The 57,671-nt window shown below is 59.7% G+C and carries 41 protein-coding genes (1 of these 41 running past the window's edge); 20 read left to right on the top strand and 21 right to left on the bottom strand.

What is annotated here, in order from left to right:
- The 3 genes from ACIOWE_RS12555 to ACIOWE_RS12545 all read right to left on the bottom strand — a co-directional run.
- Positions 1-950, bottom strand: partial view of a hydroxymethylglutaryl-CoA reductase gene (locus tag ACIOWE_RS12555; protein WP_401391551.1) — the 5' portion only. 280 nt of this gene lie to the left of the window's left edge; the window shows 950 of its 1,230 coding nt (coding positions 1-950); the start codon lies at positions 948-950; its stop codon lies off the left edge, out of view.
- 204 nt (positions 951-1,154) lie between these two features.
- On the bottom strand, positions 1,155-3,566 hold the full coding sequence (locus ACIOWE_RS12550) for a glucose/quinate/shikimate family membrane-bound PQQ-dependent dehydrogenase (RefSeq protein ID WP_401391548.1): 2,412 nt from the start codon (positions 3,564-3,566) through the stop codon (positions 1,155-1,157).
- 215 nt (positions 3,567-3,781) lie between these two features.
- Complete coding sequence (locus tag ACIOWE_RS12545; RefSeq protein ID WP_401391545.1) at positions 3,782-5,143, bottom strand: carbohydrate porin; 1,362 nt, start codon at positions 5,141-5,143, stop codon at positions 3,782-3,784.
- 300 nt (positions 5,144-5,443) lie between these two features.
- Between ACIOWE_RS12545 and ACIOWE_RS12540 the strand changes: the two genes are divergently transcribed.
- On the top strand, positions 5,444-5,674 hold the full coding sequence (locus ACIOWE_RS12540; RefSeq protein ID WP_187680225.1) for a VF530 family DNA-binding protein: 231 nt from the start codon (positions 5,444-5,446) through the stop codon (positions 5,672-5,674).
- Between the two features lies 1 nt (position 5,675).
- A complete protein-coding gene (locus tag ACIOWE_RS12535) occupies positions 5,676-6,314 on the top strand; it encodes a Pr6Pr family membrane protein (RefSeq protein ID WP_401391542.1) in 639 nt (212 codons plus the stop codon).
- 186 nt (positions 6,315-6,500) lie between these two features.
- Here the strand turns inward: ACIOWE_RS12535 and ACIOWE_RS12530 are convergent, their stop codons facing one another.
- Together ACIOWE_RS12530 and ACIOWE_RS12525 are read right to left on the bottom strand one after the other, a co-directional pair.
- A complete protein-coding gene (locus tag ACIOWE_RS12530) occupies positions 6,501-7,289 on the bottom strand; it encodes a siderophore-interacting protein (protein ID WP_401391539.1) in 789 nt (262 codons plus the stop codon).
- Positions 7,286-7,861 (bottom strand): PadR family transcriptional regulator, encoded by a 576-nt coding sequence (locus tag ACIOWE_RS12525; RefSeq protein WP_401391536.1) that lies wholly within the window; start codon positions 7,859-7,861, stop codon positions 7,286-7,288. The genes ACIOWE_RS12530 and ACIOWE_RS12525 overlap by 4 nt, the downstream gene beginning before the upstream one ends.
- Before the next feature lie 496 nt (positions 7,862-8,357).
- Between ACIOWE_RS12525 and ACIOWE_RS12520 the strand changes: the two genes are divergently transcribed.
- The 5 genes from ACIOWE_RS12520 (at position 8,358) to ACIOWE_RS12500 (ending at position 14,019) form a co-directional block, all read left to right on the top strand.
- Positions 8,358-8,849: a CS1 type fimbrial major subunit gene (locus ACIOWE_RS12520; RefSeq protein WP_401391533.1), complete on the top strand. Its 492-nt coding sequence runs from the start codon at positions 8,358-8,360 to the stop codon at positions 8,847-8,849.
- Positions 8,850-8,957: 108 nt separating this feature from the next.
- Positions 8,958-11,480, top strand: a complete 2,523-nt coding sequence (locus ACIOWE_RS12515) for a TcfC E-set like domain-containing protein (protein ID WP_401391531.1) — start codon at positions 8,958-8,960, stop codon at positions 11,478-11,480.
- Positions 11,481-11,484: 4 nt separating this feature from the next.
- The gene (locus ACIOWE_RS12510) at positions 11,485-12,699 is read left to right on the top strand and encodes a hypothetical protein (RefSeq protein ID WP_401391528.1); all 1,215 of its coding nucleotides are present in this window, start codon (positions 11,485-11,487) and stop codon (positions 12,697-12,699) included.
- A 42-nt stretch (positions 12,700-12,741) separates the two neighbouring features.
- Positions 12,742-13,485, top strand: a complete 744-nt coding sequence (locus ACIOWE_RS12505; RefSeq protein ID WP_401391526.1) for a molecular chaperone — start codon at positions 12,742-12,744, stop codon at positions 13,483-13,485.
- 33 nt (positions 13,486-13,518) lie between these two features.
- Positions 13,519-14,019 (top strand): CS1 type fimbrial major subunit, encoded by a 501-nt coding sequence (locus ACIOWE_RS12500; protein WP_401391523.1) that lies wholly within the window; start codon positions 13,519-13,521, stop codon positions 14,017-14,019.
- A gap of 45 nt (positions 14,020-14,064) precedes the next feature.
- Here the strand turns inward: ACIOWE_RS12500 and ACIOWE_RS12495 are convergent, their stop codons facing one another.
- The 3 genes from ACIOWE_RS12495 to ACIOWE_RS12485 form a co-directional block, all read right to left on the bottom strand.
- Entirely contained in the window at positions 14,065-19,188 is a 5,124-nt protein-coding gene (locus ACIOWE_RS12495; protein ID WP_401391520.1) for an NEL-type E3 ubiquitin ligase domain-containing protein, read from the bottom strand.
- A gap of 189 nt (positions 19,189-19,377) precedes the next feature.
- Positions 19,378-22,524 carry a transglycosylase domain-containing protein gene (locus ACIOWE_RS12490; RefSeq protein ID WP_401391517.1) on the bottom strand — a complete coding sequence of 1,049 codons (3,147 nt, stop codon included), beginning with the start codon at positions 22,522-22,524 and terminating at the stop codon, positions 19,378-19,380.
- A 280-nt stretch (positions 22,525-22,804) separates the two neighbouring features.
- Positions 22,805-23,263, bottom strand: a complete 459-nt coding sequence (locus ACIOWE_RS12485; RefSeq protein WP_401391514.1) for an REP-associated tyrosine transposase — start codon at positions 23,261-23,263, stop codon at positions 22,805-22,807.
- Positions 23,264-23,862: 599 nt separating this feature from the next.
- On the opposite strand from ACIOWE_RS12485, the gene ACIOWE_RS12480 reads away from it, so the two are divergent.
- The 4 genes from ACIOWE_RS12480 to ACIOWE_RS12465 all read left to right on the top strand — a co-directional run bounded on the left by ACIOWE_RS12480 (position 23,863) and on the right by ACIOWE_RS12465 (position 29,146).
- The gene (locus ACIOWE_RS12480; RefSeq protein WP_201236953.1) at positions 23,863-25,284 is read left to right on the top strand and encodes an amino acid permease; all 1,422 of its coding nucleotides are present in this window, start codon (positions 23,863-23,865) and stop codon (positions 25,282-25,284) included.
- A gap of 384 nt (positions 25,285-25,668) precedes the next feature.
- The gene (locus ACIOWE_RS12475; protein WP_401391510.1) at positions 25,669-27,162 is read left to right on the top strand and encodes a glucosyltransferase domain-containing protein; all 1,494 of its coding nucleotides are present in this window, start codon (positions 25,669-25,671) and stop codon (positions 27,160-27,162) included.
- Positions 27,163-27,278: 116 nt separating this feature from the next.
- Positions 27,279-27,641, top strand: coding sequence for a GtrA family protein (locus ACIOWE_RS12470; RefSeq protein ID WP_401391507.1), 363 nt, complete (start codon positions 27,279-27,281; stop codon positions 27,639-27,641).
- Positions 27,638-29,146: a glycosyltransferase family 39 protein gene (locus ACIOWE_RS12465; RefSeq protein ID WP_401391504.1), complete on the top strand. Its 1,509-nt coding sequence runs from the start codon at positions 27,638-27,640 to the stop codon at positions 29,144-29,146. The genes ACIOWE_RS12470 and ACIOWE_RS12465 overlap by 4 nt, the downstream gene beginning before the upstream one ends.
- Positions 29,147-29,178: 32 nt before the next feature.
- Here the strand turns inward: ACIOWE_RS12465 and ACIOWE_RS12460 are convergent, their stop codons facing one another.
- A complete protein-coding gene (locus ACIOWE_RS12460) occupies positions 29,179-30,798 on the bottom strand; it encodes an FMN-binding glutamate synthase family protein (protein WP_401391501.1) in 1,620 nt (539 codons plus the stop codon).
- Between the two features lie 249 nt (positions 30,799-31,047).
- Entirely contained in the window at positions 31,048-31,848 is an 801-nt protein-coding gene (locus ACIOWE_RS12455; RefSeq protein ID WP_401391499.1) for a response regulator transcription factor, read from the bottom strand.
- A gap of 125 nt (positions 31,849-31,973) precedes the next feature.
- Here ACIOWE_RS12455 and ACIOWE_RS12450 point away from each other — a divergent pair, with 125 nt between their 5' ends.
- From ACIOWE_RS12450 to ACIOWE_RS12430, 5 genes are all read left to right on the top strand, one after another.
- Positions 31,974-32,795: a carbon-nitrogen hydrolase family protein gene (locus ACIOWE_RS12450; protein ID WP_401391496.1), complete on the top strand. Its 822-nt coding sequence runs from the start codon at positions 31,974-31,976 to the stop codon at positions 32,793-32,795.
- A 316-nt stretch (positions 32,796-33,111) separates the two neighbouring features.
- A complete protein-coding gene (locus ACIOWE_RS12445) occupies positions 33,112-34,437 on the top strand; it encodes an APC family permease (RefSeq protein ID WP_401391493.1) in 1,326 nt (441 codons plus the stop codon).
- Positions 34,438-34,516: 79 nt separating this feature from the next.
- The gene (locus ACIOWE_RS12440; RefSeq protein ID WP_401391490.1) at positions 34,517-34,939 is read left to right on the top strand and encodes an NUDIX domain-containing protein; all 423 of its coding nucleotides are present in this window, start codon (positions 34,517-34,519) and stop codon (positions 34,937-34,939) included.
- A gap of 24 nt (positions 34,940-34,963) precedes the next feature.
- On the top strand, positions 34,964-35,602 hold the full coding sequence (locus ACIOWE_RS12435) for a LysE family translocator (RefSeq protein ID WP_401391487.1): 639 nt from the start codon (positions 34,964-34,966) through the stop codon (positions 35,600-35,602).
- Between the two features lie 2 nt (positions 35,603-35,604).
- On the top strand, positions 35,605-36,102 hold the full coding sequence (locus ACIOWE_RS12430) for a GNAT family N-acetyltransferase (protein ID WP_401391484.1): 498 nt from the start codon (positions 35,605-35,607) through the stop codon (positions 36,100-36,102).
- Positions 36,103-36,229: 127 nt separating this feature from the next.
- Here the strand turns inward: ACIOWE_RS12430 and metR are convergent, their stop codons facing one another.
- Complete coding sequence (gene metR, locus ACIOWE_RS12425) at positions 36,230-37,147, bottom strand: transcriptional regulator MetR (RefSeq protein WP_401391481.1); 918 nt, start codon at positions 37,145-37,147, stop codon at positions 36,230-36,232.
- Positions 37,148-37,259: 112 nt separating this feature from the next.
- Between metR and metE the strand changes: the two genes are divergently transcribed.
- Positions 37,260-39,572, top strand: coding sequence for a 5-methyltetrahydropteroyltriglutamate--homocysteine S-methyltransferase (metE, locus tag ACIOWE_RS12420; protein ID WP_401391478.1), 2,313 nt, complete (start codon positions 37,260-37,262; stop codon positions 39,570-39,572).
- Positions 39,573-39,647: 75 nt separating this feature from the next.
- Here the strand turns inward: metE and ACIOWE_RS12415 are convergent, their stop codons facing one another.
- Positions 39,648-45,185, bottom strand: a complete 5,538-nt coding sequence (locus ACIOWE_RS12415) for a dermonecrotic toxin domain-containing protein (protein WP_401391475.1) — start codon at positions 45,183-45,185, stop codon at positions 39,648-39,650.
- 206 nt (positions 45,186-45,391) lie between these two features.
- Between ACIOWE_RS12415 and ACIOWE_RS12410 the strand changes: the two genes are divergently transcribed.
- Both ACIOWE_RS12410 and ACIOWE_RS12405 read left to right on the top strand, forming a co-directional pair.
- On the top strand, positions 45,392-46,426 hold the full coding sequence (locus tag ACIOWE_RS12410; RefSeq protein WP_401391472.1) for an alpha/beta fold hydrolase: 1,035 nt from the start codon (positions 45,392-45,394) through the stop codon (positions 46,424-46,426).
- A 161-nt stretch (positions 46,427-46,587) separates the two neighbouring features.
- Entirely contained in the window at positions 46,588-47,256 is a 669-nt protein-coding gene (locus ACIOWE_RS12405; RefSeq protein ID WP_401391469.1) for a DsbA family oxidoreductase, read from the top strand.
- 38 nt (positions 47,257-47,294) lie between these two features.
- On the opposite strand, the gene ACIOWE_RS12400 is transcribed toward ACIOWE_RS12405, so the two are convergent.
- From ACIOWE_RS12400 to ACIOWE_RS12360, 9 genes are all read right to left on the bottom strand, one after another.
- Positions 47,295-47,624, bottom strand: coding sequence for a GlpM family protein (locus tag ACIOWE_RS12400; protein WP_401391649.1), 330 nt, complete (start codon positions 47,622-47,624; stop codon positions 47,295-47,297).
- Positions 47,625-47,632: 8 nt separating this feature from the next.
- Entirely contained in the window at positions 47,633-48,961 is a 1,329-nt protein-coding gene (locus ACIOWE_RS12395; RefSeq protein ID WP_401391466.1) for a sigma-54-dependent transcriptional regulator, read from the bottom strand.
- Positions 48,958-50,859: a sensor histidine kinase gene (locus ACIOWE_RS12390; protein WP_201236964.1), complete on the bottom strand. Its 1,902-nt coding sequence runs from the start codon at positions 50,857-50,859 to the stop codon at positions 48,958-48,960. The genes ACIOWE_RS12395 and ACIOWE_RS12390 overlap by 4 nt, the downstream gene beginning before the upstream one ends.
- Positions 50,860-51,097: 238 nt before the next feature.
- On the bottom strand, positions 51,098-51,832 hold the full coding sequence (locus tag ACIOWE_RS12385) for an amino acid ABC transporter ATP-binding protein (RefSeq protein ID WP_007963947.1): 735 nt from the start codon (positions 51,830-51,832) through the stop codon (positions 51,098-51,100).
- Positions 51,829-52,500, bottom strand: a complete 672-nt coding sequence (locus tag ACIOWE_RS12380) for an amino acid ABC transporter permease (RefSeq protein ID WP_003227756.1) — start codon at positions 52,498-52,500, stop codon at positions 51,829-51,831. The genes ACIOWE_RS12385 and ACIOWE_RS12380 overlap by 4 nt, the downstream gene beginning before the upstream one ends.
- A complete protein-coding gene (locus ACIOWE_RS12375) occupies positions 52,500-53,246 on the bottom strand; it encodes an amino acid ABC transporter permease (protein WP_401391463.1) in 747 nt (248 codons plus the stop codon). Before ACIOWE_RS12375 ends, ACIOWE_RS12380 begins: the two co-directional genes overlap by 1 nt.
- A 193-nt stretch (positions 53,247-53,439) precedes the next feature.
- Positions 53,440-54,366: a glutamate/aspartate ABC transporter substrate-binding protein gene (locus ACIOWE_RS12370; protein ID WP_401391460.1), complete on the bottom strand. Its 927-nt coding sequence runs from the start codon at positions 54,364-54,366 to the stop codon at positions 53,440-53,442.
- 261 nt (positions 54,367-54,627) lie between these two features.
- Positions 54,628-55,041, bottom strand: coding sequence for a DUF4440 domain-containing protein (locus ACIOWE_RS12365; RefSeq protein ID WP_401391457.1), 414 nt, complete (start codon positions 55,039-55,041; stop codon positions 54,628-54,630).
- Complete coding sequence (locus ACIOWE_RS12360) at positions 55,022-56,389, bottom strand: DHA2 family efflux MFS transporter permease subunit (RefSeq protein WP_401391454.1); 1,368 nt, start codon at positions 56,387-56,389, stop codon at positions 55,022-55,024. Before ACIOWE_RS12360 ends, ACIOWE_RS12365 begins: the two co-directional genes overlap by 20 nt.
- A gap of 105 nt (positions 56,390-56,494) precedes the next feature.
- On the opposite strand from ACIOWE_RS12360, the gene ACIOWE_RS12355 reads away from it, so the two are divergent.
- A complete protein-coding gene (locus ACIOWE_RS12355; protein ID WP_401391646.1) occupies positions 56,495-57,382 on the top strand; it encodes a LysR family transcriptional regulator in 888 nt (295 codons plus the stop codon).
- Positions 57,383-57,671 lie beyond the last annotated feature (289 nt).

The raw sequence follows: 57,671 nt of genomic DNA, 5'->3' as shown, positions 1-57,671 counted from the left end.
ATTGCACTCTCAGCCACTTGCGCGACGTCCTGACCCGTAGCGATGAAAAATGCGGCGAGGATGTTGGCGTGGTGGGCGTTGCAGCCGATGGTTCCGGCCATGGCCGAGCCCAGCAGATTTTTCCGGTATTGCACCTCGCATAACGAGGTGGCGTCGGTCTTGAGAATGTCGCGCAGGATGTCGGCGCTCAGATGGACTTCGGCATGGATGCGCTTGCCGCGTCCGTTGAGGAAGTTCACTCGCGAAGGTTTTTTGTCGGTGCAGTAATTGCCTGAGATGCTGATGCACGGCACACCGGTTTCTGGACTGATCAGTTGAGTGATCGCCCGGTCGCAGGCGATGCTCGCCATGTTCATGCCCATGGCATCGCCGCTGTGGAAGCGAAAGCGCAGGTAGATCGAGGTGCCGACCACCGCCGGCACAATGTCTTGCAGTTGCAGATGGCTGCTGTCCTGTTCGCAGAGCAATTTGATCTGCTGAAAGTGGCTGCTGATCCAGGCCAGGAAAGTTTCAGTCTGCAAGATACCGGTGGAGCGAAACACCGGTGCCCGGGTGATGCCGATGTCTTCGACCCGAACCAGCGCGCCGCCGGCCGCCCGAATTGCACTGCAACCACGGGATACGCTGGCAATCAGCGCGCCTTCGCTGGTGGCCATGGGGGCATAGAGAGGTTCCTGCGCCGTGATGGCCTGTCCCTTGATCAATAACGGCCCGGCAACGCCCAGTGGTATCTGGATGGCACCAATGAAGTTTTCGCACTTTGCCGGTTGCGGATCGAAGGTGTAACGGCCGATGGTGTCCAGGGACATACCGCTGATGTGTTGCAGCGCTTCGCGGCGGATCAGCGCGGCTTCTTTTTGCGTGAGGTTATCCGGCAACTGATGCAGGTGCAGGTCACCGTTGATCAGCGCTTCGATCCAGTGAGTGCCAAAATGCGGGGTGATGGACATCGGGGGGCTCCGCTCATCAATAGGTGCGTCATTGCGTGCACCTGTCATTGATGATCGGCAAGAAACGTCCACGTGGCGACTGTCAGAGTTGACAGTTGTCTATACCGATTGGCGATTGAGACGCTGCCATATGCTCATCTCGCCAGGCACAAAAAAGGCGATGCCCCGTTTGGGGCATCGCTTTCTTGTAACCGCCGCTAAAACTTATTCCGGCAGTTTGTACGCAATCACGTAGTCACCCATTTTGGTGCCCAGCGAACCGTGACCGCCGACAACGAGCAGCACGTATTGCTTGCCGTCCTTGCCGGTGTAGGTCATCGGTGTCGCTTGGCCACCTGCTGGCAGACGCGATTTCCACAGCTCTTTACCGCTGTTCACGTCGTACGCGCGCAGGTACTGGTCGAGGGTGCCGCTGAGGAAGCCGACGCCGCCGGCCGTGACCATCGAACCGCCCATGCTCGGCACGCCGAGGGTGAAGCCGATCGGGATTGGCGAGCTGTCGCGGCTGGTGCCGTTTTTGCGTTTCCACACGACTTTGCTGGTGGTCAGGTCGATGCCGGCGACGTAGCCCCAGGCCGGGGCCTGGCACGGTACGCCGAATGGCGACATGAACGGGTGCATGATCACCGCGTATGGCGCGCCGGTGTTTGGTTGCACGCCAGCGGTTTCGCTTTCGCGTTTGCTGCCGGCCGCGACTTTTTCGCGAGGCACCATTTTCGAGACGAAGGCCATGTAGTTCGGGCTGGTGAAGAGGATCTGGCGAACCGGATCGACCGACACGCCGCCCCAGTTGAACACGCCGACGTTACCCGGGTAGATCAGGCTGCCCTGTTCCGAAGGAGGGGTGTACTGGCCTTCGTAACGCAGTTCCTTGAACTGAATGCGGCACAGCATCTGGTCGAACGGGCTCGCGCCCCACATGGCTTTTTCGGTCAGTTCCGGGGCCAGCAGGTTGAGGTCCGAACGGGCCTGAGTCGGTGCGGTGTGGTCGCCTTTCACGGCGCCTTGCGGGACCGGGATTTCCTTGATCGGAATGATCGGCGTGCCGTCACGACGGTCGAGGACGTACAGGCTGCCCTGCTTGGTCGGGGCGATGAGCGCAGGTTTCACGCCGTCGGCGGTTTTCATGTCGAGCAGGGTTGGCTGGCTGCCAACGTCCATGTCCCACAGGTCGTGGTGGGTGAACTGGTAGTTCCAGCGCACTTTACCGGTGGCCAGGTCCAGGGCTACGACGCCGGCGCTGAATTTCTCGGCGCCCGGGGTGCGGTCAGCGCCCCACTGGTCTGGAGTCTGGTTGCCCAGTGGCAGGTAAACCATGCCGAGTTTTTCGTCGACGCTGGCCAGCGACCACATGTTGGCCGAGTTGCGGCTATAGGTTTCGCCCGGTGCCAAAGGCTCGGTGGCGTCTGGCTTGTCGCTGTCCCAGTTCCATACGAGGTGGCCGTCGCGCACGTCGAAGGCGCGGATCACGCCCGATGGCTCGTTGGTCGATTCGTTGTCGGTGACGTGACCGCCCATGATCACCAGATCACGGGTAATCGCCGCTGGCGAGGTGGAGTAGTAACCACCGGCGGTGAACGGGCCGATGCCTTGGGTCAGGTCAACCACACCGTTTTTGCCGAAGCCTTCGCAGATCTTGCCGGTGTCGGCGTTCAGGGCGATCAGGCGCGCATCAGCGGTTGGCAGGTACAGACGACGCGGGCAAGCCTGAGCAACGGCTTTGCCGGCTTCCGAAATCACCGCGGAGGCTGCGTTTTCAGTCTTGGCGTACGCGGCTTCGTCGTAATACGACACGCCACGGCAGGTCATGTGCGCGAAGCCTTTGAAGCCGACCGGGCTCTTGATCTGCGGGTCGAAGCGCCACAGTTCTTTACCGGTGTCCGGGTCCAGGGCCAACACTTTGCTGTGCGCGGTGCAGGCATAGATCATGCCGTTGGCTTTCAGCGGGGTGTTTTCGTTGGTCAGCTCTACCGGGTCATCAGCGGTCGGCAGGTCGCCGGTCTGGATGCGCCAGGCTTCTTGCAGCTTGCCGACGTTGGCCGGGGTGATCTGCTTCAGCGGCGAGTAGCGGTCGCCGAACTCGCTGCGACCATAGGCCTGCCAGTCGCCATCGGGCATGGCTGGCGCGGTGCTGGTCATGTCCGCAGTGTCGCGGCCCAGTTCACCAAAAGTTTCGCCCGGGTGGGTGAACAGGCTGGCCAGGGCAGTGACGCCGGCCAGAACCACAGCCACGGTCAAGCCGCCAGTGCCAATCGGCGCAGGGCCATTGAGCAGCAGTGGACGACGGAACCACGGCAGCAACATCACGAAGCCGAGGACAAACCACAGGGCCAGACGCGGCACCAGTTGCCACCAGTCCAGACCGACTTCCCACAGCGCCCAAACGGTGCTGGCAAACAGGACGATGGCGTACAGGCCCAGCGCCGCGCGACGGCGCATCAGCAACAGAATGCCGCTCAGCGCAATGCCGATACCGGCCAGCAGGTAGTACAGCGAGCCGCCGAGCATGCTCAGCTTGACCCCTCCGGCCAGCATGGCCAGGCCCATCAGTAGAAGCAGAATGCCGAGCAGGCTCGGTAGCAGACGGCCCCGACTCGAAGCACTTTCGGTGCTCATAGTGTGATTCTCCGTGACGTTTATGTAGTCCCGCGCTGTAGTCACTGTAGATGACGATTTGGCACGGGCATGGTTCAGATAAAACTTGTGTAGCTAGCTAAATTTCCTGTGGGAGCGAGCCTGCTCGCGAAAGCGGTGTGTTAGTCGACTTCTTTGGTGAAGTTGAAATTGCTTTCGCGAGCAGGCTCGCTCCTACATTTGATCCGTGTAGTTCTTTAGAACGAGGACTGGATCTTCAGTCCTGCAATCAGCGCGTCATCGACCTTGTCGACGCCGCCCGGGTGGCGGATGTATTGCAGGTTCGGGCGTACGGTCAGCCAGTTCGTCACGTGCACGCCGTAATACAGTTCGGCGCTGTATTCGGTGTCTTGTGGCGGCAGGAACGATGGATCGTCGTAGTCGTAAACAGCGTGGGCCTGATTGGTCGCTTCGGCGTTTTTGCGGTAGGCCGGGTTGACGTGCACGCGGGCCAGGGCGAAACCGATATCGTCTTTGGCGCGGGCGTCGAACGGGCCTTTATAGGTCACGCCGGCCTGTACGTAGTTGTCGATGGCGTTGGTTTTCTTGTCGTGCATCGTGCCGTTGGCGAACACGCTCAGGCCGCGCGAGTTGTCGCTGGCAACGCTGGTGATTTGTTGCTGAATGCCTAGCCACACGCCGTGTTTGCTCGACGCGCTGCGATAGGCTTCACCGCTCAACGCTGCCGGTTGGCCGTTCTGATCTTTGTAAGCATCGGTAGCCTTGGCGTTGCTGTAGTAGTAACCGGCGCGGTATTCGCCCGGCAGGCCGTTGAGCTTCGGCGTCCACACCAGTTCGATCGGCAGGATCGCGCCCTGGGTGCCGCTGCCGCTGAGTTTGAAACCGTTGCCGCGATCGAGGTTCGACGGGTTCTGCTCATAGGCGCCGACCTGTGCGTACAGCTCTGGCGTCAGGTGATATTTGACGCGCAGCGCCCATTGGCTGACTGGCCAGTTGTACCAGATGCCGCCGACCCAGTTGCCGACCTGCGAGCCGCAGAATGCGAGGTTCTGGAAGTCACACGGGAAGCTGTTGAAGTCTTCACCTTCGCCGAAGCGGCCGACCTTGATATCGAGTTTCTGATCGAAGAATTTCTGCTGATACCACATCTGCGTCAGGCGCGTGGTCTGGCCACGGCCCCAGACTTCCTGAGCGGAAGTGAAACCGCCGACGCGCGGATCGTTGATGCGGTCGTTGCTGATGTTGTTGCCGCTGCGCTTGGTGATGGTCAGTTGAAACTCGGCGTCGTCCCAGCCGATGATCTTTTGCAGGTCCAGGTGCGTGCCGAGACCGAACTGATCGCTGTAGCGTGCGGTACGGTCGTGGTCATAACCGCCGTGCAGGTTGCTGCCCATTTCGCCGGTGTAATCGAGCTTGAAGTCGTAGCCTTTTTCCGAGAGTTCGGTGCGCGTGCCGTTCCAGTCACCGAGCATGTACGGTGATTCGCTGTCGAACGCGGGGGCCGCTTGAACGCAGGTGGCGAGGCCCAGAGCGGTGCAGCCGCCAAGGATGCGCAGGGTAGAGACAGCGCTGTCTCGGGAGAAGGAAAAATCGGGCATGGATAAGTCTTTTTTGGTGTTTTCGAGAGTGCGGGCCGAGTGCTTCAAATTGTCGCGGGCAGTGAAGCGTTTCAGCCGAAGGGCGGCAGGATAATGATCTGTAACAAAAAGACAAAGGGGTTTTACTGACATGCAGCCTTTCGGATTCGGTAACAGTGCGGCAAACGGGCGCATTGTCGGGCTGCTCGCAGGCTGCGATCTTCTCGGGTTGGCCTACATTTGAAGGAAGGCCTTCCACCCGATCACCCCCTCGGCTAAGGTGCGCGGCTTCTGCATTTTCACTTCGCCCAAAGGCCAGGCATGAACGAACAATCCCCCGATCCGCTGCACGGCGTGACCCTCGAACAGATCCTCACCGCGCTGGTGGCCCACTATGAATGGTCGGGGCTGGCCGAACGCATCGACATCCGTTGCTTCAAAAGCGATCCGAGCATCAAGTCGAGCCTGACGTTTTTGCGTAAAACCCCGTGGGCGCGGGAGAAGGTCGAACGTCTGTACGTGAAATTGATGCGCACCAAGCGCCCTCTCTGAGATGGACGCCGTCTGGCGGCGACGCCTGATCACCTGCGCTGCCGTGCTCGGCTGGACGGGGTTGGGCCTTCAGCTTTACCTGATTTTCTTCGCGCGCTTGAGTGTTGGCGCCAGCCTGTTGGGCGGGTTGGTGAGCTTCTTCAGTTACTACACGATTCTGACGAATACGCTGGTGGCGACGGTGTTGACCTGTGCCGTGACCGAGCGTGAATCCGCTGCGCGCCGTTGGTTTTTACAGCCGTGGGTCAGCAGCGGCATTGCCGTGAGCATTGTCGTGGTCGGCCTCGCTTACAGCATCTTGTTGCGGCATTTGTGGCATCCCGAAGGTTGGCAATTTATCGCCGATGAACTGCTGCACGACGTGATGCCGTTGCTGTTTCTGGGCTATTGGTGGTTGTGTGTGCCCAAGGGCTCGTTGCGCCTGAGGCATCTACCGTTGTGGCTGATTTATCCGCTGGTGTACTTCATCTATGCATTGCTGCGCGGCCACTTGCTGGGCGCGTATGCGTATCCGTTCATTGATGTCGCGGCAATCGGTTATCCGCAGGTGTTCATCAATGCCGGGGGGATAATGGTGGGGTTTGTGCTGATCGGTTTACTGGTAATCGGCCTCGACCGCTGGCGCGGATCGCAGTCCTGAATTCATGCAGAACCTGTGGCGAGGGGATTTATCCCCGATGGGGCGCGGAGCGGCCCTGAAACCTGCCTCCACGGATTACCTGGCTCATCCTGGTGCAGGTTCTGGGGCCGCTGCGCAGCCCATCGGGAATAAATCCCCTCACCACAATTGAGTTCACCCCTCAAGTGGAGGGTGAATACCAAAAAGTCATTCCTCTTCGGAAGTGCCTTCAGCGCGCCAGTAGCCGACCGCTTTGACGAGTTGTTCGTCGAGGCCATGCTCGTCCAGTAACACCCGGCGGATCTGCCGTGAGACTTTGGTTTCCGTCGCAACCCACGCGTACAGATTGCCCTTGGGTACCTGCAACTGTTTGACGGTGGTCAGCAGGTTGTCCTTGCCGCCCTCACGCAAGACCCAGATCACATTGACCTGCGCCGCGCTTTCCAGCACTTGTTGTTCGCGACCGTTTTCCACTTCGATCACCACCAGCGCCTTGCGATTGGCCTCCAGGCCTTCAAGGCGGCGGGCGATGGCGGGGAGCGCGGTTTCGTCGCCGATCAGCAGGTAGCTGTCGAAAATGTCCGGCACGATCATCGAACCGCGTGGCCCGCCGATGTGCAGGAATTGCCCCGGTTTGGCCTGTTCCGCCCAGGTCGAGGCAGGGCCGTCGCCGTGCAGGACGAAGTCGATGTCCAGCTCAAGTGTGTCGAGGTCGTAGCGGCGCGGGGTGTAATCGCGCATCTCGGGCATCGGCCCGTTGTCCTTGCCGGCCCCAAGCACCATGGTTTCCAGCGCAGCGGCTTGTTCGGCGTTCTGCGGGAACAGCAGTTTGACGTGATCGTCGGTGCCGAGGCTGATGAACCCGGCCAGTTCCGGCCCGCCGAGAGTGATGCGGCGCATGCGTGGGGTCAGGTCGACCACGCGCAACACTTCAAGGCGACGGCGTTTGATTTCGTGCATCACGCGGTGAATGGTTTGGCTATCGACTGCAGTCATTCGGCTTTCTCCGGGGCAGGTTGAACGGCAGGGCCGTCGACGATGGCTTTGGCGGTGTCGTTGAGCAGATCCCGTACGCGCAGGATTTCTTCCGGGCTCCAGCGTCCGTGGTGCAGTTGCAGGGCGTGGCGCAGGTTGTGCACCGCTTCGTGGATTTCCGCCGGCCGGTCATGACCGCGCAACGAGCGCTTGCTGACGTCGATGCGCATGCGCACGCCATCCAGGGCCACGGCTTGTTCACCCAAGAACAAGCGGCCTGCTTCGGTGACGCTGTAGCGTTTTTTGCCGCCCTCGGCGTCGCCGCTGATCAGTTCGCTTTCTTCCAGGAAAGTCAGGGTCGGGTAGATCACGCCGGGGCTCGGGCTGTACGCGCCATCGAACATGCCTTCGATCTGGCGGATCAGGTCGTAGCCGTGGCATGGCTGCTCGGCGACCAGCGCTAGCAACAGCAATTTCAGGTCGCCGGGGGCAAATACGCGCGGGCCACGGCCGCCGCGTTCACGCCCGGGCCGTTTTTCAAAGCCGTCGCGGCCATCGCCATGTTCGCGATGGGGGGAATGATGGTCTCTCATTTCTGTCTTCTCTCGTCATGTTTAGACATAACTTAAGATATATCTTAAAGCTGACGCAAGAGGTTTTTCCCCACGCGGCTGGCGTCTGACGAGCGGCGATCTCTGCAGCAAATGCAACAGGTCAATTTTCACCAGGGTTTCTCGAAGCATAACTTTGAAGTTAAAGTCATCACTCTATTTAATCGAGCAAGTATTCTAAACTTACAACTAAGCCCTGCTATGGCTGGGCGATATTGCTGTATGGTTTTTTAACTTAATCTGTATGTAGGGCATAACTTACAGTCACTGTTTTGAATATCGTTTTTTCGTTCTTTTTTCTTGCGGGTCATGAGGTTGTTGAACTACGAGGTTATAGGAAGTTACTTGCTTACATTCCGGAGGCAACAGTCGATGATGCCCCGGCATTGAAAGTTCAAGTTGACCTGGCTCAACTCCCCTGAGGGTTTACCTGAACTTTCAATTCTTCCTTCTCATCAAGAAAACAAGGTACTGAACGATGTTCAAGAAAATCGCAATCGCTGCTCCGTTGGCTCTTCTGGCACTGGGTTCCTCGGGAGCGTTCGCCGCTGGTGAAGCCGCTCACTCCATCAACATCGTCGCTCACGTGCCGACCAACGGCTTTTATGTAGTGCCGACCAACCCTGATCTGATCAACAAGGATCAGCGCATGGATTACAACCCGAGCAAGGGCAAGATGGACGAGGTCGACGGTTTCTTCGACGTGCGTAACAACAATGGTTCGGTGCACGCCAGCCTGGACAGTGAAGCCAAGTTGATCTCGGGTTCCAGCAACATCCCGTTGAAAGTTACGCTGAACAACCGCGTTCTCAATCAAACTCCACAACTGGTCGTGGGTGAGTCCGAGTCGGATGTGAACTTCCGTGCAGCGCTGAACATCAGCGCGATCGGCGGTTCCTTTGAGCCGGGCGATTACACCGGTGTGGTCGCGATGACCTTCGACGCCGTTCCTCCGGTCGCGACGCCTTGATCGAGCGCGTCGACAACCAGCGCTGACCCCAGGTCAACGCTCACCGAGGGGGCAAGCCGCGTGCTTGCCCCCTCGGACTTCCACAGTTCGTAATCAGAGTAAGAGTTCATGTTCCCGATGACACCCATCGCGGCTGCGCTTGCGCTGTTGTTTTGTGCCAGCGCAGCCGTGGCTTCCAACTCCGCCGGCACCACGCCGCGAAGTCTGTTGGCCCAGGCCAAAGGCCTGCCGGCGGATTTCGAGGAGCATTTCTTTGATGTGCCTCTGGCGGTTCGGGTCGAGCTCGATCATCAGCCTCTGGGCGAGGCGCTGGTGGTGTTGTCCCGCGATGATCGCATCACCCTGCTCGAATTCACCGACACCAGCGAAAACCGCTTCGGCGCCGCCGAACGGGAAAAATGGGCGGCCTATCTGAAGCCTGGCGTGGCGCTCGGCAACTGCACCGGGTCCTGCCCGGATCAGGTGCTGGCCGTGCACTACAACCTGGAAAACTCACAGGTGTCGATCCTCACCGAAAACGCCGAACGCGACGTTGAAGCCAAGCGTTACCACGATCAGCCCGAAGGCGGCAGCCACGGTTTGATGGTGCGCAATCAGCTCAACCTCAACGGCGGTCAGGATCAGGATCTGGGTGGCCGCTACGGCCTCGAAGCCAGCAGCAGCCTGGGTAACTGGAGTCAGACGCTGAATTTGCAGCTGTCGCGCCTCGGTGGCCCGGACGACAAGCTTTACCACGCGGTACATGAACTGCACACCCAGCGCGAACTGCAAGGCAGTTTCTTCCGTCTGGGCTATTTCACCCCCAATTCCGAAGGCCTGACCCGTCAGCCGCGCACGTTCGGCACCAGCCCCGACACGGCGGTCGGCGTGATGTACGGCAGTTCCGACAGCCTCGCGATCAACAACCCCAAGCCCAGCGTGTACCCGATCTACGTCACCGCCAACCGGCAGGGCTCGGTGGAGATTTATCGCGATGGCCTGTTGATCAACACCCAAGCGGTGCCCGCCGGTTTGCAGACCCTCGACACCCGGCCGCTGCCGGGCGGCATCTATGAAGTGGAAGTGCGCCTGATCGAAGACGGCCAGATCACCTCCACCACTCAAGAGCTGGTCTACAAGCCGAATAACTGGCGCAACCTCGACGAGCGCTGGCGCTACAACGTTTTTGCCGGCGAAGAAAGCAAACTGCTGAGCAACTGGGACACGCAGTCCAGCGGCAGTCCCACCGCTGGTGCGTCGGTCAACTACTTGATGCACCCGCGAGTGATTCTCGGCCTGTCAGCGCGGCAGATCCGCGAAAAACTGCAGTACGGCACGTCCGTCGACTGGACGCTGGCCAACCACCTCAGCCTGTTCGCCAACGTCTACAAGACCGAGGATTACGGCACCGGTCTGGACCTGCAAAGCCTTTACAACTACGGGGCCGGCAGCCTGGTGATCAGCCACAGCCGCAGTTGGCTCGACACCACCAACACCTACGACACCTTGCCCGACGGCACGCGCATTCGACCGCGCAACGTGTTTATCGGCCAGACCAGCAACTCGTCGCTGGCGCTCAACCACCGGCTCAGCAGCAAGAGCTCGCTCAACGCCCGGGTGTCGCACAGCGAGGGCAACGTCGAAGGCGCCGGCCTGGATCTGGGCTGGACGCAGCGCACCGTGTTGTTCGGCAGTGACGCCAGTTGGCGTTTGTCGGTGTTTGATCGGCCGGGCAGTTACAGCAGCGGCGATGCGCGCAATCGCGGGGTCGACCTCAGCGTCAATCTGGCGCTGGGTGCGCCCGGCCAGCAGATTACCGGCAGCATCGGTTCGCGCACGGCCCGTGACGGCAGTCGCGACAACAATGGCTCGATCGGCTGGCGCAAGGACTTCAAGGATCACGTCCTGCAAAACGTTTCGCTCACCGCACTCACCGATACCTATGGCCTCGGCATGTCCAGCCTGGCGAATTTCCGCACCGATACGGTGAATGGCGACGGTTTTGTCCAGCGCTCGTCCTACAACGGCAATTTCACTGGCGGCCTCAACGTCGACAGCACGTTGGTGGTCGGTGGCCAGCAGATGTTGCTGACCAGTCGCAACGAAGTACGCGGCGCCGGACTGATCGTCGATGTCGAGTCGGACATCGACAACATCACCTTGCGCGCCGACGATTTCAGCGGTGGCAGCGCCGCGTTGAAACCGGGGCGCAATTTCATCCCGATCACCGCTTATCAGAACAGCTCGGTGAGTTTCGATTTCGACGGCAATCACGTACCGGCAGCGACCATTGCTCCGGCCCGCACCCGTTATCACCTGAACAAGGGCGGGGTCGAGTACCGCAAGATTCGCGTGATGAAAACCCTGACCGTGCTCGGTCGTCTCGTCGACGGGCAGGGCCGCCCGCTCAGGGGCCACCATGTAATCAACCACGCCAGCCGTGGCGTGACCGAGGTCGACGGCTTTTTCTCGATGGAAATGAACGCCGGCTCGCCGACCCTCGAAGTGCGCCGGGAGAACCAGCTGCTCTGCCAGTTCCGTCTGGAGGAGAGCCAGCATCGCAGTGAAAACAATGTGCTGATGATCGGCGATCTGCGCTGCACGCCAGACACCCTGGCCGATGTCACCTCCACTGAACAGAAGGCGGGCTGATCCGATGAAAAGACTCACTTGTGGTCTGGGCTTGTGCCTGGTGATGGCCACGCCGGCAATCGAGGCGGCCAGTCGCGAGATCCGCGCGTTGTTTCAGCCGGATTCGTCACAACCGAACAAGAACGTGTTCGTCAACAAGACGCCGAACAGCGGGTACTGCGCAACCTATCCGGCCCAGTGCAGCGACAACAACATGTTCAGTATCCAGTTGCCGGTGCGGTTCAATGACATCCGGACACTGAAGCCCAATGACAGCATTGATGTGCGGGTGCCGGCCAACTGGCGACAGTTGACCGTGACCAATGCCGAAACCGGCGACGCCGAAATGGTGGAGGTGCGCATCATCGGCATCGGCTCGCAGTACGTCCTCAGCGATGCGGCGTACACACTGACGGGGGAGACGGACCCGCTTGAAGGTCATCGAAAACTCTGGGCCGAGGGCAGTTGGGTGAATGCGTCTGCGCCATGCCTGTACAGCGGCGTCGGCGCTTATGGCGACAATCGCTATCGATTTTTCTGGAAGGCGCCAGTTGAGGCGGCGTGTAGCAAAACCGCCGCTTTCACCATCCCGTCGATGTACTTCGACACCCTCGATTTTGCCTATGAACTGCGCACGCCCAATCCGCTGCGTATGTCTTCGGGGCTGTACACCGGCTCGATGACGTATTCCATGGGGCCCAGCGGTGACTTCAGCCTGGGGCCGTTGATGGACCCCGACGACGGGATTCTGAATCTGGATTTCGTGCTCGACGTGCAACACACCCTCAAAGTCGATCTGCCACCGGGCGGCAATCGCGTGGTGCTGGAACCCGAGGGCGGCTGGATGCGCTGGATCGACAGTGGCAAGAAGCCGATCAAGATCTACCGTGACCAGATTTTCTACCTGTCGGCTTCGTCGCGATTCAAAGTGATGATGCTGTGCAATTCCTTTGGTGGCCCACGCTGCAATCTGCGCAGCCCGAAAGGCAACTCCACCGAAGTGATAACCCAGCTCACATTGCCCGCCGGAATCACCGGCCCGGGCGGTGGCGACGTGAAGTTGCTCCAGTTGCAGTACAACACATGGGTCGGGCCCTTCCAGCCAAGCGTTTATCAGGATCGCAAGGTCGGTTCGCTGCGCTTCGAAATGCCCAAGGACGCGATCGACTTTCTCATCCGTCCCGGGTTCAGCGACACGTTCACCGGCAACATCACCGTTATCTGGGATTCGGAAGCCTGAAGGCTCCGACCGGCCCGTTGATTTTTCATGGAGTTGAAGACGATGAAACGTGTTTTTTGGCTGGGCGTGCTCAGTGTGTTTGGCCTGGCGGCGCAGGCCGGTCCGCAGATCAATGTGGGCACGGTGTACGACTATCTGGACGCCGATAAAAGTACTTACCTGAAACGGGTGTTCAACAGCGGCGACGCCACCGCGTTCGTCAAAGTCAGTGTGCTGGAAATCGTCTACGGCGCCGATGGCGTGCCGCAGGAAATTGCCGTCGAGAACGCCGCCGATGGTGCTTCGCGCAATGGCTTGATGGCCAGCCCGGCGCGGTTGATCGTGCCGTCGCAAGGCATGCAAGGGACGCGTTTGCTGTACATGGGGGAACGTGATCGCGAGCGCTATTTCCGTGTGCGTTTCGTGCCCGTGGTGCCGGAAAAGGAAGATGAGTTCGTGGTCAGCGGCGAGGAGCGCGAGGACTATAAAAAGAACCTGAGCGCCGGGGTCAACCTCATGACCGGGTTCGGCACGATCTTTTTCGTGCGGCCCCGGGATGCGCGTTTCGCCACCGTGATCAATGAAACCGACAGTCGCTACGAATTGCGCAACAACGGCAACACCGTGGTGGTCATCGACGAGTTCAAAAGCTGTGCGCTGGACAACGAAACCGACTGCGGCGCGACCACCAAGCATCACGTGCTGGCCGGCAAGAGTTTCGCCTTCGATAAAGAGCCGGGCCGTCAGTACCGCTTCTTCCTGATCGAGGGCGAGCAGAAAAAAATCCTCCAGGTCAGCCGCCGCTAGGTCTGTTCTCCATTGACGCAACGGGTAATCCACATGATCAAGCAATGCACCGTCGTCGCGCTGATGGCCGCAGCGGCCCTGACGACCACCGTGACCTGGGCGGCACGCGCAGAACATACGTTCGAAGTGACGCTGGTGGTACCCAGTCGGCCGTTTTATGTTCTTCCGGCGGAGGCCGACTGGATCCACCGCCCGCAACGGCTCGAATGGCATCACGCCACCTCAACCCTGGGCAGCGTGCGCAAGAACTTCGATGTACGCCACGACACCAGCGCGATCGAAGCACGCCTGGAGACGATCCCCTACCTGTCCAACGGCAAGTCGGGCGACGATATCGAATTGCGGGTCACCTTCAATGGCGTGGTATTGAGCGCAGAACGGCCGCCACGCCAAGTGGTTTCGCAAGAGGAAGCGGCGGCAGGCAAACGCGTGTTGCTGGAAATTGATCCGGTCGAACCGCCCGGGGGGTATCGCCCCGGCGACTACAGCGGCAATGTGTTGTTGCTGTTCAATGCCAAGGCGCCGGGGGAGTGAAACCTGCGTGCGGATGACGAAAAACCAACCGCGATCAGGCGCCTTTCACGGGCCAGTGGTTTCGACTTTGTTTTGCAGACCGGCCGCTTGCAGCGCCTTGCGGGTCAATTGTCTGGCCAGATCGTTGCGCGCGTACGCCAGATCGCTTAACAGCCGGTTGTAGTAGGCATCGCTCATCGCTTCGCCACTGAAGATTTCGGCTTCACGTGCGCCCAATTGTCTGGCCAGCAGCTCCATGCGACGGGCCAGCGGGTTCAGACGCGTGTGCTCTGTGACGTTAGCCCACTGGGTTTGTAATTCACGCAACTCTTCCAGGCGCCGAAGCTGTGCTTCGAACACCCGGTCATTGACTTCGAATTGCGTGGGATGAGTTCTGCGCAGATGACGTTCCCAGAACCCGTCGACGTACAAATCGAGCATGCCGTTGGCCAGGCCATCGCCGCGTTCGCGCTCGATGATCGTGTCGCAGGCGCGGTCGACCATGGCCGCGTCTACCCCCGAGCGCTCCTGATACATCATGCCGTCGGACTGCCACGGCAAGCTCAGGCGTTCGGCCAATCCGGTTTCATAGGCCAGGTGCACTTCAACGTCGTCGGGTGGCAGATTGGCGGTCGGATTGATCAGGTGCTGCTGTTGCTGACGACTGATTTCCTCTCGGGCGATATCGCCCACTCGTTCCAGGCGTGCAGCACTGCGGGCCAGCCGCACCAGGTTATCGTCCAGCGTTCTCGCCGAGGTCTGTTCGGCATAGGCTTTGGACACCAGCACTTTCAGGCCCATGGAGTTGAACAGTTGCGCGCCGCCGTCCTGGCAGCTTTCCGGCTCGCGGGCCTGGGCGAACAGTTGCTCACGCAGTTCGGAGTCCAGCGCGGCGGCGTCGATCAGGTCCCAGACGCGTCGGGTCAGTTTCTTGCGTGACCGGTCCGAGCGGTAATCCTCGCTCTGTCTTTGCTGACGGATGACCCTGAACAGATCTTCGGAACCGGGTTCGGCCATCACGTCCTGCCAGGATTCTTCGCGCTGTCGCCTGAGCGCCTGCGAGGCGCTGAACGTCGGTGATTCATCCGGCGACAGCCAATGGCTGATCTCGTTTTCCACCACCGGGGAATACGCTTGCTGGCGGCTGAAACCTGCTGACTCACGGTAGTCGCCATATCGGAGGCGGTCGGCGTCGACCAGTCGCTGGGTATCGAAGCGTGCGCGGGAGAGGATGAACGCTTCATCGGAACCGGGCGTGACTTCAGGGACGGTGGTGATCGGGCAGCGGCGCATGTCCAGGGCAAAACTGCGCGGGCGATAGCGCGGTGCATTGGCGACCCGGAACAGACCACGCGGCCAGTCGCGGATATCGCTGTTGGCCAGGCTCAACTCATTCAAACGATGCATGCGCCCGACATCCGGCGCCTGCCCCAACGGGTTGCCGCTCAGGCGCAGTGATTGCAGGCGGGTGAGGCCGCTCAGGCGGGTGGCCGATTCGTCATTGAGCCTGATGCGGTTATCGGTCAGGTCGAGGGATTGCAGATGAGGCATCTCGCCGATGGCCGGCGGCACGTCGTTCAGACCGCACTGACGAGCGCTCAACTGGCGCAGTTGTGGCAGATCGTTGAGCAAGTGGCTGTCCGTGGACAGGCGTCCGTTGTCGATTTTCAGCGCAGTGATCTGATCGAGGTATTTTTTCATGCCGGGTTGCCGGCGCATCTCGTTCCACCAACGGTCGTGATCCGGGCGAGAGAGGTCGGACGACAAATCCAGCGCATAGCCCTGGTCAGGATGCTGATCGCGCTCGGCGAACGCTTCGCTCTTGCGTTCAAAGCAATCGAGCAGGCGTTCTTCCAGATGCATCCCGCCGGTGCGCAGGAACTCCGCCGAAACGCCATGAATCGGTTCGCCGGCACTGTCCAGCCCTACCGGCTGGCTGTTGCGCCAGCGCGCCAGCGTGCTGCGCAGTTCCTTGAGTTGGTCCTTGAGCTGTCGCAGCGCCGCTTCGGGATCCGGTTTGGCACGCAAGGCTTCGGCGAAGTTGTTCACTTGCCGCTCGCTCAGCCTTGGAAACAGTTGTCTGATACGGTCCTCGAAGGTTTTTTCGCCGAACGGCCACGGCCAGCCACGCACCAGCTCGACCGTTTCAATGCTCGCCACCGGGCGTACGGGCGGCTCGGCGAGGAGTACCCGACGTTCGGCCGGGGCTGCGGTTTTGTCCATGATCCAGCGTTTGAGCAGGCGACCCTGACCGGTTCGGTAACCGATCTGCTGGCGCTTGTCTTCCGGCAGGGCCTGTAGCAACGCTTCGTAAAAGTCGGCGGGGGCGTGCAAGCTGCGGTTGTCGGCGTCGAGCACTTCGTAGCGGCCATGTTCATCGCGGATCAGACGTCGGGTGCTCGCCGCCTCGTCCGGGCCGACGCTGCAACGCAACGGGCCGTCGTAAGTGCCGTCACGCACTTCCAGGCGCATCTCGCCAAAACTGTCGCTGAAGGTGCGCAGGGTATTGAGCGCCAGGCGTTCGGTGTCCGGCACCACCCGTTCCTCATGGTAGAAACCGTCGTAGGCACGCGCCGTGGCGGCTTCGAAGTTGACCTCGCGTGCCTGCGTCTTGATGCGCAGGGGCAGGCGGTTTTCGCTGACAATCCGCTCCAGTTCGGCCGGTCGGGCCTGGGCCAGGGTTTTCTCGGCGAGGCTCAGCGGCATGTCCGGGAACGTCTGGACCATGACGCGCACGTCGGCTTTGCTGGAGCGTTCGGCGCCCTGGTAAATACGTGAGGCCAGATCGCCCTGAAGGTCATCCACCGCATCGGCGAGCAGGTTGCGCAGGGCTTGGGGGCGCAGTGCTGCCGGGACTTCATGCCCGGCCAGTGCGCGCATCTGGCGGTCGGTGAGAAACACCGCTGCCCGTTCCGGCAGTCTGCCGGTGGTCAGATCCGGCAGACCGATGCTCAGGGTATCGGCCTCGGATGCGTCCGGATTACCGTACTGGCGCGAGTGGCCACTGAGGTCGGCATTTTCACACACGCGCAAGGCCCGTTCGGCTGGCCAGCCGGGCAGTCGGGTGATGATCGGTTCAAGCCACACCGATTGCGGGTCGATCGGCCGTCCGGCGCGAATGTCGGCGCTGGTTGTTCGCGCATCGTCATACGCCTTGTAACGTTTGATCGTATCGGCCAGTACCGGTGGCGGCGGGCTGTTGTCGATGTGCATGCGCCGCAACTCGTCGGCGTCGGTGCCGCTGGCAACGCGGATCTGCTCCATCTCCAGCGGCGAAAAACGCTCGACGCTGTGGCCGAGCCGGCGCATCAGGGCGGGGGCAGGCCAATCCTCGGGGTTTTCCGCTTCGTGCAGCCAGGCGCCATGCTCGTTGTGTTCAAGGGTCGGCTGGTAAGCGGTGGTGCGTGAAGGGTGTTCGATGCGGTGGGTCTTGTGCGCCGGCTCGGTCGAGACCTTCTGCACTTTGTAGACCTTGCCGTCGAGCGGCAGCAGCAGCTCGTTGCCGTGACGGTGCAGGCCCAGCCGGTCGGGTTTCGAGGCCACCGACAGTGCCACATTCTTCTGTTCGTAAGGGCCCAGATCCGCATGCCAGAGTGAGGTTTTGCCATTGGGCAAACGCACCGGTTTCATGCCGTCCACCAGCTCGGACAACTTGACGCTCAAGGTCGAGCCGATGGCGGCTCCGGCACTGAATGCCGCCAGCTGCATCACGTCCGTGACCACGCTGAGCACGTGTTCGGCGGCTTCCTTGGCCAGTCCCTCGGCCAGATCGACAATGCCTTCGATGACGTCGGTAGTCAGTTGATACACGGTGTAGGCCATCATCAGCTCGCCGAGAAACGGCACGAATGGCGTGGCAATCAGCAGGGCAGCATTGAATATGTCCGAGACGATTTTCTTGAAATTGTCCCACCAGGCCCAGCGCGCATTGCTGTCGGTGTCGGCGGTGGACACGGCAATTTCGCGGCCATCGTTGAGGATCTTGTTGAGCTTTTGCTGGTAGACGTGTCGCCAGTAATCAGCAGGCAGTGCGAGGGTGTCGATCTGCAGGCGCGGCCGCGGCACTGGTTCCTTGCGCCATTCGGGCCCTGGCGGGTGCCATTGTAGCGTGAACAGGCGTTGTTCGAGGCTGGCGAAAAAATGCCCGCGCTGTTGCTGGTCGACAAAATGACTGAAGAATTGTCGGTAGGTCTGCTTTGAGGAGGCCACCAGTCTGTCCTCACGCAACTGCCGCGCCAGTTCCTCGACAAACGCGTCAACCGAGGCGTACTCCTTGAGCGGGTGGTCGGGGTCGTGGGGCAGGTAGGCGATCAACCGATTGATGCCGCGGGTGTCAGGTCTGGCGGGGATCAGCAGGGTGACGCCGGTCAGGCGGGTGTCCAGCATCGACAGGTCGCAACACTGCATTCTCCGGCCATTGAGCACCAGCCGGGGTTTGTCCTTGGTCAACTCCAGCATCAGTTTGTAGACGTCGTACTGGATGTCGCCGTTGATCAACGCCAGTTGTGCCGCGACGCTGAGGGCGTCTTTCTGGCTCTCGACCACCTTGTGCTTGAGCACCGCATCGGCGACGGCGTTGCCGGACAGCAGATAGCTTTCCAGATGCTTTTTGTACTGCGCGCCAATGTCCAGTTCCCGGCACAGCGTCTGGAACTGGCTGATGCTCAGATTGGCCAGAGTAAGCACTTCAAAATGGCCCAGTGCATTGGGTTTGCTGATAAACGCCGAAGCAGCATCGACCTGTTCGTCTTTGGCGAAGTTGTGCAGCGCGGCATCCAGCAAGGACACCGTGCGGGCAGTCGCGGCTCCCGAGGTGTCGATGGCCCACCAGGGTTTGGCCTCGGGCATATAGAAGCGCAGCCAGGTGCTTTCGACGTCGATGTCGACGCCGCAACGTTCCTTGAGTTTCGCTTGCAACAGTGGCGCGGCAAACGCGTAGACATCGAGTTTCGCCAGCAGCGTGTCGACCTTGTTCTGCGAAGCCCAGGCCTTGAGATTGGCGGCTTTGAGTTTTTCGTGCTGGATGACGTGCATGGTGGCGTACCACGCATCGGGTATCAGTGTCGTTGCGCTGAGCGCCAGACCCCGGTTCAGGGTGGCGGACTTGAACGTCTCGTCGAGGGTGTTTTTGATGAATTCGTGGTGCCGACCCTTGTGCAGATTGGCGGCTGAAGAGGGGGACGCAGGCATGGCAATCATCCTTGAGTGCTTGTTCGGGATGATCACCTTATCGGGGGATGCTCAAAACAAAAGACGAAAAACACACCTGTTTAATCTGGGCTTTTCGCCGCCAACCGGTCGAAAATTCGAATCGAAAAAAATAGCCCTGTAGCACCCGGTGCGCCGAATTTTCTCAACCAGCCTGACGCCGAACGCTGTTCAAAGACGCTCGGCGACAGGTGCCGTGACCAACGTAACCTGGGTGTTTTCCACAGGCCTGCATTGCGAGTCGCTACCCGGTTGCAAGTACGGTGTGAGAATCGGTGCCATGCCCTTGAGCACCTGTACTGGCAGGGCTGAGGTGAATTTGAAGTTCTCCGCAGAGCGTCCCGGAACGAACGCGGTGAGGGTGCCGAAATGGTGTTCGCCGATGTAGAAAACGAAGGTCGCCGTCCGGTTGATCGACTTCGAACTGAGGATCCTTCCGCCCGAACCGATGGCCTCGATGCGGTTGTCGCCGGTGCCGGTTTTGCCACCCATGGCCAGTGGGCTGCCATCAGCCAGTTTGAAACTGCCGGAAACACGTTTTGCCGTGCCGGCATCGACCACCTGCGACAAGGCTTCACGCATGGCTGTTGCGACTTCGGACGGCATCACTCGTTTGCCGACGTGCGGGTCATTCACCAGGCGGGTTTCATAGGGGGTACCGGCGGCGAAGTGCAGGCTGTCGATGCGCAGGGTCGGCATGCGCACGCCGTCGTTGAGGATGGTGCCGATCAGCTCGGCGAGAGCGGCCGGGCGGTCGCCGGAGCTGCCGATGGCGGTCGCCAGTGACGGCACCAGATGATCGAACGGGTAACCGACTTTCTGCCAGCGCTGGTGGATTTCCAGAAACGCTTCGATCTCAAGCATGGTGCGGATGCGGCTGTCGCGCGCGCCCTTGTGCTTGCTCTTGAACAGCCAGCTGTAGACTTCCTGACGCTCGAACTGGCTGGCCTTGACGATCTGGCTAAACGTCGCGTCCGGGTTGTTCAACAGGTAACCCATCAGCCATAGATCGAGCGGGTGCACCTTGGCGATAAAGCCCTGATCCGGCAGGTCGTAGCTGCCGGGGCCGTAGGCATCGTAAAGCCTGATCAGGCGATCATCGGTGAGTTTCTCGGTGAGCTTGGCGCCCTTGAGGTGCGAGCGCACGAAGCTGTTGAAATCTTCCTGACTGGCGTTTGGCAGCAGGTAACGGTGCACGGCGGCCATGCGAATCGGAGTCGGGCGCATGCTGTCGAGGAAGGTCTCGAGGCGCGCCTGGGTGTCCTTGTTCTTGTACTTTTTCCAGAACTTGAGCAGGAACGAAGTGCCTTCGCGGTCGGCGAAATTGGCCAGGTATTCCTGACGTCGTGGGTCGCGGTCGTCCTTGAGCAGTTCGGCGCTGCTGTTGGGGCCGGAGTAAGTGACGTAGCGCACCACATCGCGCATCAGGCGAATGAACGGCAGGTTGATCGACTCACGCAACGCATCACGCAGGGTCGGCATGCGGCCGTTGTCTTCCTTGCGAAAGTTGTGGAACACGTGCAGCCCGCCACCGGTGAAAAACGCCTCGCCGGGGCTGGCCGAGTATTTGCGGTCGAGGGCGGCGCCGAGCATTTTCGACAGGTCGTGATCCTTGTTCTGGATCAGATAGTCGATGACCCATTGGCTGAGGCGATCCTGATCCGGCACTTCGACTTTCTTCAGCTCCGGCACGCTCATGGCGCCGTACTTGTCGTGCAGCTCGGAGATGATTTGCAGGTAAGTGGTGAGCACGCGCATCTTCGCCGTCGAGCCCAGTTCAAGTTTGCTGCCCTCGTTGATGTCGAACGGCTGGTCGGTGCTGTCGGTCTGCACCCGCACCCGCGAGCCGTCCGGGGTCAGTTCGAACAGGGTGAAGCTGTAGCGCACTTGGGTGGTGCTGGTGGGGGTCAGCAGTCGTTCGCCGAGCAGACCGATTTCGCCGGCGTAGGCCGGGTCGGCGAGTTTCTTCAGATAGGCGGTGGCCTGGGTTTGCAGGTCGCCCTGCAGGGTGCTGGTGGCCGAGAGATCGAGGCGGTCGAGGTCGTACAGCGGACGATTGAGCATGCTCGCCAGACGGCTGCGGGCGACGCTGATGCCTTTGTTGGTTTCGATCGGCTGAAGGGTCGGCTGGGTCTGCCAGTCGCGGTAACTGACGGTGCTGGCCAGTGCCGCATCGGCGAGGGCGTTGTCGATCACGCCGCTCTGCTTGAGCAGGCGCAAGTGGCTGTCGGTGAGGTCGGCGAGCTCTTCGTGGCCCTTGGTCAGGTAATGCGACGGACGCCGCTGGGCAATCATCAGCGAGAGCATTTCACGCAAGGCCAGGCCTTTGTCCGCCATGGTTTTCGGGTCGGTGGCCAGGCTGTTCAGCTGTTCGTTGGCCTTGTTGAAATCCGTGCCGTACCAGACCCGCAACCCTTCGGCCATGCCGTGCACCTCGCCGTGGCCGGGCACGGCGGACAAAGGCACGCTGTTGAGGTAGTCGCGAATGATGTTCTGCCGCGCGCCGAGGGTCTCTGGTCCGGGCTGATAGGCGCGCACGCTGGCAGAAATCATCTGGCGAATCTTCTCGGCACCGGACACGGTCAAGCCGTCGGGCGAATGCCGGTATTTCTCCAGTTGCGTCGCCAGGGTACTGCCGCCAGCAGATTGCCCGGGCAGGTGCAGCAACTTCGCCACTTGCGACCATGCGGCCATGCCGAAACGTGGCCAGTCCACGGCCGGGTTGGCCATGGGTTGCTTGGGATCGAGCAGGAAGCGGTTCTCGATGAACAGCAGGCTGTTGACCACCACTGGCGGAATAGCCGCGAAGCTCGAATACAGTTGTTGCGGATAGTTGTACTTGTACAGCGGCGCGGCGCGGCAATCGGTGATCGACAGTCCGGCCTGGATTTTCTCCGAGTAAGGCACGAACAGGCCCTTGTCGGTGTAGATGAGCAGCGCCGGTGAAAAACGCGTCTGCTCGGTGACGACATAGTTGCGCTTGAGCAGGCGTGGCAAGAATTCATCGAGGGAGCTGTAACCCAGCCGTAGATCGAACGGGCCGTTGCCCGGATAACGAATGGCTTCACTGGGCCCCGGCTCCAGTTTGTAGGTCAGCGAGGCGGCATATTGGCTGAGTTCTCGGGACTGAAAGCGCGAGGTGCGCATTTCCTTGGAGGCAGCCAATCCCGCCACCACCGCGATAATCAGCAGCAACAGCCAGAAAGCCTTCCACCCGTGCCGGCTGCGGCGGGGTTTTTCAGGGACAGGCGCTTGATCATCCACACGTTCAGTCGGAACCACGGCTTTACTCGAATCGGTTTGCCACAAAGCGCCCATAGTCGATTGATCCATTCACGCAGATTGATCGGACTTGTCTGAAGCTTAGACGGTGGTTGGCGGTGGTGAAAAAATTGTGAAGGGTGGGGGAGGGGATTTATTGGCTCAGCAGAATTACTGTGGCGAGGGGATTTATCCCCGATGGGCTGCGAAGCAGCCCCAAAACCAGACCCCCCCATATATACAGTTACACCTACACCGCATTCGCAGGGGTTTGGGCCTGCTGCGCAGGCCATCGGGGATAAATCCCCTCGCCACATGATCACCGCCACATTCGGGTTTAGAGCCAACAGGCATCCCAGAGTGGATAGTCGCCTATCTTTTCTACAAGTCCGGCACGCAGGGGATTGGCGATGATGTAGCGGGCGAACGGTTTCAGGTCTTCCCCATCGCGAATGGCGCGGTCGTGAAACCCGGTTTGCCATAGTGCCCCACGTCTCCCGGTTTTTTTGTTAACTGCGTGAGTGCAGCGCGCCTTGATACCGCCAATGACATCACCGAGATTGTCGGTCTTCAACTGCATTAGCCAGTGAAAATGGTCGGGCATTACTACCCAGGCAATGGACTCAGCCTGGCCTTCGTCGTGTGCCTTGCGAAGTTGCGCGACCAGTAGACGACCTGTTTGCCAATCGGAAAATATGGGCTGGCGATTGTGGACTACAGCGGTAATGAAGTAGGCGCGATCGACCTCGGAGCTTCGACCCAGGCGCAGACGGTGGGAGTTTGGATAGGCGGGCACTTTCACTTCCTTGTGGTTGATTTTTTAACGTTAGTGCCGGGTTCGCAGAGTCGGATCTGTAACGACTGAGTGAATTTTCTGATTTCTGTGAAGGACTGGAGAGAGCGATTTACTGGGAGAGAAGATTGGTGTGCAGAGGAAGGATCTGTGGTGAGGGGATTTATTGTGGTGAGGGGATAAATCCCCTCGCCACGGAGAAATCCTCTTGGGACAGGCAAAGCTTTGCCATCAGTTGTCTTGGAGATGAGCGGGCCAGAGCTTTTGAAGAGGCTCATTCGACCTAAGCAGGGGCATGACGATGCACCAATGCTGTGCAATACTCGGCGCCTTTTTCGGCGGCGAATATTCCTACGTAAACCAGTTAATCTCTCTCCGAAAACCCGGCTTTTGCCGAGAGTTATCGCTGAATATTGCTGTTTATAGAGTGAAAGTGCCTGTCGATGGCTTTTTATACTGCACGCCCCGCTGATCTTGCAGGTTTTGTCCTACAAGACGCGTTTGCCCACGAAGCAGGCGCGGTTTCCTGCGAGCCAACGCCTATCGGTTGAGGCTCCGACACTCGGTGGTCCTATCCAATAACAAGACGAGGTTGCACCCCTATGCCAGTTGGCAATCACCTGCCTCACGGCGAAACCGCTCAGGGCGGTCCGCTCAAACGCGAACTCGGCGAACGGCATATTCGCCTGATGGCGCTCGGTGCCTGTATCGGCGTCGGTCTGTTTCTCGGTTCGGCCAAAGCCATCGAAATGGCCGGCCCGGCGATCATGCTTTCCTACATTCTCGGCGGTCTGGCGATCCTGGTGATCATGCGCGCCCTCGGCGAAATGGCCGTGCACAACCCGGTGGCCGGCTCGTTCAGCCGCTACGCGCAAGACTACCTCGGGCCGTTGGCGGGTTTCCTCACCGGCTGGAACTACTGGTTCCTGTGGCTGGTGACATGCGTCGCGGAAATCACCGCGGTCGCCGTGTACATGGGCATCTGGTTCCCCGATGTACCGCGCTGGATCTGGGCGCTCGCGGCGCTGGTCAGCATGGGTTCGATCAACCTGATCGCGGTAAAAGCCTTCGGTGAATTCGAATTCTGGTTCGCCCTGATCAAGATCGTCACCATCATCGCCATGGTGATCGGCGGCATCGGCATCATCGCTTTCGGTTTCGGCAACGATGGCGTGGCGCTGGGGATTTCCAACCTGTGGACGCATGGCGGCTTCATGCCCAACGGTATTCAGGGCGTATTGATGTCGCTGCAAATGGTCATGTTCGCTTACCTCGGTGTCGAGATGATCGGTCTGACCGCCGGTGAAGCGAAGAACCCGCAGAAGACCATCCCCAATGCCATCGGCTCGGTGTTCTGGCGGATTCTGCTGTTCTACGTCGGTGCACTGTTCGTGATCCTGTCGATCTACCCGTGGAATGAAATCGGCACGCAGGGCAGCCCGTTCGTCATGACCTTCGAACGTCTGGGCATCAAGACGGCGGCCGGCATCATCAACTTCGTGGTGATCACTGCGGCACTGTCTTCCTGCAACGGCGGCATCTTCAGCACCGGGCGCATGCTCTACAGCCTGGCGCAGAATGGCCAGGCCCCGGCCGGTTTCGCCAAGACCTCGAACAACGGTGTGCCGCGTCGCGCACTGCTGCTGTCGATTTTCGCGCTGCTGCTGGGCGTCCTGCTCAACTACCTGGTGCCGGAAAAAGTCTTCGTCTGGGTGACCTCGATTGCTACCTTCGGCGCGATCTGGACCTGGGTGATGATCCTGCTGGCGCAACTGAAATTCCGCAAAGGCCTGAGCGCCAGCGAGCGTGCTGCCCTGAAATACAAAATGTGGCTGTATCCGGTCAGTTCGTACTGTGCACTGGCGTTCCTGGTGCTGGTGGTCGGCCTGATGGCGTACTTCCCGGACACGCGCATCGCGTTGTACGTAGGGCCGGTATTCCTGGTGCTGCTGACCGTGTTGTTCTACGTATTCAAGTTGCAACCGACCCAAGTGACGCAAGGTGCGGCGCGTTCGGCTTCTTAAGTTGTAGGCGCTGAAACGACAAAGCCCCGGTCTAGAGATCGGGGCTTTTTTGTAGATCTCAGCATTTGTGTAAAACCTGTGGCGAGGGGATTTAGCGCAACGTCGCACCGCCCCGTTGGGTTGCGCAGCAGCCCTAAAACCATCCACTGCGGTTTAACTGAAATACCGCACGCACAGGTTTTACGACTGCTGCGCAGCCGAGCGGGGCGGTGCGACGTTTCGCTAAATCCCCTCGCCACAGGTAAAGCAGTCACAACAGGTAAAGCGATCACCACGGGCATGCTTCTCTAACGACTGCTGGGAGCAGAGTAACCACCGGTCTGACAGGCCGATACAAAAACGCGACGCAGGTTCAAAGCTTTATATCCACCCCGAGGCGCCCCCATGAGGATTAGCGATTTTCTCGTGCGAGAACTCGGCCGCCGTCAGGTCGTGTCGTTCTTTTTGCTCGCGTCTTCGCTGTACGTCCTGCCGTTGATCGTCGCCGACTTCCCCTACCTCGACGACAACTGGCGCGCACTCGCGGCCGGCAATGAGTGGGCCGGGCAGGGGCGTCTTTTCAGCGACTGGTTGTATCAAGCGCTGACGTTCACCGGTGCTGCGCCGGACATCTTTCCGCTGCCGCTGCTACTGGCCACCGTGGCGATGAGCCTGGCGCTGACCCGGCTGACCTTTCACTATTTTTCCGAGCCAACGCTGGCCTGTTGCTTCGTGGCGCTGCCGCTTTGGTACAACCCGTTCCTGTTGCAGAACCTGTCCTATCAATACGATGGCCCGGCCATGGCCTTGAGTCTGGTCGCGGTGGTGTATGCGACCACTTTTCAAAGCACCTCCCGGGCGCAACGCTGGCTGGTGCCGGCAGTGCTGATTGCCCTGTCCATCGGGCTCTATCAAATCAGCATCAACGTGTTTCTCGGTCTGTGCGCCGTGGAATTGATCCGTGTGGTGCATCGCCAAATGGCGTGGCGCGACGTGGTTTGCCTGTTCGGCGGAAAGGTCGCGCAACTGGTTCTGGGCGTGTTGATCTACAGCATCACCGCGTACCCGTTCATGGCATCCGGCCGCGGTGAGTTGCTCAACTGGCGTGCTGATCCACTGTTGCAAATCGGCATCAACATTGGCCGGATTATTGAGAAAGTCGCGCTGTTGTTTCATGGCGGTTACACGTGGATTTTCGTCGGGCTGGTGCTGTGCGCGTTGGGGGGGATTGCCCGGCCGGGCAGGCGTCGGGATCTGCGCGGAAACAGCGCGATGTCGAGCCTGATCTGCCTGTTGCCTGTGCCTTTGTTGATGCTGCTGGTGCCGGGCATTACCTTGTTTTTCCGCGATTTCAATGAAGGCGCGCGCACGCTGATGGGCTTTGGTGTGCTGCTGGTGTTTCTGTTCTATCTCGCGCATATCGCCTTGGCATCGCACCACCATCGGCTCCCGCTGTTGCTGATCCTGCCGTTGCTGGCGACGCTGTCGCTGTCCTTCGCTTACGGCCGGGTGCTGACGATGCAAAAGACCTTCGCCAACAGCGCGCTCTACAGCTTGAGCCACGACATTGCAGCGCACCGCGAACTGCGCGAAGCCAAGCGGATTTACCTGTCAGTCAGCTATTCGGATCGTTGGCTGACGGCAGCAGCCGGGTCGTTCAAGCAGTTACCGGTTTTGCATTATCTGCTCAACGTCGACTACTACATGCTCGCTGAAAATCTGCCGAGTGCAGGCATCACCAACGTGGTTGCCGAACGCGAGCGGCGCAACGCCACCCGTGTGGGGTATCTGGGTTATCCAGCGTTGGTGGACAGCCTGTATTACCGGATCTATCTGCTGGGCGATTACGCTTTCATTGTCATCAAAGAACCGCTACACGGCAGATTGCTGCAGTGGTGAAACGGCCATTACCGTTGGTCGGAATACCCCTCGTACCTGTAATTTCTGACAGTAGACCGGCCCATCGCCATGACTTAGCTTGAAAGTCCGCCAAACGGACCCGGCAAGGGGTGGCCATGAAAGGATTCTCTGCAACCAGCGTGATCGGGTTGGCGGATGCGCTGATCCACTGGCAATTATTTTTCGTGCTCGTCACTGCGGCCGGTCTTCATCAGGCACCCAGCAACTTTGCGGCGTTTTGTGTGGCCGCGGCGTTTTCGTTTTATGTGAATGCGCTGTACACGTTCGAGCGAGATACATCGGTCTTGCTCTACGTGATGTTCATCGGTGTGATGGGCGCCGTGAGTTTGGGCGTGGGGGGGATGGCGGATGCCTGGCGTCTGCCGGGACTGGTGACGGTGACTTCGTTTTCGTTGCTGAATATCTTGCTGGGGTGGTGCTTTTTTCGGTTTGTGTTGTTTCGCGAAAAACAGGTATGAAGCGCTTCTTGTCGGTTTCCTTTTTCACTGAATCTCAGAGGTCAGTAGTGGTTGATCGATTAGCGTTGGCGACAGTTCTCACCATTGCGCTATACGTTCGGTTTTATTCCATCTCAATCCCCGCTATTTGGTATGACGAAGCCTACAGTCTATTGCTGGCGCGAGAAACGCCGACGCGAATTTGGGCGCTGACCGCGCTGGATGTACATCCTCCGCTCTATTACGTGCTGTTGCATTACTGGGTCATGGTATGGGGTGAATCACCTTTCTCAGCACGTGCGTTGAGTGCTTTGGCAGATGTCGGCACCTTGTTGCTGTGCATCAAGTTGATGAGCCTTGTCGCCACACGAAGAGCGACATGGATTGCTGCGTTGTTGTTTGCATTGCTGCCGATTTCGGTGCGCTACAGCCAGGAAGTCCGTATGTACACACTACTGGGCTTCTGGCTGATGGGCGCGACCGTGGCTCTGGTGTGTTGGGCGAGGGAACCGGAGAAGAAACGTTTAGCTTTCATCTATGTGATGTTGATGGTTGCTGCGTTTTATACCCATTATTTCGCTGGATTGTGTGTCTTCACGCATTGGCTTTGGTGGTTTTTTTCTATTCGCAGAGGTCACTCAATACCCACACGAATATGGGGTTTGACCAACGGTGTAATTATTCTGTTATTTCTGCCATGGGTTCCTTCTCTTCTCGAGCAATTCGCCGTAAATCCTTCCACCATTTGGATGCCTGCTCTGTCCTGGCAATCTGGGCTGGGACTGATTTGGCGAATGGTGGTCAACCACGAAGCAGAAAATCATTTCTCGTGGTGGCAAGTTTGGCCGCCGTTTTTTCTGGTGGTCTGCGCCGTAGTTGGGCACATGAAAAACCAAGATTCTTCTGGGGATGGCGGCTTGCTGGCAGGCTATTTTTTTATACCCGTAGTTATTTTGATCGTTGTTTGTATATTCAAAAATATGCTCCACCAACGGTATTTATATTTTGCAGTCGTGGGCGCGCCAATGATCGTCGCTGTTTTTCTGGATACGATTTGGCGAGTGAGAAGAGGGTGGGCAGTTTGCGTCCTGATTCTTCTGGTCGTTGGTGAAGCTCAAGTGATCTTGAAAGCTGCGAAAATCAGGGAGGGTTTTGGGCCATTTGCTCTCATGACTGAGCAGATAAATTTGCAGTACCGCATAGGTGACGAGATTTTGATTGATGATTTGAAGTTTTATTTACCCTTTGTGATTTACAACACAACCTCAATTGAGCCGAAAATTTATGTCGGCAAATTTTCACGCATTGAGGGAGGCTATCCAGATCGTTTTGGGTGGGCGCTCCTTTCTGATATCAGGAAGAAGCGTGTGTTCGATGAAAATTCGTTGCCGCAGATTGCTAAAAGAGTGTGGTTGATCGGCGGCACATTAGTCGGGGAGAGCTTGTTTTTTAACTCTTCACAATGGAAAAAAACGGCAATCATTCATGGCGCTGAAGTTGACGCCCGCTTGTTCGTTCGTAAGTAACAGCCAGCTCTCATGAGCCGGCCGTCATCGACTCAAGCCGCAATAGTTTCACTCGGCTCAAAACTATCCGCCCGCGCCATTTGCCACATCCGCGAATAAAACTCGCCGTTCACTTCCCCAGTGAGCAATTCCCCCGGTTTCAAAAACACATGCAACTGCGAGAACAATTTGATCTCGGTCGCCGACATGCGTCGTACCAGGTGCTTGGCCGACAGTTGTGATGGATGTTCCAGCCCGGCTGCGGCGAGCATTTCTGCCAGCGCTTTCAGCGTATTGCGATGGAAATTGAACACCCGTTGTGCCTTGTCCGGTACCACCAGTGCGCGCTGGCGCAAAGCGTCCTGAGTGGCGACGCCGGTCGGGCATTTGTTGGTGTGGCAGCTTTGCGACTGGATGCAGCCGATGGCGAACATGAAGCCACGCGCCGAGTTGGCCCAGTCGGCGCCGATGGCCAGCACGCTGGCGATGTCGAACGCACTGACGATCTTGCCGCTGGCGCCGAGTTTGATCTTGTCGCGCAGGTTCAGGCCGACCAGTGTGTTGTGCACAAACAGCAGGCCTTCGCGCATGGGTACGCCAATGTGGTCGGTGAATTCCACGGGTGCAGCGCCGGTGCCACCTTCTTTGCCGTCGACGACGATGAAGTCCGGGAGGATGCCGGTTTCCAGCATGGCTTTGGCGATGCCCATGAATTCCCATGGGTGGCCGAGGCAGAACTTGAACCCCACCGGTTTGCCGCCGGACAGTTCACGCAGTTGCTGGATGAAATGCATCATCTCGATCGGTGTGGAAAAGGCGCTGTGGCGTGATGGCGACACGCAGTCTTCGCCCATCATGATGCCGCGGGTTTCGGCGATTTCCTTGGTGACCTTGTGCTTGGGCAGGATGCCGCCATGGCCGGGTTTGGCGCCCTGGCTCATCTTGATTTCGATCATCCGCACTTGCGGGTTCTGCGCCTGGGTGGCGAAGCGTTCCGGGTCGAAACGGCCGTCGCTGGTGCGGCAGCCGAAGTAGCCGCTGCCCAGCTCCCAGGTCAGGTCGCCGCCGTGCTCGCGGTGATAGGGGCTGATGCTGCCTTCGCCGGTGTCGTGGGCGAAATTGCCGAGTTTGGCGCCCTGGTTCAATGCACGAATGGCGTTGGCGCTGAGCGAGCCGAAGCTCATCGCCGAGATATTGAATACCGAGGCCGAGTACGGCTGGCTGCACTGCGGGCCGCCGACGGTAACGCGGAAACTGCTTGGGTCACTTAGTGGCGCCGGGCGCATCGAGTGGCCGATGAACTCAAAGCCGGACTGATAGACATCGATCAGCGTGCCGAAGGGTTTATCGGCGGTTTCGTTTTTTGCCCGCGAATACACCAGCGAACGCTGGGCGCGGGAGAAGGGCAGGGCGTCGCTGTCGGATTCGAGCAGGTACTGGCGGATCTCCGGGCGGATGCCTTCGACCAGATAGCGAATGTTGCCGAGGATCGGGTAGTTGCGGCGCACCGCGTGAGGGCTTTGCAGCAGGTCGAACAGGCCGATCAGGCTTAACACGCCAGTGACGGCGGTGAATGGCCACAGCCAGTCATGTTCGAGGAAAGGCAGGCTGGCGAGGGTGAAAATCACGCAGACGGCAAAGAAGGCGTAGCGGCTCAGGAGTGACAGGCTCATACGGTTTCCTTGGTTCGGACTCAATGGTTAGCAATCGCACACAGATTTGCGGGCTCTTGTGGCGAGGGAGCTTGCTCCCGCTGGGTTGCGGAGCAGCCCCAAACCCTGAAATCGCGGTCTACCTGACAGACCGCATATTCGGGATTTGCGACTGCTGCGCAGCCGAGCGGGAGCAAGCTCCCTCGCCACAAAGAGCTTCAAAACAAAGAGATCTCCGGGACTTCGAGATCTCCCGCATGCCAGCGCTGTTCAGGCGTTCTGCGCCTGAAGAAATATCGAAAACAGCTCGGACTGGGATTTGATCCCCAGTTTGCTGTACATGTGTTTCTTATGGACTTTCACGGTTTCTACGGAGATTTCCAGCTTACGGGCGATTTCTTTACTGGAGCAACCGCTGAGCATCAAGCGGCCGACGTCCAGTTCCCGGGCGGTCAGTTGCGCGCCCTTGAGTTGTTGCACCGAGGCTTCCAGTTGCACTCGCCAGTCCGCCGTTGCGGGTGATGTGGCAAGGGCCACGGTTTCGTTGATTTCGTAAGGCAGGCGCTGGCGCAACAGGCCCAGGACCCAGGGCTGGATCAATGACAGCAAAGCGATCTGCTCGCCAGTGAAACGTTTTTTACTGCCCAGCGACAGGCACAACGTGCGTTCGCCTTCGAGCTGACAATTGAACTGGATTTCGTCGGCGACCACATTCAGACGAAAGTATCGCTGGTAATACTCGGTCAGCTCGAAATGCTCCGGTGCCACTTCCGAGAGGCGATACAAACCGGTGCGCGATTGCTCGCGGCAGGCGATGTAGAACGGGTCGAGCAGGTACAGGCCGCGCAGATAATCCTGAAACAACTGATCAGGACTGCCGTCCGCGCCCGGGCATTCGGCGAAAACCTGCGGGTGTTGATCAGCGCTGAACAGCAACGCGACCCAGCTATCGAACGCCACGTACTGATCCAGCAAACGCACCAGCTGCGCCCAGAAATTCGGCTTGTCCAGCGCGTCGATCAGTTGCCCGACGGCACGGTGCCAGGTGATGTCGTCAAACGAAAGTGTCATCGATCTACCCCTATCGGGTTACCCCGGCCGCGTGATTCCCTGGCCGGTTGCTTGCTGCGCATACTGGCCCACAGAAAGCCACCGGGCAATCTTTCAGCGCCCGGCACTCAGAACAAGGATTACCGATGAAAGTTGAACTCGCCCAACTGGCGGGCCGTGACAATGGCACGGCTTACAACCTCCAGCGTGCGCTCGCCGCGATTGCTGCGTGCGCTGCCGATACGCAACTGATCGTGTTCCCGGAAACCCACCTGATGGGCTTCCCGACGGCCGCGACCGTTGCGCAAACATCCGAGCCAGTGGATGGCCCGACCGTCAGCGCAGTGCTGGCCGCCGCCCGCGAACGCAACATCGCGGTGGTGATCGGCATGGCCGAGAACGACAACGGTCGGTTCTACAACACCACTCTGCTGATCACCCCCGAAGGCATTGCCCTCAAATATCGCAAGACGCATTTGTGGGCTTCGGATCGCGGTGTGTTCGAGGCGGGTGACCGCTATGCGACCTGTCTGTGGAACGGCGTTCGCGTCGGTCTGCTGATCTGCTACGACATCGAATTTCCGGAAAGCGCCCGGGCCTTGGCGCAACTGGGTGCCGAATTGCTGATCGTGACCAACGGCAACATGGACCCCTACGGCCCGACCCATCGCACCGCGATCATGGCGCGGGCTCAGGAAAATCAGGCGTTCGCGCTGATGGTCAATCGCGTGGAAGCAGGGGATGACGGCTTGATGTTTGCCGGTGGCAGCGCGCTGGTGGATCCGCTGGGGACACTGTTGTTCGAGGCGGGACGCGAGGAAGGGCAATTCACGGTTGAGCTGGATTTCGCCCAGTTGGAGTTGGCACGCAAGGATTACCGCTATCTGGATGATCAGCGCTTGAAGTTGCCGGGGGAGGTGGTGGAGCGGAGCGATGGTGTTCGCGAATTGTTGATTCCACACCGTTGAGCGCTGCCCTCACCCTAACCGTCTCCCGGGGGGAGAGGGGGCTGACCGAGGTGGTTGTTCGAGGTACGCCGACCTGACGGATCCCGTCGTACTCAGTATTTGAATCTGCGAAATCAAGTCGAACCCGGGATCTGAACCCCATGGATATCTGCTCCCTTTCCCCCCTCGCCCCCTTGGGGGAGAGGGCTGGGGTGAGGGGGAAAGGATCCCAGGTCGAACAAAGAACTCAAGCAACACCAAAACAACAAAACCAACCCGAAACATTCGCCGAACTCGGCTCTGCCATAAATCCAATAAAATTCGGAGTAAGTCGCCCATGGCTCGTTTGCAACGTACCCTTTCGTTAGGGTCGGTGGTGCTGTTCGGCATCGCCTACATGACGCCGATCATTGTCCTCGGCACCTTCGGCATCCTCGCGCAATCCACCGCGGGCATGGTGCCCGCCGCGTATCTGGCAGCGCTGGTCGCGATGTTTTTCACTGCGATGAGCTACGGGCGCATGGCCGCGGCGTTCCCCGTCGCCGGCTCCGCCTACAGCTACGTGCGCAAGGCGATCAGCCCGAAACTCGGTTTCATCGCCGGTTGGGCGGTGCTGCTCGACTATCTGTTCCTGCCGATGGCGATCTGGCTGATCGGCGCTGCGTATCTGGCCTCGGCGTTTCCGTCGATTCCGCAATGGATCTGGGTCCTGGCGTTCATCGGCATTACCAGCGCGATCAACATCGTCGGCCTGAAACTGGCCAACGGCATCAATGCCCTGCTGATGCTGGTGCAGTTCCTCGTGCTGATCGCCTTCGTCGCGCTGTGCGTGCACTACATCGGTGGTGATGCGAGTACACCGTTGTGGTCGATCAAACCGTTCTTCAACGGCGACATGCAGATGCCGCTGGTCATGAGCGGCGCGGCCATCGCCTGTTATTCGTTCCTGGGTTTCGACGCGGTCAGCACCTTGACCGAAGAGACCCGCGATCCACGCCGCACCATTCCTCGGGCAATCATGTTGATCACCCTGATCGGCGGGCTGATTTTCGTCGGCGTGTCGTACTTCGTGCAGATCGCCCACCCGTCGTTCCAGTTCGACAGCGTCGACTCGGCGGCCTATGAAATCGCCCGCAATATTGGCGGCGACCTGTTCGTTTCGATCTTCCTCATCGGCCTGATCGTCGGTCAGTTTGCGTCCGGGCTTTCAGCGCAGGCCAGCGGCTCGCGGTTGCTGTTCGCCATGGGCCGTGACGGGGTGCTGCCGAAGTCGTTTTTCGGCACCTTGCACGCGCGCTTCGGTACACCGGTCAACAGCATTCTGCTCTGCGCCGTCGTGGCATTGCTGGCGCTGAAACTCGACGTGACCACCTCGACTTCGTTCATCAATTTCGGCGCGTTCCTGGCGTTCAGCCTGGTGAATCTGTCGGTGATCTTTCATTACTGGATCGGCGGTGAAAAGAAGGGGCTGCGCGAACTGCTGCTGTTTTTGATTTTCCCGTTCATTGGTCTGGTGGCGGACTTGTGGCTGATGGTCAGCCTCGATCATCTGGCGGTGTATCTGGGCCTGAGCTGGCTGGCCATCGGTGTTGTGTATCTGGCAGTACTGACTGGCGGTTTCCGTCGCCAGCCGCCGGAGATGGATTTCCAGGAAGCCACCTGATACGGCAGATCCTGCATGGGGTTGGTGTTCGGCAGGGGACGTGTGATGCTTGCGGCTTTTGCGCCTAAGGTTTTTCGCTATGTCGACGTCTGCCCACACCATCCGTATCGCCGCTGCGCTGTTGCTCAATGCCGAGGGCCAGACCCTGCTGGTGCGCAAGCGCGGCACCGCGGCGTTCATGCAACCGGGCGGCAAGATCGAGGCGCATGAGCTGCCGGTGCATGCGCTGGCCCGTGAGCTGGAGGAAGAGTTGGGCTTGGCGATCGACCCTGCACAAGCGACGTTCCTCGGTCAGTTCTCGGCCCCCGCCGCCAACGAACCGGGGTTTATCGTAGAGGCCGAGATCTTCCAGTTGACCATCGACGCCGAGGTTTTCCCGGCCGCTGAAATCGAAGAAGTCATCTGGGTCGACCCTGCCACTGATCCTGCCGTGGTTCTGGCGCCATTGACACGCGACCTGATCCTGCCGTTCTATCGCCATTCGCTCACCGCCATCGCCTGATCATCCACGCAAAGGACGCCCACCATGATCCCGCTTCAAGACCTGCTGATCTTCGCTGCCGCCGCGTTGCTGATGGTGCTGACGCCGGGGCCGAACATGATCTACCTGATCTCGCGTTCGATTTGCCAGGGGCGCAAGGCCGGGATTACGTCATTGCTGGGTGTGGTGGCCGGTTTCTTTGTGCATATGTTTGCCGCGGCCGCCGGTTTGACCGCGGTGTTCCTCGCGGTGCCGATGGCTTATGAAGTATTGAAGTGGGCCGGCGCGCTGTACCTGTTGTGGCTGGCCTGGCAAGCGGTGAAACCCGGCGCGCGCTCGCCGTTCGAAGCCCGGCAGTTGCCGCCGGATTCGTCGCGCAAACTGATCACCATGGGCTTTCTCACCAGCGCGCTGAACCCGAAAATCGCGGTGTTCTACCTCTCGGTGTTTCCGCAATTCATCAGCCCTGAACACGGCTCGGTGTTCACTCAGAGCCTCATCCTCGGCCTGACGCAGATCAGCGTCAGCTTCTGCGTCAATCTGCTGATCGCCTTGTTTGCGGCGGGTATCGCTTCGTGGTTTGTGCGTAATCCGACGTGGCTGGGGGTGCAGCGTTATGTCATGGGAATGGTGCTCGGCGGTCTGGCGGTGCGGCTGATGCTTGAGCAACGCAGGACGGCCTGAACATGTGGATCGAACGACTGGACGCCAGTCATGCGCTGGCCTATCGCGAACTGATGCTGGAAGCGTATGACCGGCATCCGCAGGCGTTTACCTCCAGCGTGCGTGAACGTGCGGTGATGCCGTTGAGTTGGTGGGAGGCGCGCCTCACCAGCAAGCTCGACGTGGTGCTGGGCGCATTCGAAGCGGGTGTGCTGGCGGGCATCGTCGGCCTGGCGTTTGAACCGCGTGAGAAGGCCCGGCACAAGGTGACGCTGTTCGGCATGTATGTCTCGGCTGATTTTCGCCAGCACGGCCTCGGTCATGAACTGGTCCAGGCCGCCCTCGCCGAAGCCGGCAAACACCCCGAGTTGAAGCTGATCCAGCTCACCGTCACCGCCGGCAACGACGCCGCGTTCAAGCTGTATCAGCGTTGCGGCTTCATCCAGTTCGGCCTGGAGCCATTGGCAGTGCGGGTTGGCGAAGACTACTTCGACAAGATCCACATGTGGCGTGAGCTCTGACACGCCATTGTTCCTCTGTGGGAGCGAGCCTGCTCGCGATAGCGATCTTTCAGTCAGCATCCAAGTGACTGACACACCGCTATCGCGAGCAGGCTCGCTCCTACAGGGGAGGGTGGTGTTGTTTCGATCAGCGCACCGCGCTGACGCCATCCAAGGTCGAGAACGAAGTGTCCTTGGCTGTCAGCAGAAAATCGCGCATGTACGGCGCATCGAGCATGTCCGCACGGATTGCTGCGTACAGCGTGGCGAACAAACCTTTCTCGCCCAACCGCTTGCCTTTCACATAACCGCGCGAGCTGTATTCATGCAGCGCCCAGTGCGGCATGCCGCACACGCCTCGGCCGCTGGCGACCAGTTGCATCATCATCACCGTCAGTTCCGAGGTGCGCACTTGCGCCGGTTCGATGTTGGCCGGTTCAAGGAAACGCGTGAAGATGTCCAGACGATCGCGTTCTACCGGGTAGGTGATCAGCGTTTCCGTCAGCAAGTCTTCAGGGACGATGTACGGCTTGCTCGCCAACGCGTGCTGATTGGCCACCGCGAGCATGGCTTCGTAGGTGAACAACGGCACGTAGGTAATGCCGGAGATTTCCAGAGGGTCGGAGGTCACCACCAGATCCAGATCACCCCGGGCCAGCGCCGGCAGCGGTGCGAAGGAGAATCCCGAAGCGAGGTCGAGTTCGACTTCCGGCCACGCATCGCGGAACTGGTCGATGGTCGGCATCAGCCACTGGAAGCAGCTGTGGCATTCGATCGCCATGTGCAAACGGCCGGCGGTGCCACCGGCCAGTCGCCCGATATCACGCTCGGCGGCGCGCAGCAGCGGCAGGGTCGCATCGGCCAGTTGCAGTAGGCGCAGGCCGGCGCTGGTGAAGCGCACCGGTTTGGTCTTGCGCACGAACAAGGGCATGCCCATGCGCTCTTCGAGTTCCTTGAACTGGTGGGACAGCGCCGATTGGGTCAGGTGCAAACGGTCGGCGGCATCGACCAGGCTGTCGGCTTCGCGCAGTGCGTGCAGGGTTTTCAGGTGACGGATTTCAAGCACCGGCTGGCTCCATGAGGAAAACTTGTGATCAACACGAAAAGGTTGAGTTTGTCTCATGTTGGTCTGGCTGTCGACAATGGCGCCATCTTTTACCCAATGGAGCACATTCGACATGGCCGTGGCCCACACCCTTGGTTTTCCGCGCATCGGCGCCGACCGCGAACTGAAAAAAGCCCTTGAAGCCTATTGGAAAGGCGATCTCGATCAAGCTGCCCTGAACAAGGTCGGCCGTGATCTGCGCGCCACCCACTGGCAGTTGCAGAAGGATGCCGGCATCGACTTGCTGCCGGTCGGCGACTTCGCCTGGTACGACCAGGTGCTGACTCATTCGCTGACCTTCGGCGTCATCCCGGAACGTTTTGACGGCGTGCGCGATGAACACGGCCAGCCGAGCCTCGACACCCTGTTTGCCATGGCGCGCGGCGCAACGGCAGGCTGCTGCGGCGGCGAGCACGGCAAGACTCAGTACGCCCAGGAGCTGACCAAGTGGTTCGATACCAACTACCACTACCTCGTCCCGGAATTCACCGCAGACCAACCGTTCAAGCTGAGCTGGGAACAGCTGTTCGACGAAGTCGAAGAAGCCCGGGCGCTGGGGCATAACGTCAAACCGGTGATCATCGGCCCGCTGACTTACCTGTGGCTGGGCAAGGCCAAAGGCAACGAGTTCGACAAACTCGATCTGCTTGAACGCCTGCTGCCGGTGTACAACGAAATCCTCGGCCGCCTCGCTGACCAGGGCGTGGAGTGGGTGCAGATCGATGAACCGATCCTCACGCTTGACCTGCCGCAAGCGTGGAAAAGCGCCTTCGAGCGCGCTTATCACATCCTTCAGTATTCGCCGTTGAAAAAACTTGTGGCGACCTACTTCAGTGGCCTCGAAGACAACCTCGGCCTGGCCGTGGGCCTGCCGGTGCAAGGCCTGCACATCGATGCGGTGCGGGCGCCGGAGCAACTCGGTCAGGTGCTCGATCGTTTGCCGACCTACAAGATTCTCTCGGTGGGCCTGGTCAACGGGCGTAACGTCTGGCGCTGCGAACTGGAGCAGGCGCTGGCGCAACTGCAACCGGCGCAGGAGCGTTTTGGCGACAACCTGTGGGTCAGCAGTTCCTGCTCGTTGCTGCACAGTCCGGTGGATGTCGAGCGTGAAGACAAGCTCGATCCGGAACTGAAGAGCTGGCTGGCGTTTGCCGTGCAGAAGTGCAGCGAAATCTCGGTGCTGCGCGATGCCTTGAACGATCCACAAGCGCCCAAGGTGCAAACTGCATTGGCCCGGAGCCGGGCGATTCAGGCCAGCCGTGCACAGTCGTCACGCATTCATAAACCCGAGGTGCAGGCGCGGATCAGCGCGATCAATGCCGAGGACAGTCAGCGTCATTCGCCGTTTGCCCAACGTATCGCCCGGCAACAGGCGCGCCTGCAATTACCGACGTTCCCGACCACCACTATCGGCTCGTTCCCGCAGACCGGTTCGATTCGTCTGGCGCGTCAGGCGTTCAAGCAGGGCAAGCTGTCGACCAACGATTATCACGACGCCATGCGCAGTGAAATCCGCCACGCGGTGCAGGTGCAGGAACGTCTGGGCCTGGACGTGCTGGTTCACGGTGAGGCCGAACGCAACGACATGGTCGAGTACTTCGCCGAGCAGCTCGACGGTTACCTGTTCACCCGTTTCGGCTGGGTGCAGAGCTACGGTTCGCGCTGTGTGAAACCAGCGGTGATCTACGGTGACTTGAGCCGTCCGAATGCCATGACCGTGGACTGGATCACCTACGCGCAGAGCCTGACCGACAAGGTCATGAAAGGCATGCTCACCGGTCCGGTGACCATGCTGATGTGGTCGTTCCCTCGCGAAGACGTGTCACGCAAAATCCAGGCGCAACAACTGGCGCTGGCCCTGCGTGATGAAGTGGTGGATCTGGAGCGCGCCGGGATCAAGATCGTGCAGATCGACGAAGCGGCGTTCCGCGAAGGTCTGCCACTGCGCCGGGCGCAATGGCAGGAATATCTGGACTGGGCGGTCGAGGCGTTCCGTCTGACGGCATCCGGGGTCAAGGATGAAACGCAGATTCACACTCACATGTGTTACAGCGAATTCAACGACGTGATCAAGGCGATTGCCGACATGGACGCCGACGTCATTACCATCGAAACCTCGCGTTCGGACATGGAGTTGCTTGAAGCCTTCGAAGCGTTCGATTACCCGAACGACATTGGTCCGGGCGTCTACGACATCCACTCGCCACGGGTGCCGGACACTGCCGAAATGGTCAAGTTGATGAGCAAGGCAGTGAAGCGGATTCCCGCCGAGCGACTGTGGGTCAACCCCGATTGCGGCTTGAAGACCCGCGCCTGGCCGGAGACGGAAGCGGCGCTGGTGAACATGGTGGCGGCGGCGCGGCAGTTGCGCAGTCAACTGGCGTAAACCTGCGCTCTGTCCATTGATATAACGAACCCGCTGAGCCCCAGGGCTCAGCGGTTTTTTTTGCTTTTTTAGCGTTCAAAGTGCCTCGAAATACTCCAGCACTGCTGACTGTCTGCCGATATCGGCAGTCGGCAGGTCGGGATCGTCGGCACGGGTCGAGAATTGGTGCTCGGGCAGTTTCAGGTGAGCTTTTTCGAACGTGCGCATCACCGGCGTTGCACTGGCGTAATGAAAGTGGGCATACCACAGCAGTTCATTGGGTATCAGGGTCAGATCCCAGACTTCATATTCTTGCAGGTAGTCCTTGCGGGCACCTCGCTTGCTGATGTTCTGCAGGGGTTTGACTTTGCGAACTTCCACCGCGCTCTGTTCGATCAGATCGAGCAGCATGCCGTCAGTGGGCGATTTCGTGGTCAGTGACTGACGGGTGCGCAGGGCACGACCACTGGCGATCAATTCAGTGGCCTTGTTGCGTAGTTGGGCAATCACCGGATTCTGCGGCGCGACGCCGGCGATACGGTCGGCGCGCAAACTCAGCTCGGCGGCCTCGCTGACCAGCATGTGCTCAAGATCGACCGGCAACATGTCCTGATCGGCGTAGGAATCGACCCGGGCGCGGTAAGCCGCCTGAGAGTCCAGGCGTTTGCGCGCCTCGGTCACCAGCGTCGACAGACTCAACGGAGGCGATGCCGGTGTCGCGGCCGCATGACTTGTCAGGCGATATTTTCCGCTTGCGGTCTGTTCCCAGATTTCGCCGCTGTTCATCTCGTAGTGATGCTTGTTGTTTTTCTTGTCCCAGGTTTCCACGCCGATCAGCCATTGATCGTCCTCGGTGGGAAAGACTTTGCGATTGATCGTTCCGGCCGGCGGCGCGGCGTGCACGGGGTTGCCGATGCTTTTGCGCGCCTGCTCGCCGAGCTTTTCGAACCCGGACATCAGCGGCTCGATCAGCTCTTCATGAAAGAATTGCGGGTAGCTGGCGGTCCAGACCTTCATATCGCGGGCAAACTGCGCGTACGTGTCGACACAGTCTTGAAGAATGGCGTCGCGCTGTACTCGGGTGACGCTGGCGCTCAGCAGGTCATGGTGGGTGTTGAGTGCCCGGGCGACTTTCTCCCGCAGCCTGCGCGCCTGTCCCAGCAGATATAGCCAGGAAGCATCGCCGATGTTGCCGGCACGCTGCACCGCCTCAAGGCGTTGATAGGTTTTCTGAAAGCTCAGTAGAAAAGGACTGTGTTTGGCGTTCAGGTCATCGACAAGGCTGGCCACTATTTTTTTGTCCGCCGCCATGCGAATACGCTCGTACCAATGGTTGACGTCAACTCTGAGCACTTCCATCTGATCCAGTTTGCGCAGGTATTCCAGGCGCAACTGACGGCGCTCTTCCATCAGCGTCAGGCGCTGTACCAGGGCGTCGTGCGGCAGTTCATCCAGTTGCTTGTTCAGGTAATCGATCCCTGAGATCAGCGGTGAGGTGCTGTGCGAGTTGTGGATGGCGCGGCGTGCATATCGGTCGGCCAGTAGTGCGGCTGTCTTGCTTTGCATTTCGATCAGGTAGCGACGCTTGTTGCCGTGGGTCAGCGGTTCCAGTTCAAGCAATGTTTGATAACGCCGGATTGCCATTTCAATGTCACCGATGGCGGCGGCTTCAGCGGCAGGGATGAGGGCCTGGCGTGCCTCATCGGTTTTCGCGCTGGCATAGCGGTTTAACGTCACGTCGCTGTTTCCGCCGCGGATTTCGAGTCGTTCGGCAAGATCATCGGCGAGTTCCGTCAGGTAGTGATGACGGCGAAAGGTCCGGTCCGCCCACCAGCGCGGCAATCGTTGACGAATCGCCTGCGGCCAGATCGGATCCAGCGTATCGGCCAGATGCCCGATCACGTTTCCGCCCCCCAGGCCACCGCCCTCGAAGGTGCTGCCGTAGACGCCGAACCAGGTGTCCCACTCGCCGTTTTCATTGAGCGCCACCGGTTGTTTGTAGGTGGCCTTGCGGGTGCCGCGCAAGCGCCAGTTGCGTGAATCGTTGCTGCGCTGCACCTCGAAGATCCGTCCCTGACGCACAATGAAATCGCCGTCGGCATGCCGGTAGATGCCGCGATACAACCCGTCGGTGCCCGGTTGCAGACCGGCAAGGGAGATCGGTTGTTCATATTCGTAACCCGAAAAGCGCGCCGCCACATGTCGAGCCTGACGCCGGGACGTGTTCTGCAGCGCTGTGGTGGTTCTGAGCAAGACGCGCATCTGGCGTGCGCGGGTCAGTGAGCGAGCCGTGCGCGACACGGCCGATAACGCCAGTTCACCGGGCAACAGATCCATGGCCGCGTCGATCAATGACAGCAGGACCGATTCCAGTTCAGCCAGACCCTCACCGATGTCGCCACGTAAAAATGCGGCCACCGACTGGTTGGCCGCCGTCCAGGCATCGTGAACGGCGATGGCGGTGCCGATGAAGGGCAACAGGCCGATCGCCATTTTCAGGTAATTGAACGCACGGGGTCCCTTGAGCGCATAGCGTTCCATGTACAGCGCATCGTTGGAGCGCGAGGTGCCGCGATGGGCTTCGATCAGCCGTCCCATGTGCGCATCCAGCAAGTGCGCGGCGAACGAGGTGCCGGGCGACCAGCGCTCGCCGACGCCGATGATCGCATCGAAGTGCTTGAGCACAGCCTGGTTGAGCCGGCTCTCATGGGCCCTGACGTTACCCTGCAAGGCGCGGCCCGCCACATAGCGGATCCAGCTGTCCTGTGTGCACATTCTGTACAACGCCATGCGCGCCGCTTCGAGGTTGTCGTAACGCCGCAGAAAACGGTCGTCGGGACTGTCGGGCAGATACAACAGGGTGGTGCCGCTGACCTGCTCCTCGATGAACGTCACGCCGGACAGGGTGACCGCGCCTTCATTGGGCGTGTCCGCGCCACCGACGCTCAGATACGCCGGACGGATAACGATGCGTTTGCGCTCGGCTTGCCAGGCTTGCGTAGTGTTGGCGTCAGTGGCGATGGTGAGAATCTGCAATTCTTCCAGGCTGATGTGGTGTTGCAGACGGGCGAATTCACCTTGCAGTTTGAGCATGGCGCGCCAGGATTCGACCAGGCATTCGCGGCGATGCTCTTTGACGAAGGTCGACTCGTCCGGCGCCCCGGTGAACGCCTCGCGAATGCGTTTTTCGTAGGCCAGCGGCAGATCGAGCTCTGGCAGTACACGTTTCAGCCAGGTCAGGGTGAGGCCTTTTTTCAAGGTTTCAGCCTCGACCGCATCGCTTGCGATGACCTCCACGCGCATATATGTCAGGCGCAACGAAAGCGGTTCGAGTTGCATCGATGGCGTGTTGTCGATGTTAAGTTGGGCCAGTTCCACCAGCGGCATTTTGCTGCGCGTGGTACTGGGCACCGGCACCAGCTCATAGCCCGAGTGGCCGGGGGCGGGTTTGTAATGTTTGACCATTTTTACCGAGTCAGGCAGGTCGAGGGTGATCTCGAAACTGCCTTTGAGCGCGAAGTCCTTGCGCAGTCGCTCATGCAGATGTGCGCGCGTGAAGTCGTCCCGTGGTTCCAGGGCGAGGGTCAGTTGCTCATGGCTGCGCTGCATCGCGAGGAGGAAGGCCTCGATCAGTTGCTTAAGCGCGCTGCGGTCAGACGTTTCGATTCTGGCGAGCCAGTGCGGTAGCGCGTCCGCCAGCGTGCCGCTGTTTGCTTGCTCCAGCACCTGCGTGAACGCCAGACTGCGAGCGGCGTTCACCGGCACCTGTAACGCACCGAGACTGCGCTGGCGCAGGGCGGCGAGTTGTTCGTCGTACTCGGTTTTTGTGCTGGCATCGGCAAAACGTGAGCGCAGGAGACCTGCCTGTTCGTCGAAGTCGCTGGTCAGTTGATTGAGGCCATGCTGCAGCGGATCACCGCTGATTTTTTTCAGCTGCAAAGCGAGTGCGGTGTCCTGATCGGTAATCTTGAATACCTGCTGTTCCAGCGCTCGCCGATTGGCGAAACGTTGCAAACCACCGCCGTTGCCCGGCCAGTACAGCAACACGCTGTGCGCGGACTCCCGATCGAGCAGTGCCTGCGGGTGGGTCATCACAAACGGCCCATTGAGTTCAGTTGGGGCCTGAATGCCGGGGTCCTGTTCATGGGTCGACAGGATCAGGCTGGCCGCGACGTGCTCGGCGCCGGGGTCTTGCGTTGTGTCGAGCAGGGCCTTGATCCGGTCTCGCTCGGCCTCGCTCAATTGGGTCAGCAGCCCTTGCAGGTCGGCTTCGGCTTGCAAACCGCTTTTGTGCGCCTGGTGCAGGGCGGTGAATTCACGGTTGAACGTCGCCAGGTCGAGGGAGCGGGCGCGGCCCAGCAATGCCGTAGCGGCCTTGTCAGCGGCTTGCTCGGCGGCTTTCAGCGTCTCGTGTGTTTGCTTGAACGGTTGCAGGGCGGTGTTGGTATCGGCACCGTCGAGTAGTGTTTCGAGCGCGTCGCGTTGCCGGTTGAGCGCTGCCTGGCGCAGGGGCCAGGGAATGTCGGCGTACAGACTGCCGAACAGGGCCTGTTGCTCAGGCTCGACCACGACGTTATCGAGCGTTGGCGCAGAGGCAAACACCGCGCCGGTATTGCGCTGATGATCGCTCTGATCGACGTTGTCGAGGGCCTGGCTGGCCTGTTCGTAAAGGCCCGGCTTGTTGGCACTGCCACTGCGCAGGGCATTGAGTTGGGCTTTGTACAGGTGAGCCAGCAGGTCGGTCATGCCTGCCGTCAATGGCAGGTTTCTGCCGGTGTATTCAAATTGCAGGTCGGTCTGCGGCAGGCCGGTGGGCACCAACGATTGCGTCGACAGCCAGTTCTCAAGGTCCTGACGTTGGGCAAATACCTGGAACGCCTCAGGCCGCAGCGGCAGGTACAACCACTGGGCGACCGGCGCCTCGGTACCGAAACTGATGACCCAGGCAGCGGCCAATTTGACCTTGCTGCCATTGCTCAGCACCAGCGACAGTTGCTCGGTGGTGATGTCGGGCGTGGCGGCGCTGGCCTCCTGTAGCGTGGCGAGCGCGAGCAATTGTTCGGCTGTCAGGCTGCGCCGGGCGAAGGCAAGTTGCGCGGCCGCGTCGAGATGTTCGCGGTACAACTGGCTGGCGCGTTCGCGGCGCGATACCGGGCTGCCCGGCGCGCGGGCGTCCCAATAGGTATTCCAGCGCGTCTGCAGGGCTTGTTCGATGGGCAATGTCTTGAGCCGCGCGAGCAGTTGCGCCGGCGTCAGGCCGAACAGGCTGTGGGCGGTGGAGAGACCGGTGACCCGACAAGACGCATCCACGGCAATCCTGGCCAGTGGCTGCTGAAAGACAAAAGCACACACCTGCACCATCGGAATGAAGCGTTCCGGGCGCGAATCCTGCGCGGCAAAGAGCAGGCCAGCGCCGGTTTGCTCCAGATTCAGCTTTTGCTTGAGCACCCGTAAAAGCGTGTCCCGTGCGGTAGGCACATTGGCAAACAATCGATGCAACGCTTCGCAGCTTTCTCGCCATCGATGAGCGGCATTCAGCAGTAAACCTTCGTCGTGGTGGGCCGGCAAGCGCGCTGCCGTTGACTGGGCGGGCGGCTCAAGGGCGGGGGCATTCAACAATAATCGATCGGGCATGGTTAACGGCTCGCGGTGGGGAGCGGCGGATGCGCTCCGGTCCTGAGCCATTCAACGGGGAAAGCGGCCGACCATGGCGGTAGATAGTTATTGCCGCGGTGACCGCTCGGCACTCTTCATCAAACTGTCATCGAACTGTGGCAGCGCGCTTGTACAAACTTCATCAGACTCGCGCTCTACTGGGGTTCTGCGTTTCGGTGTTTTTCATGGGTAAGTTTTTTCTTTCGATCGCGGCCGTGCTGGCCGCGCTTTTATTCGGCGCGCCGTCGTATGCCGCCTCGCGTTGTGACGTGAATGTGCCGACTGAACGGGTCGATCTGGCGCAGGTGAGCCTGGCCTACCAGAGCATTGGCCGCGCGTCGGACCCGGCACTGCTGCTGGTGATGGGCCTGGGTGGGCAGTTGATTCACTGGCCGGACGAGGTGGTGGTGGCGCTGTGTCAGCAGGGTTTTCGGGTGATCCGTTATGACAACCGCGATGTCGGCCTGTCGACCTGGCGGCAGGCCCCGGTCGAGGCCAATCTGACCTTTGAAGTGTTGCGCTACAAACTCGGCTTGCCGGTGGCGGCACCGTACACCCTGACTGATATGGCCGACGATGCGCTGGGGTTGATGGATGCGTTGCACGTCGAGCAATTCCATGTGCTGGGCGCCAGCATGGGCGGGATGATCGCCCAGCATCTGGCCGCGATGGCACCGCAGCGGGTCGAGAGCCTGACGCTGATCATGACCAGTTCCGGTGCTGAAGGTTTGCCGGCGCCGAGTGCGGCGCTGGTGCAGTTATTGTCGCGACGCGGTGCGCCCAACCGCGAGGTGGCGCTGGAGCAACAGGCTGACTTGCTGGCCGCGCTGGGCAGCCCGGCGGTCACCGATGATCGGCAGGTCTTGCTGCAACAGGCGGCGGCGTCGTATGACCGCGCGTTCAATCCGGAAGGAGTCAAACGGCAGATCATGGCGATTCTGGCGGAGCCGAGCCGGGTGGCACTGCTCAATCAATTGCGGGTGCCGACGCTGGTGGTGCATGGCACGGCTGATCCGTTGCTGCCGGTGATGCATGGCGTGCACTTGGCGGCGCATATCCGTGGCAGTCAGTTGAAGTTGATTCCCGGGTTGGCGCATCGCTTTCAAGAGGCCTTCAAAGCGCCGTTGCTGGCGGCGGTGTTGCCGTATTTGCAGGCACATCGTGAAGACACTTCGCACTGGGCGCAGATTGAGCCTGTGGCGGGCGGGAATCTTTTGTAACCGAAGTATCGTGGTGTTGCTCCTGTCCTCATCGCGGGCAAGCCACGCTCCCACAGGTTCGGTGTGATCCTTGTGGGAGCTGGCTTGCCAGCGACAGGGCCATCACTGTCGCTATAAGACCGGGCGGGTGTATCGTTTGGGTTTTCGGCGTGAGGTGAGTCATGAATTCCACTCTGAACATCGACTTCGTCAGCGACGTCTCCTGCCCATGGTGCGTCGTCGGTCTGTACGGCTTGCTGCAGGCGCTGGAGATCTTGCGTAATGAAGTGCAGGCCAAGATTCATTTCCAACCGTTCGAACTGAACCCGAAGATGGGCCCACAAGGGCAGAACATCACCGAGCACATCAGCGAGAAATACGGCTCGACGCCAGAGCAGTCGCAGAAGAATCGCGAAGCCATCCGTGCCCGTGGCGCCGATGTCGGGTTTGCCTTTCGCACCGATGGCAACAGCCGGATCTACAACACCTTTGACGCGCACCGTTTGCTGCATTGGGCAGGGCTGGAAGGTCTGCAGTTGGCGCTGAAAGAGGCGCTGTTCAAAGCGTATTTCACCGACGGCGGCAATCCGTCGGATCACGCGCAGTTGCTGCAGATTGCCGAAACTGTCGGACTGGATCGACAGCGCGCCGAGGCCATTCTGGCCACGGACGAATTTGCCGATGAGGTGCGTGCGCAAGAGCAACTCTGGTTGCAGCGCGGGGTGAGTTCGGTGCCGACGGTGGTGTTCAACGGGCAGTACGCTGTGACGGGCGGGCAACCGGTGGAGACGTTTGTCGGGGCGATCCGGCAGATCATGGCCGAATCCCGGGGCGGTACCGTCAACGGCTGACAGCTCAACTCCCACAGGGGAGAGCAGGGATTGTTGGGTCAGCTGTGCAAGCGTACCCAGATCGTGACCAGCACGGTGGCCGCCATCAACCACGCCACCGCCGCCACGGCCAGCGACGCCTCCAGCCGCAACCGATCCACCATCACATACAACGTCGCCAGGTACACAAAGTACGGAATGATCGACCACATCCCGAAGACGATGGTGGTTTTCAGGTCATCAACCGAACGTCCCTTGCCAACGATGTAATGGGCGATCAGCGCAAACGTTGGAAACAGCGGCACCAGTCCCGCGATGTAATAGTTTCGGGTCTTGGCCAGCGCCGCGAGAATCACCACAACGGCGGCACCGAGTGCAGCTTTCAGCAACAGATCCATCAGTGGCTCAATCCGTATTTTTTGACTTTGTCGAACAGGGTGGTCTTGGCCATGCCCAGCTCCAGGCTGGCCTGGGTCAGGTTGCCGCCGCTGCGGTGCAGGGCGTCGCTGAGCAGGTTGCGCTCGAAGGCTTCCACCGCTTCGGCAAAAGCCAGGCCCTGGCCGGCGTTGCCCGCACCAGATTTCTTGAAGGCCGGCAGGCCGAGGGCGAAACGTTCGGCGACGTTGCGCAACTCGCGTACGTTGCCTGGCCAGTCGTGGCTCATCAGGTTCGACAGGGTCTGGTTGTCCAGTTCCGGCAAGGCGCGGTCGAAGCGCAGGGCTGACTGCTGGGTGAAGTGTTCGAACAGTTGCAGGATGTCTTCGCGGCGCTCGCGCAATGGCGGCAGTTCCAGCGTCACTACGTTGAGGCGGTAATACAGGTCGCTGCGGAATTCGCCGGCCTTGCTCGATTCGTCTAGGTCGGATTTGGTCGCCGCAATCACCCGGCAATCCACCGCCACGCTCTGATTCGAGCCGAGGCGTTCGAGGGTGCGTTCCTGCAACACGCGCAGCAGTTTGATCTGCAACGGCTGCGGCATGCTTTCCACTTCATCGAGGAACAGCGTGCCGCCGTCGGCATGTTCGATCTTGCCGATGCGCCGTTTGCCGGCGCCGGTAAACGCATTGGCCTCGTGGCCGAAGATCTCGCTTTCGAAAAGATTTTCCGGCAGACCACCGCAGTTCAGCGCGACGAATTGCTTGCTGTGGCGGCGGCTGAAATCGTGCAGGCAACGGGCGACCAATTCCTTACCGGTGCCGGTCTCGCCTTCGATCAAGACGTTGGCTGAAGTGTCGGCGACGTTGGCGATCAGTTCACGCAGGTTCTGCATCGCCGGTGAACGACCGATGATCCGCCCCTCAAGGGAGTCGCGCTCGGCCAGTTGCCGACGCAGCGACGAGACTTCGCGCGCAAGGCTGCGTTGCTCCAGCGCACGGCGGGCGACGTCGACCAGACGCTCCGGTGAGAACGGTTTTTCCATGAAGTCGTAGGCGCCTTTCTGCATCGCGCCGACCGCCATGGAAATATCACCGTGGCCGGTAATCAGCACCACCGGCAGGCTGCGGTCGCGCTGCTTGAGCCGGGTCAGCAGTTCCAGGCCATCGATGCCCGGCAGGCGAATGTCGCTGATGACGATCCCGGCAAAGTTGTCGCCGACACGCTCCAATGCCTCTTCGGCACTGCCGACACCGACGCAGGGAATGTCTTCCAGCGTCAGCGCTTGCTGGCAGCCGAGCAGCACATGGGGGTCGTCTTCGACGATCAGCACACTAAGGTCGTGGTTCATATTGGCTCGGCAGGAGTAGGGCTTACCAACGGTAAACTGAGGACGAAGGTGGTACCGCCGCCACCGGGGTGTTCGACACCCAGATGGCCACCGGTGGCGGCGGCGAGGCTGGCGGAAAGGGTCAGGCCCAGACCCAGGCCTTGCTCGCCGGGTTTGGTGGTGAAGAACGGTTCGAACAGATGCTTGCGCGCTTCGGCGTCGACACCGTGGCCGTTGTCGCGCACGCGCAGGCGATATTTGCCGTTGAACTCTTCACCTTCCAGCCACAGTTGTGGCAGCGGCTGAGCTTGCATGGCATCGAGGGCGTTACCGATCAGGTTGACCAGAATCTGTTCGAGGCGGGTCTGGTCGATGTGCAACTGCACATCAATAAACTGCCGGTGCAGTTGCAACGCCGGGTTTTCCAGACGTGCGCCGAGCAGCTGCAGCGCCGCGTCCACGGCTTTGCCGAGGCTGGCCTGGCCCTGATTGTCACCCCGCCGGGCAAACGAACGCAGGCTGGCGGTGATCCGGCCCATACGATCGATCAGGTCGTTGATGGTCTTCAGATTGGTGCTGGCGACATCGAGCTGACCACGCTCCAGAAAACGTACGGTGTTGCCCGACAACGTGCGCATCGCCGCCAGTGGCTGATTCAATTCGTGGGCGATGCTGGTGGACATCTGGCCAATGGCGGCGAGTTTTCCGGCCTGGACCAGTTCATCCTGAGCGCGACGTAAAGTCTCTTCGGCCTGGCGCCGCTCGCGGATCTGACTCTTCAATCGATCGTTACTGGCGCGCAGGTCGGCGGTGCGTTCGGTAATCCGACGCTCCAGTTGATTGTTGGCTTCCTGCAAGGCTTCGCGGGCGGCGAGGCGGGTGGCGATGACCTTGCGCCGCTCGTTCCAGGCAATCAGCAGAAACGCCACCAACGCAAACGCCACGGCGACCAGAATCCCCTGATTGATCGCTTCACGGCGCAGATCCTGTAGCGGCGTCAGCAGGGTGAAATTCCACGGTGTATCGCTCAGGGGGCGGGTCTGCGCCAGATAGCTGATGTTTTCTTCGTCGGAATTGACTTCGCTGTTGGCCGGGAAGGTGAGTTTTTCCACACCCTCGGACAATGTTTCGCGAGCCAGCGGTTGCAGTTCGTTGAGCGGGAACCAGTAGTACTGCAGGCTGCGCGCAAGTTTCTCTTTGGTCTCGTCACTGAGCGGCACCACCGATTTGAGGCGCCGTGCCGGATCGCTGGAGAGAATGATGATGCCGTTTTCGTCGCTGACAAACGCTTCGAGCCGCGCCCGTTGCCAGCGTTCTTCCATGGCTTCAAGGCGCACCTTGACCACCGCGACGCCGACAATCTTGCCGTGTTCTTCGAGGCCATGGGCGAGGTAGTAGCCGGGTTCGCCGTTGGTGCTGCCGATCCCGTAGAAACGTCCGGGTTGGCCGCGTACGGCTTTTTGAAAGTAGGCGCGGAAGGACAGGTCTTCACCCAGGTAACTGTCGACATCGCGCCAGTTGCTGGTGGCCATCACGCGGCCGGTGGTGTCCATCACATAGATGGCCCGACTGCGGCTGCGCCGGTTCAGGCCTTCGAGGTAGTCGTTGACCGTTTGCCGGTGTTCCGGGGTCGGGTCGGCCAGCAGTTGCGGGACACTGGTTTCCAGTTCCAGCAGGCTGGGCAGGTAGGTGTATTTGCTGATTTCGCTTTCGACCGCGCGTGCGTGCAGTTCCAGCTGACGCTGGCCATTCTCGCCGAGGCTGCGAATGCCGAAATGTTCACTGGTCCAGAACCCGATAAAACCCAGGCCGATCATCAGCGCGATGACCAGTGGCGGCAGGAACAGATGACGAATCAGACGGGGCTTCACGGCAAGTGATGGCGGCGCTGCGCGATAGAGAGTGGGGTCGCATTTCATCACAGATGCCTTGGGTCAACCAGCATGGCAATAGCATCCTGATTTGGTCGAGCGCGGAACCTGTGGCGAGGGGATTTATCCCCGATCGGCTGCGAAGCAGTCGTCAAACCATTGCACGCGGTTTGACTTTGGAAAGCAGGGGGCCGCTTCGCAGCCCATCGGGGATGAATCCCCTCACCACAAGGGATCTCATTGTCAATCAGCCCGCCCCCCATAGCCGGGGAGCGGGGTGTTGCTTTTAGTGCTGCAGGATTTTTTCGAGGAAGTGCTGGGCACGTTCGGAGCGGGCGCTGATGTCGCCGAAGAATTCCTCTTTCGGGCAGTCTTCGATGATCTTGCCGGCGTCCATGAAAATCACGCGGTCGGCCACTTTGCGGGCGAAGCCCATTTCGTGGGTCACGCACATCATGGTCATGCCTTCGTGGGCCAGTTGCACCATCACGTCGAGCACTTCGTTGACCATTTCCGGATCGAGCGCCGAGGTCGGCTCGTCGAACAGCATGACGATCGGGTCCATCGCCAGCGCACGGGCAATCGCCACACGCTGTTGCTGACCGCCGGACAGTTGGCCCGGGTGCTTGTGGGCGTGGGCCGACAAGCCCACGCGTTCAAGCAGTTGCAGACCTTTCTTGGTCGCCTCTTCCTTGCTGCGGCCCAACACCTTGATCTGCGCGATGGTCAGGTTTTCGGTGATGGTCAGGTGCGGGAACAGTTCGAAGTGCTGGAACACCATGCCCACGCGTGAACGCAGTTTCGGCAGGTTGGTCTTCGAGTCGGCAATCGAGGTGCCGTCGACGACGATGTCGCCTTTCTGGAACGGCTCCAGCGCGTTGACGCATTTGATCAGGGTCGATTTGCCGGAACCCGACGGGCCGCAGACCACGATCACTTCGCCTTTTTTGACCTCGGTGCTGCAATCAGTCAGCACCTGGAAGTCCCCATACCACTTGTTGATGTTCTTGATAGAGATCATACGGCGAACCTTTTTTGCAGACGCTTGACCAGCAGCGAGGCGGAAAAGCTGATGATGAAGTAGACGACACCGGCGAAGATCAGGAACTCGTTGGAACGACCAATGATGTCGCCGCTGGAGCGGGCGGAGTTGAGGAAGTCCACCAGGCCTACGGTGTAAACCAGCGAAGTGTCCTGGAACAGGATGATGCTCTGTTGCAGCAGCAACGGCGTCATCTTGCGGAAGGCCTGAGGCAGGATGATCAGACGCATGGTCTGGCCATAGGTCATGCCCATCGCCTGTGCTGCGGCCATCTGGCCTTTGGGAATCGACTGCACGCCGGCCCGGACGATTTCACAGAAGTACGCGGCCTCGAACATCATGAAGGCCACGACGCAGGAGGTGAACGCGCCGATCGGGGTGTCTTCGCCGGTGATCCAGCGCAGCACGAACGGTACCGCCAGGTAGAACCAGGTGATCACCAGCAGCAGGGGGATCGAGCGGAAGTAGTTCACATAAGCGCCGGCAACACGCGAAAGCAGTTTGCTGGACGACAGACGCATCAGGGCGAGGATGGTCCCCAGCACGATGCCGCCGACCACTCCCATGACCATCAACTGCAAGGTCATGACCATGCCGTTCCACAGTCCCGGGATGGCGGGGATGATGCCGCTGAAATCGAAGTCCATTATTTACCCCCCACGGAGATCAGGCCGGGCACGGCGACTTTCTTCTCGACCCTGCGCATCAGCAGCATCAGGCTCATGGTCAGGGTGAAGTAGATCTGCGTGGCCAGGGTGAAGGCTTCAAACAGGTTGGCCGAGAACTCGGCGGTCTGTTTGGTTTGCGCCAGCAGTTCCATCAGACCGATCAAGGACGCCACGGAGGAGTTCTTGAACACGTTCAAAAATTCCGAGGTAAGCGGCGGAATGATGATCCGGTAGGCCTGGGGCAGCAGCACGTTCCAGTAGATCTGCGGCAGCTTGAAACCCATGGCGCGGGCGGCCGATTCCTGGCCACGCGGCAGCGCCTGAATGCCGGTGCGCACTTGTTCGCAGACACGCGCGGCGGTGAACAGGCCCAGACACACGACAACGCTCAGGTAAGCCGAGGTGGTCGGGTTGAGGTCTTGTTTGTACCAGTCCTGCAGGTTCTGCGGCAGCAGGTCAGGCACCAGGAAGTACCAGATGAACAGCTGAACCAGCAGCGGCACGTTGCGAAACAGTTCCACGTAGCAGGTCGCGATGCCCGATACGATGCGGTTTGGCACAGTGCGCATGACCCCCAGAATGGAGCCCAGCAGCAAGGCGATGATCCATGCCACGATGGCAATGGCAATGGTCCAGCCCAAACCGGTGACGTACCAGTCGAGATAAGTCTCGCTGCCAACGCCGGTGGACTTGAAGAACACGCCCCAGTCCCAGTTGTAATTCATTAGGGTCTCCCCTCGAGATCGATCGATGTACAAGCACCCACTTGGGGAAAATCCTTTCCCGTCCGACGTCGAACGTCGGGCACACGCGATCGGCTCGAAAACCGCCAGGTCGAGTGTTCCACAGTAAAGCCAGCAGGTAGTAACAGACGCCTGAGGGAGGGTTGCTCCCTCAGGTGACAAGGTTAGTCAGTAATCAGATTTTTACGTCAGGCGCCGGCTTGTCGCTCGGGTTGGCGATCAGCTCTTTGACCTTGTCGCTCATCGGGAAGTTGAGGTTCAGGCCTTTTGGTGGAACCGGGCTTTCGAACCACTTGCTGTAGATCTTGTTGATCTCGCCGGACTTGTACAGGGCAACGATGGCGTCATCGACTGCTTTCTTGAAGGCCGGGTCGTCTTTGCGAACCATGCACGCGTAGGCTTCGAAAGACTGCGGAGTACCGGTGATGACCCAGTCGTCCGGCTTCTTGGCCTTGGCTTCTTCACCGGCCAGCAGGGCGTCGTCCATCATGAAGGCTACGGCGCGGCCGCTTTCCAGCATGTTGAAGGATTCACCGTGGTCTTTGGCGGAGATGATGTTCATGCCCATCTGCTTGTCGGCGTTCATCGCTTTGATGATGCGCTCGGACGTGGTGCCGGCGGTGGTCACGACGTTTTTGCCTTTCAGGTCAGCAAAGTCCTTGTAGGACGGGTTGCCTTCCTTGTCTTTCTTGACCAGCAGACGGGTGCCGATTTCGAAAATGTTGACGGTGAAGTCGACTTGCTGAGCGCGTTCGGCGTTGTTGGTGGTGGAGCCGCACTCGATATCCGCGGTGCCGTTCTGGATCAGCGGGATACGGGTTTGCGAGGTAACCAGGTTGTACTTGACCTGCAGATCAGGCTTGTTCAGGTCTTTTTTCAGGGCTTCAACGATAGCGACCTGAATGTCGTGGGAGTAGCCCACTGGTTTGCCGGAAGCATCTGCAATGTAGGAAAACGGAATGGAGCTGTCGCGGTGAGCGAGCGTGATGGTGCCGGAGTCGTTGATTTTCTTCAGGGTGCCGGTGAGTTCGGCGGCGAAAACTGGCGTGCTGATCAGAGCGGCAGCAATGGCTGCGCCCAGGATATGGGGAACGATGCGCATCAAATTTTCCTCGACATTGTTTTTTTTATGGAGCCAGTTTGTCGGCCCTTTTTGTGCTTCGAATGCCTGACGGCTCCTGAAGTGTTGGCACAGCAGGCATTCGTCGAGAGAGTGTAGAGCATGAGTCGTGCCAGACCAGTCGCCACTGGTTAACTAGCTGATTTACAAGGTTATTAAGTTTTTGTTGCGGTGTTTTTAGCCACAACTGATCCGGTTTACCGAATCGACCGCAAAGTCGCGTTCGGAAAACCGAACGAGCTTTCAGCCTTTGTGTGCAGTGAAGGCAGTTTCATGCAGGTACTGCCACTCAACGTGTTCTGCCCGAATGCGCAGAATCGCCACCGAGACACGTGAGCTGAGGTGTTCACCCTGACGATGGGTTTCGGTATAGCTCAGCGCAATCGTCTCGCCTTCCTGCCAGACGGTGTGCAGATCGTTGATGACGATCTCAAGCCCCGGCCTGCCACCCACGTTTCTCCTGAACAGCTGTTCGACCTGCGCTCGATCAACCGTCACCCCCGCAGTGGTGACCATGCTGAAGTCCTTGGCGAAGGCGTCCATCAGCGGTGCGATGGTGGCTGCGCCGCTGCCGTCGGTATCGGTAAACACGCGATGAATCAGTTCATGTACGTGGTGAATGCTGTGTTGTGCTTGTTCAATCGGGTTGTTGTTCATGGTTTGCCTTTGCAGGGTTCAATTGACTCATCAAAAACAGCGGGAGCAGTCCAACCAGCGCCGCTATCGCGAACGTCGCGTGGTAGGCCGAAGGGCTGGCGAACGGCTTGAGCAGCAGGTTGAAGATCATCAGAAACAGTGCAGCGCCGAGGCTGAACGACATCTGTCGGTTGATGTTCCAGATCACGCTGGCCTTGTGCGTGTCGCTGCCGTTGAAATCCATCAGTGAGGTGGTTTGTGCGGTGTTGGCGCCGATACCACCGCCAATGCCCATCAGGCTGTAGGCGATGACGATCAGCCAGAGATCCATCGGTGCATTCACCCGCGTCAGGGTCACGATGCCGCCGCTATGCAGCAGCATGCCGAGGGTGAACAGGCGTCTGGCGCCGACGCGGTTGTAGACCCGACCGCTGATCGTCATCGCGATGAACGCACCGATGGCATAGACGATCATGAATGTTCCGGTCAGCCGGGCGCTGAAATGCAGGGTGTTCTGCAGGAAGAACATGCTCAGCAGATTGACCCCGGTGAACACGCCGGGAATCGCGTAATAGATGAAGATCGACGTACTGAGCTGTGCGCTTTTGAGCAGGCTCAGATCGATGATCGCGTGACGCGACTGGCGGTAATGGCGCACGTACAGCGCGATAAACAGCAGGCCTGCTGCGATGCAGTCCATGGCCAGCCATGTCCGGGAGTCGCCGCCATACAGCGACATGCCCAGCAGCAGGCTGGCGAGTGCCGCGCTCACCAGCAGCAGACCTTTGATGTCCGGACGTGGCAAGTGAGTTGGTTTTGTTTCCTTGATCCACCCCCACGACAAGCCGGCGGCGATCAGCGAGAACGGCACATTGCTGTAAAACACCCAGCGCCATGAGCTGCTGTCGACGATGAGACCGCCAACTGTCGGTGAAATCGCCGGGGCAACCAGCGCAACGGCCATCACCAGCGTGGAGATTTTCGCTCGCTGCTCACCCTGAAACAGATTGAACGTCAGCGCCTGCCCGACCGGTATCAACAGACCGCCACCAATGCCTTGCACGAAACGCCAGATCACCAGTTCCGCGAAACTGTTCGCCAGCCCGCACATCCACACCGCCAGGCTGAACAGCAGCATTGAAGCAGTGAGAACCTCCCGGCTACCAAAACGCGCGGCCAGCCAGGTGCTCAGTGGAATGATCAGGGTCAGCCCGAGAATATAGGCGTTGGCGACCCACGCCACGGACGAGCTGTTGACGTGCAGCGTCGCCGACAGACTGGGCAAGGCCACGGCCGACATGAAGATATTGATGCAGTCGATGAAGAAGCCGATCAGGAAGATCGACGCGACCTTGTAGCGATAACCCATGGTGTTTCCCCTTTGTCGGCGAGCTTAGGGGCGATAGACTCCGGGCGTCGATGCAATGGGGCTGAACACAATGTTTGAAGGGATTTGACAGTGAATCAGGGCGCCATGCACGGGCATTTGAATCGGGTCCAGACGTTTCTCGCGATCGTCGATCTGGGGTCTTTCACCAAGGCTGCGGATTACCTGAACATCAGCAGGGCGATGGCCAGCCTGCACATCAAGGCACTGGAAGAGGCGTTGGCCACCACACTGCTGATCCGCACGACCCGCACGGTATCGCTGACGGAAACCGGTCAGAGCTTCTATAACGAGTTCAAGGAAATCGTCGCGGATATCGACAGTGCCTTTGATAACGTCCTGAAGGGCAGTAATCGGGTGTCCGGCAAGTTGCGGATCAGTTCGACCAGCGAGTACGGCGAGAAATACATCCTGCCGCTGATCCCGTTGTTTTTGCAGACCTTTCCGCAGATCAGGCTGAGCTACCACGTCAACTCTTCATTGAATGACCTGGTGGCGGAAAAGCTTGATCTGGTAATTCGTCTCGGCCGACTGGCGGATTCGGCGTTCAAGAGCCGCAAGATCGCTGACTATGAAATCGTCCTGGTCGCCACCGAGCAATTTCTCGCTCGTCATCCAGTGCACGAGCCACAGGATCTGAGTGGTGTGCCATGGATCGCCAACAGCAATTTGCAGACGCCGACCCAGTGGTTAATGCGCGATGAGCGAGGGCAGGGCGTCGAGGTCAGCGGTGTGCATCACTTCGAAACCAACTCTTCGGCGGCGATGCGCTCAATGGCGCTGTCGTCGCTTGGGGTGTCGGTGCTGCCGAAATGGCTGATCGAGGATGACCTTGCCAGCGGACGGTTGATCCGGTTGTTGCCGGAGTATTCATTGCCCCTGCGCTCGATCAATGTGGTGTTTCCCAACACGGCGCACTTGCCGCACAAGTCGCGGGTGTTTATTGATTTTCTGCTGTTGCATCTGGGGAGCTGACTCAGGCCATGAAAGCCCTCACCCTGGCCCTCTCCCAGAGGTAGAGCGGACTGAACGGGGTGTTTGGGGAAGTTACGCCGACCTGAAATTAGCCGGTCGAACTCAATTTTGAAAAGCTCGAAGATCGGCTCCCTTTCCCCCGAGGACAGGATTTGAAATGCCCCCGATTCGCTCCCTTTCCCCTCGCCCCCTGGGGGAGAGGGCTGGGGTGGGTAAAGACCGGGTACATCCTTTACGTTTGAGACCGGGGACATGGTTTACAGGTATCAATCATGGTCAGGAGGTGCTG

This window comes from Pseudomonas sp. NPDC087598 (assembly GCF_044743525.1).
Taxonomy (GTDB): Bacteria; Pseudomonadota; Gammaproteobacteria; order Pseudomonadales; family Pseudomonadaceae; genus Aquipseudomonas.
This window is presented reverse-complemented; position numbering and strand designations above follow the sequence as displayed.

Coding starts and splice junctions, on each gene's coding strand:
- ACIOWE_RS12550 (WP_401391548.1), bottom strand. CDS start 3,566: ATGAGCACCGAAAGTGCTTCGAGTCGGGGCCGTCTGCTACCGAGCCTG.
- ACIOWE_RS12545 (WP_401391545.1), bottom strand. CDS start 5,143: ATGCCCGATTTTTCCTTCTCCCGAGACAGCGCTGTCTCTACCCTGCGC.
- ACIOWE_RS12540 (WP_187680225.1), top strand. CDS start 5,444: ATGAACGAACAATCCCCCGATCCGCTGCACGGCGTGACCCTCGAACAG.
- ACIOWE_RS12535 (WP_401391542.1), top strand. CDS start 5,676: ATGGACGCCGTCTGGCGGCGACGCCTGATCACCTGCGCTGCCGTGCTC.
- ACIOWE_RS12530 (WP_401391539.1), bottom strand. CDS start 7,289: ATGACTGCAGTCGATAGCCAAACCATTCACCGCGTGATGCACGAAATC.
- ACIOWE_RS12525 (WP_401391536.1), bottom strand. CDS start 7,861: ATGAGAGACCATCATTCCCCCCATCGCGAACATGGCGATGGCCGCGAC.
- ACIOWE_RS12520 (WP_401391533.1), top strand. CDS start 8,358: ATGTTCAAGAAAATCGCAATCGCTGCTCCGTTGGCTCTTCTGGCACTG.
- ACIOWE_RS12515 (WP_401391531.1), top strand. CDS start 8,958: ATGTTCCCGATGACACCCATCGCGGCTGCGCTTGCGCTGTTGTTTTGT.
- ACIOWE_RS12510 (WP_401391528.1), top strand. CDS start 11,485: ATGAAAAGACTCACTTGTGGTCTGGGCTTGTGCCTGGTGATGGCCACG.
- ACIOWE_RS12505 (WP_401391526.1), top strand. CDS start 12,742: ATGAAACGTGTTTTTTGGCTGGGCGTGCTCAGTGTGTTTGGCCTGGCG.
- ACIOWE_RS12500 (WP_401391523.1), top strand. CDS start 13,519: ATGATCAAGCAATGCACCGTCGTCGCGCTGATGGCCGCAGCGGCCCTG.
- ACIOWE_RS12495 (WP_401391520.1), bottom strand. CDS start 19,188: ATGCCTGCGTCCCCCTCTTCAGCCGCCAATCTGCACAAGGGTCGGCAC.
- ACIOWE_RS12490 (WP_401391517.1), bottom strand. CDS start 22,524: ATGGGCGCTTTGTGGCAAACCGATTCGAGTAAAGCCGTGGTTCCGACT.
- ACIOWE_RS12480 (WP_201236953.1), top strand. CDS start 23,863: ATGCCAGTTGGCAATCACCTGCCTCACGGCGAAACCGCTCAGGGCGGT.
- ACIOWE_RS12475 (WP_401391510.1), top strand. CDS start 25,669: ATGAGGATTAGCGATTTTCTCGTGCGAGAACTCGGCCGCCGTCAGGTC.
- ACIOWE_RS12470 (WP_401391507.1), top strand. CDS start 27,279: ATGAAAGGATTCTCTGCAACCAGCGTGATCGGGTTGGCGGATGCGCTG.
- ACIOWE_RS12465 (WP_401391504.1), top strand. CDS start 27,638: ATGAAGCGCTTCTTGTCGGTTTCCTTTTTCACTGAATCTCAGAGGTCA.
- ACIOWE_RS12460 (WP_401391501.1), bottom strand. CDS start 30,798: ATGAGCCTGTCACTCCTGAGCCGCTACGCCTTCTTTGCCGTCTGCGTG.
- ACIOWE_RS12455 (WP_401391499.1), bottom strand. CDS start 31,848: ATGACACTTTCGTTTGACGACATCACCTGGCACCGTGCCGTCGGGCAA.
- ACIOWE_RS12450 (WP_401391496.1), top strand. CDS start 31,974: ATGAAAGTTGAACTCGCCCAACTGGCGGGCCGTGACAATGGCACGGCT.
- ACIOWE_RS12445 (WP_401391493.1), top strand. CDS start 33,112: ATGGCTCGTTTGCAACGTACCCTTTCGTTAGGGTCGGTGGTGCTGTTC.
- ACIOWE_RS12440 (WP_401391490.1), top strand. CDS start 34,517: ATGTCGACGTCTGCCCACACCATCCGTATCGCCGCTGCGCTGTTGCTC.
- ACIOWE_RS12435 (WP_401391487.1), top strand. CDS start 34,964: ATGATCCCGCTTCAAGACCTGCTGATCTTCGCTGCCGCCGCGTTGCTG.
- ACIOWE_RS12430 (WP_401391484.1), top strand. CDS start 35,605: ATGTGGATCGAACGACTGGACGCCAGTCATGCGCTGGCCTATCGCGAA.
- metE (WP_401391478.1), top strand. CDS start 37,260: ATGGCCGTGGCCCACACCCTTGGTTTTCCGCGCATCGGCGCCGACCGC.
- ACIOWE_RS12415 (WP_401391475.1), bottom strand. CDS start 45,185: ATGCCCGATCGATTATTGTTGAATGCCCCCGCCCTTGAGCCGCCCGCC.
- ACIOWE_RS12410 (WP_401391472.1), top strand. CDS start 45,392: ATGGGTAAGTTTTTTCTTTCGATCGCGGCCGTGCTGGCCGCGCTTTTA.
- ACIOWE_RS12405 (WP_401391469.1), top strand. CDS start 46,588: ATGAATTCCACTCTGAACATCGACTTCGTCAGCGACGTCTCCTGCCCA.
- ACIOWE_RS12395 (WP_401391466.1), bottom strand. CDS start 48,961: ATGAACCACGACCTTAGTGTGCTGATCGTCGAAGACGACCCCCATGTG.
- ACIOWE_RS12390 (WP_201236964.1), bottom strand. CDS start 50,859: ATGAAATGCGACCCCACTCTCTATCGCGCAGCGCCGCCATCACTTGCC.
- ACIOWE_RS12385 (WP_007963947.1), bottom strand. CDS start 51,832: ATGATCTCTATCAAGAACATCAACAAGTGGTATGGGGACTTCCAGGTG.
- ACIOWE_RS12380 (WP_003227756.1), bottom strand. CDS start 52,500: ATGGACTTCGATTTCAGCGGCATCATCCCCGCCATCCCGGGACTGTGG.
- ACIOWE_RS12375 (WP_401391463.1), bottom strand. CDS start 53,246: ATGAATTACAACTGGGACTGGGGCGTGTTCTTCAAGTCCACCGGCGTT.
- ACIOWE_RS12370 (WP_401391460.1), bottom strand. CDS start 54,366: ATGCGCATCGTTCCCCATATCCTGGGCGCAGCCATTGCTGCCGCTCTG.
- ACIOWE_RS12365 (WP_401391457.1), bottom strand. CDS start 55,041: ATGAACAACAACCCGATTGAACAAGCACAACACAGCATTCACCACGTA.
- ACIOWE_RS12360 (WP_401391454.1), bottom strand. CDS start 56,389: ATGGGTTATCGCTACAAGGTCGCGTCGATCTTCCTGATCGGCTTCTTC.
- ACIOWE_RS12355 (WP_401391646.1), top strand. CDS start 56,495: ATGCACGGGCATTTGAATCGGGTCCAGACGTTTCTCGCGATCGTCGAT.